Raw genomic sequence first — 57,671 nt, forward strand, 5'->3', positions numbered from 1 at the left:
TACCGGTTCTCTAAATACTTTATAAGAACTTATTACTTTACTCTTCGGATGTATAGTACATATTCGTTGATTTCCCATATCACAGACGTCAAGAAGTTCATCGTAAAAGTATATACTTTCAGGTAAGTTAAATAAGGTTCCTTCAATGTCTCCTATAGAATACAATTCTTTGTATGTTTTAAGGTTATAACATTTTATTGTATTCCTTGTTGGGTAAACAACCCAAATCAGATCCTCAGAAACAGCAAAACCATAGACTGTATCAAACATATCTTGATGGATAAATTCTAGATTTCCGTTACTATCAAACTTATGAATATCTGATTGTTGGTAGTTTGATACATAGACGGAGCCATCTAATGACCTGCATGAATCAGTTAGATTGTCCTGAAAGTAATTCATAATTTTAACATAGTATGGACCGTACTTATGATAAAAGTATTCTTGTTTAGAAATAGTATTCACCTGTGAATTGGACCACTTAGCATAACCAAGCTCTTTACCTTTTTCACCCATTAGATGAAAATAAACCTCTTCTTCATCCTCGAATATTCCCCAGCCTCTTCTATGTATTAACTGCATTATATTCCTTCTTCCTTAAGCTCAGTTTCGCCTAACGTTTTCTGTATTCATGAGCCCCAATAGGGTTGTCTGCTGAAATGCCTCTTCGAAATCCATCCCGCAGACCAAGGCTCCAACGGAGCCGCAGCTTGAATATTATGTTATACGACGGAATCGCTTCTCGACTCTGCCCTCACTATTGATTTTCTCCAGGTACATATTCAATCAGATCATATAATTTGCAGTTAAATGTACCCCATAACTTTATTTATAAGCTATTTTCATGGTCTATATCCAATTCTAGCCCAATGATGCCTTAGATATTTAATATTTATTGGTATTTTAGAATCTTTAATAGCTTGACCATTAGATTCTATTATCTGATTTATTGGACTATGATAATAAGATAGTCTTTCAATATCTATAGAAACAGATAAGTTATCATCTAAAGTAAATAAGCCAATTTCAAATGCTTTATCATGAAATAAGCAAAGGCACAATCCATTGGATGTATCTCCTCTTGATTCTGAATTATCAGACCATCTAGCAATATGAGCTCCAATCAGAAAACAGCTATCAGCAACTTCACATTTTGGAAAACAACAAATATGATTAAAATTATCGCGAACATTTTTAGAAAAATTACTTTGCCCTATTCTAATAGGCAGAGTTTTTTGACTTTCATATGTATTGGACTGATCAATTACCAATCTTTCTCTAACAGTAGTATTAATACTACTGTTACTAAATAAAATGTTGTATAATTCTGAATCCACTTCAGATAGATATGCCCCATTTTGTCTACGTAAATTTCCGTTTTGAATTACATAAAATAAAAGTTTCTTTTCGTCTGAACTCTTAGCTTTATTTACATTGAAATAATACATCAATTGATTTTCTTTTTGAGTAAAAAGTGTACTTAATTCGATTGTCTGATCAAATGGTTCAAATTTTTTTAAATTTACTCTATAAAAAGTATCAGCGTAACTCCAATTTGGTCCAGGATCAGGTGGTCTTAGTGTTGTGATAAAGCCATCTGTTTCAGCAATTGAATGTCCGATGAATTTAGAATTTGAGTCTCCTCTTAAATGTAAGATAATGTCCCCTTCTTTTACACGCATTAAACTATCCCAATATGCCCATATACGTCTGGTATCACCTACTATTTTATATGCTGGTGACCAAAGGCATTTTGTAAATCCCCATTCTCCTCCCCCATGTACTTCGTCCTTTGACATCTCTATCCAAATCATATCCCTAGCTCCTTTATGAAATATTCTCAGGTTGTAATTCATGCGCCCTCGCTAGCTTTAGGTGAAAAAATTAACGTAATACATGCAGTCAACAAACCGTACATCTGCTTTGCTCTGCTTCTCCAAACCAGAGCACTCAAAACTTTGATGTACAATAAAATTACTCGGTTCTTTCGGATAACGTTTCTGCATTCATGTACCCAATGGAGTTGTCTACTGAAATACCTCTCCGAAATCCTAATTCGCAGACCAAGGCTCCAAAGGAGCCGCAGCTTGAATATTATGTTATACGATGGAATCGCTTCTCGAATCTGCCTTCACTATTGGTTTTCTTTGGGTACATACTCAATTAAATCTGATAATTTGCAGTTAAATGTATCGCATAGCTTGAATAAGGTTTCCAGCTTTGTTGTTTCTATATTCGTTCCCCTATACAACTTGTTGATTGAATTCCGACTTAAGCCCGATTTCGCCATCAATTCTGTTATATCATCTATTCGATGTTCTGCCATGAGTTCTCGTATATTGCACTTGATTACGTTCATCTTTTCCCCTCCATAATTCTATCTTATCTTCCATATTAGCAATCATCAACGAAAAGCGAAGTTTTAACTCTATAAAGTCAAATATTCACCTTGCAATTAGCTTTATAAGGTTATATAATGACTCTATAGAGTTAATCAGAGGAGGAATAACATATGATTAATACATTAGAATCATTAACAGAGCCGCTTATAAGAATACGTTTAGAATTACTCTATACTGAGCTTCTGGAGTGTCATAAGGAGTACACTCAGCTTTCTTCGGAGACAGATCAATATTTTAAAACGCTTCATGATGCTTTGCCCGATCAACTTCAACATACGGTTTTTCTTTACGAAGACGCCCAAATTTCTCTCCAATCCATCCTAGAAAGAAGTATCTACATACAAGGTTTCAAAGATGCTCTACAACTATTTAGTGAATTGCAAAATTCTAGTATTTAGAGGGCCATATGACCCTCTTTTTCTATTGTTTTTGATTCTGTCGTATAACGTTTCTGTATCTGCGAACCCGAGAGGCTTAAGCCGCGCCAGCGGCGGGTGGCTTCGCCACTTAGCCTCGCAAGGTTGTCTGCTGATTCAGCTTCTCCGAAATGCCTCTTGCAGACCAAGGTCCCGTTAGGGGCCGAAGTGCAGATACGATGTTAGACGAATTAATTGCCTTCTTAGAGACGCAATCATTTTTTTCTATTATTTGTTGATTTATTTAGCGAAGCAACGATTGAACATACAGTTTTGTGATCCCTTAATTCATAATTATCATACTTTCTTGTCAGAACACCGTCCTTGTATAACATCACTTTAGATTCAAGTTTATCAATCAAGTCTGCTCCACGATCAGAATCTGTTTTATATTCCTTATCTGTTTCAATAATATACGTCGAATATGGTTTAGCTATTTCAAAATAAGAATATGGATCGACAAAATTATCACGTTGAATGCGCGTTTCGCTTTGTTTAGGTATTAATGTGTAGTCAACTTTGAAAACTTCTGAAAACCCTTCAATCTTAGAAATTATAGTTTCATAGCTATATTCATTCGTTAAGTAAAAATCTTTATCCATATAATATACATTAAGCAAGAATAATGCAGCTAAACTGTTTATTAAATTCCCCATGTTTGCTTCTTTAAAATTCTTAATTCTATCATGTTTGATTAAATTATAAGAATTGTACCATCTCCAAATTTCTTTATCCTTCCCATTTCTAGTAATTCTTTCTTTTCTAAAGGGGTCATGCTTAATATCAAACGTGCCTTTTTTTATGTTTTCAAAATCACATGCTACTAACTTATATTTTAGGTTATACATTTTATCTAATTCTTCAATGTATTCATGAAAAGTAACATAGTCCCTTATCTGTCCTTTTTTGTCTCTAAATTTTATCTTTTCTTTTTTGCATAGTTCTTTAGCGATGTTTTCGCATTCAGAAACTGCTCGCAAGATTAAATCTGCGATCTTTATTGAATATGTCTTTAGTTGTTGCTTATCTATTGAAATATAATAACTTAGTTCTGTGAATTCACTTTCAAGTTTTCTATAAATTGGCCAAAACAAATTACTCATTTTGAACTCCTTAGATTTTGTAATATATTGTTTGCAATTATTTCGCCTAACGTATTATTTACGAACTTCCGAAAGAATGCTCTCTTCGTCATATACACGAACTTCGTGAATCCTGCACTTTTCTCCTTATTCCGGCACTTTCTGCGTTTCAATCCTCCAGCCCGCTCATCCGATCCAACGGACTTTGAATCCGCCCAATGTCCCGTCTGCTCACATGTGTATACCGCTCCGTCGTTCGCACACTCTGATGCCCTAGCAGTTCCTGAATATAGCGAAGATCAATCCCATTCTCCAGCAAGTGGGTCGCAAAGGAATGCCTTAGCGAATGGATACTCACCTGTTTGCGAATGCCCGCTTCAGCCAGCGCTTTTTCAAACACTTTCTGCGCTGAACGTTCCGTCAGGTGGCGGCCTTCCCTCTGCCCAGGAAAACAGCCAGTCTGCTGGCTGCCCCACCCCTATATACTGCTCGACCACCGCAAAAGCCGCTTCGGATAGCAGCGTTTGCCGATCCTTCCTGCCCTTTCCCTGACGAACTTTCAGTACTTTCCGTTCACGGTCGCAGTCTTCAAGACGCAACCTCACCACTTCGCTTACCCGCAGCCCGGATGTATACGTCAGGTACAGAATAGCCTTATGCTTTAGATTTTTCACTGCTTTCAACAGACGCATAACCTCATTCAGGGACAGCACATCTGGCAGTTTACTCTCCTTTTTCGGACGAACATAGGCGGCGGATTTGGGCTGCTTTAGCACATGGCGAAAGTAAAATTTCAGCGCGCTGATCGCTTGGTTAACATAAGCGTGCGAAAGGCCTTTTTCGAGCAGCGCCAACGCATATTTTTGCACCGTCGCATCATTTATGCTTGCTTCGGTCCCTTGCAATCTTGCAAAAAAGCGTTCCGTTTGCGATATGTATGCTTTAATCGTCTTGCTGCTGTAGCCCCTTGCCACCAATGCATCGCGCATTTCTTGCCGCTGATCCGGGTTCCATTCACCTCGTTCCGAAGAAGAGGGAACCGCATTAGCCTGCGTGTCCCGCCGATCCAGCCATTCCCGGATGAACGGCAGCTCTTTATCCAAGCGCTCGTCGCACTCGAACTTGCAGCTCCGATACGCTTCCAACATGCTTTCTACAGCCGAGATACTGTAAGGAATGGTCCATATTTTTTCGTCTGGAACCCATTTCCTGCTCGGTATGGATCGAATCCCTTCTCGCTCCTTGACTCCGTATCGCTCCAACCGTACGCCGATCGTTTTTTCATCCCGATAAAGTAGGTTTATCTTCATCTCACTTGCCTCCTTAGTATATCAGCCGTTCAAAAAATTGGAAATCTAATTTTACACAAAAAAAGGGACTTAAGATGGATATTCATCTTAAGTCCCTGATTCTTTCAGAGTAAATTATTGATCCATTAAGTCCAATTTACATTATCATAAAATGTCTTACCATTACTTGTCCAGTTCCTCCGTCACATCACCACAGAAACAAAAGAAGAGCCCGATTATGTTATTAAGAAAATAAGGATAAGCCGCTAAAAAGCCCGCGCTGATCGCGGGCTTTGCTGTATATCTAGTTAATATCATGCCTAGAAGGCTTGTTACTCGACCTTGAACTGTTTTAATTCGTCTTGAAGCTTATTGGACAATTGGTTTAATTGTTTGGATAGTTCAGCAACCTGTTCAAAGCTCTCCAATTGTTCCTGCGTGCTGGCGCTAACCTCTTCGGTTGAAGCGGAATTCTCTTCTGTGGTAGAAGAGATGATCTCCAACGCCTGCAAAATCTCATCTTTGTGCTTGTGGACTTTGGAGGTGTTGGTGCTGATCTGGATCATTCGCAATTTCAAATCTTCCAAATCCTTGTTAATGCTAAAGAATACTTGCTTCGTGTTCTCCACCGATCTCGCATTTTCTTCTGCAATTTTCAGACCGTGAACCGTATGCTCAACTGATACGCTGGTTTTTTCTTCAATCACACGTACCTTCTTGTAGATTTCCTGTGTCGCCAGCGCCGTCTGCTCAGCCAGCTTGCGAACCTCCCCGGCAACAACAGCAAACCCTTTGCCCTGTTCTCCTGCACGTGCAGCTTCAATGGAAGCATTGAGCGCCAGCAGGTTGGTCTGCGTTGCAATTTGGTTGACCGTATCCACGATGCTGGAAATCTCATGACGGCTCAGATCAATATCCTGAATAATAGACGACATCGCTTGTGTGGAATTATGATTTTCTTCTGCCCATCTGGATAACTGATCTACTACCGCAAGCCCCTGTCCGCTTTGCTCAGCAGAGATTTGCACCATCGTTTCGATGGCTTTGGCATCATTGGCAATTTCGTCAATTTGGTCGGATAATGCTCCGGTTTTTTGTAAAATGTTATCCGTTTCGATGGATTGGTAGTTCGTTGCATTGGCAATCTCATTAATTGCTGTCGCCGTATCGTTCATCGTGATCGCGGTTCTGGAAGAAATGGATTGCAAATCATGAGAAGACTGATTCAAGACTTGAGCTGAGCCACCCACCATTTGGAGCATGCCTTGAATTTTTTGAACCATATTGTAAATCCCTTGAGAAATTTGCCCGATTTCATTGTTGGATTGCGTATCAAACTGAACGGTCAAATCTCCATTTTCAATCAGCTTGATTTTTGCAAGCAATTTCGGGATTGATCTCAACAGATAACGGAGCGTTATATAACAAATCACAACGAGCAGGATGGTGGCTGCCGCAAAACCGCCAATGGTAATCCAGGTAAACGCTTTTAATTCTGAGAGCACCTCATCTTCAGAAATGGTTAAGCCTACAGACCACCCCGTATCTTTACTGGTTGCATACCCAATGTAACGACGTTCGCCATTATCATTAATTAGCTGCACTCCTGACTCACCAGCAATCATTTTCTTTCCAATCTCCCCAAGATCACCTGTGCTTTCGTTAATCTTTTCTTTCAGCACTTTATTTTGATCGGGGTGATACAAAATATCACCTGTTTTGGATGCAAGAATCGAATAACCTGTGCTTCCAAGCGAATAGCTTTGCATAACGACAGGGATGTCTTTGAAAGCAATATCAACTGCAGCAAATCCGATTAATTGATTACTGCTATCTTTGATCGGATAGAAAATGCCCATGAGCACATTACCCGAATTGACGTCCTTATAGGGTTCTGAGTAGTATAAACCGTCTGCTTCAACAGCTGGCTTGAAGTATGGGCGTGTATGAATATCAAAATCCGGTTTAGAAGCAACACCATCATTCTGAAGAAAGAAGCCTTTACCAGATATTCCTGCAATCCAGGCGTCGGCAAAAGATGGCTCTGCCTTTACAATGGCTGCCAGAGTCGCTACTGTTTCCGCAGCATAAGGAGAAGTTTTCACCATTTCTGCCGATGAGGTGGTTTCTAAATATTGCTTAAAAAGATTGTTCGTTGACATTTGTTTGACAAGTGATCCCTTTTCCTTAAACAACGCATCGAATTGAGTGACAACGGCCTGCGTCTTGGTTTGGAGCATGGCCTCTTGCTGCTTGACAAGTATGCTTTGCGTGCTTGCAAACATGAACGTCCCCAAGGTTGCAAAGACGACAACGATAATGACTAACAAGACCATGGCCAATGTGTTGGCGATGCTGGATGATCTGAATACGCGCTTCTTAATATTTTGTGACATGCTGCCATCTCCCCGAGGAATATTGAGCGAAAAGCTCTTAGATAATATGTCGGAAGTTTGCAGCTATTTTAATAGGTTTTTAGTATACACAATTTAAAGTTTCGCTATCTGATTCCTCATAGATTCCCTCCCAACCTGTTCGGTAACTCAAGCAAAAGATTTGGGCAGCACAAAGAGCCTTCGTCAGACGTAGGCTCTTTACTAAAAGCTATATATGAGAACGCAGAGTTTTGCGGATTTAGAGCGTTTCAGCGATCCGTAAGCTCAACCCTCATCCTCCGTCGTTAACCCAACTGCATCGTTGTGATACACGTATCGTTTTTTTCATATGTAGAGAATTCAGTTTCAGCCGTTTTACCTTCATGATTCACGCTAATACGGTATGTTTTATCCCTCGGTAGCCATAGATCAATAAAACCATTGGATTGTGATTTCATGGCGGCATTCTCCATGATGACTTTCCCTTCGGAGTCGTGAACGGTCACATTGAACGCTCCGTTTTTTATTTCGCCTTGGCAACCGGTTAGACTATGAGTTGCACAAGGGTGGGTCTGCTCCACATATGGTGCAATCGAAACAAAAAACTCGTTGTCAGGCAAATCATAATTCATGGTCTGAGTATCGTCCCCTGTCACAATCAACTGACTGGAATTAATGGAAGCGGACTGGGGTGTTGCCTTGCCTGCACTGATATCATGCACCAATTGCTTGATGTCTGTGGTCTCGTGGTTTTCCGCCCCTTCTTTCTGAATATTTCCTGCAATTAGGTACGTCCCCAATGCGGCAACAACCAACCCTGAAGCGACTAAGATTCCTTTTTTCATCTGGAGTTCATCTCCTCGTCTGTTTTGTATTATTATAAGGGAGAATGCACCATAATGGGCAAAATGGGGTGCTGAAGTCACCAGATATTCACATATCTGTGCTATGATTCAGTCATATTTGTATAACATTAGAGGATTACCGATGAGCGAAGGAACATGAGCAGTTCTTCTGTCTCAACGTAAAAATACCCCATTACTCTTGTGGAGCAAAGGGGTACAGCCTTTTTTAACGGTCCCTGTTCACGACATAATGTATTAAGTGCTTCAGAAAAGCAATATTACGTGGGATCTCTTCCAATGCTTCCATCGCGAGGCAATAGTGTTCCCACATCTCTTTACTGGCACCTTCAAGACCGAGGATGGACACGAAATTCGAATTGTTATTATCAGAATCTTGGCCAACAGGTTTTCCGAGTAAGAGCATATCTCCTTCCACATCAAGTAAATCATCTTTAATCTGAAAAGCAATCCCCATATGATAGGCAAATTTCTTCAAAGCAGCAATTTCCGACTCCTTGACCTGTGCAAGCATGGCTGGCATAACCAGACAAGCCTCAAACGCCACTCCTGTTTTGTAAAAGCACACCATATTCAGCTGCTCCAAGGTCAGTGCCTTTCCTTTGGAATCCAGATCCATCGCCTGCCCCATACACATATCTTCTGCTTTCTGGGCCGAGTATTGTATCAAAGCAAGCACCGTTTCAGCATTGAACTGGTCAAGTGACGATTGTTCCCCAATCGCCTTCTGGATCAGATACAGACCAGTTAGTTCCGCAGTGGCGCTATTGTGCACCTGATGCAACGTCTGACGCCCTCTACGGGTAGACGCATTATCCTGGGAAGGAAGATCATCAAAGATCAGGGATGCGGTATGCATATACTCCAGTGATCTCAGAAGAGGTACGATTGCCGATGCATCTAATCCATATTCGTTCACGCCCATGACCCAAGTCAATATAGGCCGTATCCGCTTCCCATCCCCTTCGAGACTGTAATTTGCAGCCTCAATAAGCTGTTCTTTCATGGCCGGAATCCCTTGAGGCTTGGTAATTTTCAATTGGTTGTTAATCTGCTCACGGACCTTTTTGACCGTATTGAAAAAGTCTTCCTTTTCCCTCGCATCGTTTTTTAGATGGGTAATCATCTGGTCCCGAAGCAGCTTATCTAAGAAATCTACATCATCCGCTTTTTGTACCATCTTCTGAATAAGATTATTAAATTCCGGATTTCCGGATGCAAAGATCTCCATCGTTTCGTCATACTTTTCAATACCTACACGTTCTTTATAACGTTTGAGTCCATTCATTGCACGATCCAGTATCACCTCACGAGCCATGGCATCGGAGTCATATACATTATGGATCAAATAGGAAATAACCGCCCAGTATAATTCAAAGGGATTGATAAGATCAGGTCTCTGATGATGATATTTTAAATAGTAGGTATAGGGTGTTACCGGACCGTCTCTCATATCGTCAACCATATCCGCAAAATCATCAGCAAGCTGGTTATAGATGCCATAAAAGAATGTTCGTTGCTCAAAACCCTCATCCGCAGGAGCACTAATCACGGAACGGACAATCAATCGGGACGAAGAGGACTTCAAAATAACGGGTATATAAAGCTCTTCATTGGTATAAGTAGCTCGCGTTAGATCCTTAACACGGTCAATATCTTGAGAATGAAAAAAGACATAGGCCTGCTCGAAAAATGTTTGCTGTGTGTCCGGTCGCTGATGTTCCTTAATATACTCAAATGCATCCGAGAGCTCCGAATGTATGTATTGAATCAACTTCATATGATTTGCAGTCCAATTGCCCAACTCAGGCACAGATCCACTGAGAAGCGCGGCACGTATCATACGGGAATATTGTTCTTTCTCTTGAACGTTCAGAACCTGGGAATCGAGAAGATCATCAATGAAAGGATAGGTTAGACCATAGGAGTACCCAAGCCTGATGGCTTCATCAAGTCTGCGAGCACGTTCCACAGGCAACACTGTATCGTCCATTTCTTCCATCACATGCAGAATAACCCCGATAATGATCTTAATCAGTTTGCGCTGGGCTTGCTCGGCATCCATCTCTTTGGGAATATGGGAGGATACGGACCTAAGTTTGTTGATCACCCAAATTATCGCGGTTTCTATACCTTCCCTCTGGGCCCACCGATACACCCCGGCCAAATTCATAAATTCCGGTTGGTCTCCCCCGTTTGCACTGGATTCGATCAAGTGTTCTTTTACGTCTGCAATGACACGCTGAATCCGGGTATGCGTGTCAGGAGAATCCAGAGCTTTGCCTAGGTCCCTCATATAAATATAGGAGACACTTCGGTCCAGATAATCATCCAATTTGCCTGTATAATTCAGCCATTGAATGTATCTATTATAGTCCCGAGTATCAGGTTTTCTCTTTCTCCGTGAAAAAAAGGATAACCATGAGGAATGATGAATATGATTTTTTTTCCACTTTTGAATGTCTTCTGTCAGGGTAGTCACATAAGATTTGTCTAAGACCTGATCATACAGTAATGCAAAATACTGAATCGCCTTCCGCTCAGCCAGCTGATATCCTGTATTGGCTTGTAATTTTTCATTCATATAATGCATTACCTCAACTTCTCATTTTGTTAAACATGGTTGCATTTCTCCCTGAGGGTACGAATTCGGATCATGTTTTTATCTTTATACGGAAAAAAATCTGTGAGGTTACGAAATTTAATGGGGTCGAGGCGATATAAGAAGTAATCCCAAAAGGTGAATCGTCATGAAATATAGTGAACAAAAAAAGCTGGGCTCTGCTCCATAAGAAAAGCAGCCCAGCTTGATCTTTATAGATATCTCCTTAGAGTGTTTGGTCCTTCTCGACCTTCTGCCATAAAGCCTCAGTCAGTTCATCTATCGTCTCCTTCATCGCCAGCTTCTCGCGCCAACGACTCGGGATACCGCTTATTCCGTAATAAGCTCCTGCAATTTGCCCGTACACCGCCCCGGTCGTATCGGCATCATCCCCCAGATTCACTGCCAGCAGTGCTCCCTCTTCAAATGAAGTCGAATGGTGGAATGCCCACAACGCAGCCTCAAGGGAACGAATGACATACCCGGTTCCTTGTATTTCGGGCGGCTCTTTATGCCGGTAAGATCCCCGAATTATTTCTTCAATGGCTGCCGAATAAGCGGGCTCGTTCTGCCGCCACTTATAACAGACGTCCGCCGATAACATGGATTCTTTGTCCGCTCCTCGCAGACCTGCCACAAGGATTGAAGCAAGCACAGCACAGGACTCCACACTTTCGGCTGCTCCATGGGTGGTTCGCGAGCTCATCTCAGCGTACTTCAGCGCCTCTTCCGGACGGTTCGCATAGGCCATAGCCACAGGTGCAAGCCTCATAATAGAGCCATTGCCGGCAGTCATGGGGTCAACGGCCCCGCTGTATGGATCTCCGTTAGCTTCGAAGCGATGCAGTGCTGCTCTCGTTGCACCACCGATATCAAAGCACGTTCCCGTGCTGCTCATATATCCCAAGTGATACCAATTAGTGTATCGGCGCATTTGATCTGCCGGATCAAAGCCATCTTTACGTACCATACTCTCGGCCAAGCAGAGCGCCATCGACGTATCGTCTGTCCACTGGCCCGGCTTTAACCCAAATACACCGCCGCCCACGATATCCGTTACAGGTTCAAATGTACCTGGACTGCTGAATTCCACAGTGGTTCCCAAAGCATCGCCCACAGCCAGCCCAACCAGACATCCCAAAAAACGATCCTTGATAAGTGCCATTTTGGTTTTACGCCCCTTTTCAAATGTAATAACTAACGCATATTTTCCCATCTCGCCAGGAAGGAAGCCCGACACTGCCATTTATTCGTAGCTTAAGGCCTTACAACGACTATCCGGTTTCAATTCAATGAAAATTCCTGCCTCTTGATGGTAAACGAGTGGAAACCGCTCCGTATCTACATATTCCCGCACACCGCTTGAAAGCCGCCATACCTGAAGCGGGACTCCTTTTCCCCATAAGAATAATCGGTCGTCGCAAATGGCCATATCCGCTTGGGGGTAAGGAAAAGCCCCGTCTTCAACAGGCTTACAATTTAGGGATGGGATCGCTGGAAGCACACGCCGGTACCCGGGCTGGGTCATATCGAATAGGACAACAGCCGGTTCAACTCCTTCCTCTCCCCAATCTTCCTCCTCCAGCAAATCGGCATCCATCTGTCCCCAAACCGCCAATGTATCGGGTCCTGTCCAGTACACCGGCCCATCCCAATCTATGGTTTGCCAAAGATGGCGAACTGACGGACCATTCTCCGATTCCCATGGGTTCATCAGCCAATCGGATAAGGACCAAGTTCGGACCACTCCTAATGGAGCCCATACCCATCCCGTATCCGCAATCCACTTTCCACCTGGTGAAATCAGCAGCCTCCCATGAAAATAATCTAGATAGTGCTCATTTTTGCTTTCGCTGTTATAGATAGGGGTAGGTCTTGCTGTCAAAAGCATGCCTGTTTCTACATCCGTCAGATCAAGCCGGTTCCATTCCGTCCCATGAACAAGAATATATGCACCGTCTTGGTGTACAAATGCCAGGGGAAACATACTTTTATCGTAGTGATATTCGTCCCGTGATAATTTCATTTTTTCTTGAGCATGGACTAAATCATACACTGCCGCATGCCGTCCAAAACGATTGGAGATAGCTACGTAGCTGCCGTCAGAACTGGTAACCATTTGGACAGGTTGCATGGGATTAAAATCAGGAATACAAATACGTGCGCACAATTCTGCGCTGCCTGAGCGAAGTTCTAGTCTCCACAGTTCTGCTTGTGTGTTTAGTGCCAGCAGGGTTATGCTTTCCTGAGAGTCGCCCTGTAGTGGATGAATGGCTGTAAGGTGTCCGATGGACGGTGGTAAATCAGGTAAAGAAACGTGATGGAATGGCATCATTAAACCCCTTTTATTCTGGATAAATAATAATTTATACCCGCATTTGTGAAGCTGGATTTATCAACAAAAAATCTGATATCAAGCAATGCAGTTAATATTTTCATAAAAACTCCCGGTTTTTTCTTGCAAAACAACTTAAGATATGTAATTTCGCTAGGATTACTTTTGAGAACAAAATAGGAGTAATTCATCAAGATCAAGTAGGAGATGAGCTGCTCTGTTGGAGATTTTGATGCTCATTGATACAGTCGATCAGCACCTCTAATACCCTATTTTTATTAGAGTTATAGGCTTGTATAAACATCGTTGCTTCTACAAACGGCTTGTTGAAATCATCGAATGGAAAATCATATACATCATGACTACCCAGTATGAAGTTAACCCATTGGCCTTGTAAAAATTTTATTTTTTCCAGCGCTGCTTGTGTATCCATATCCATCTTACTTTTGTGAATATGCTCATGCAAAATGTTAATAAGAATGTGCAGATCATAATGTTGTGCGTCTTCCATTCTGTATATGATCCTATTATTTTCAATCGTTAAACGATCATAAATGTCGTCACCTAAACCCAGTTCAAATAAAAGATGTTGAAGGAAAAATAGTCTGTCCTGAGCAAACGTGAATTCATTGCCTCTCTCTGCTAGATGTGAAACTTGATATTGATAATAAAAACAAAATAAGTTTTTTCTTCTATAAGCAACATCTTTATGTATATCAAAAACATTAAAAATGAACGAAAGCAATCGAACCAGGCGTTCAGCATCCAGCTCGCTTCGAATGACATGATCCATTTTTGTAAATAGCGACCTGTCAAACAGATCATGCCATCGCACTAGAGAAACATAATCCTGCTCGTTTATATTCAGGGTTAATATTCTTAAATTTTGCTCTTGATCGGGATAAGAATAAAATAGATATTCATGACTTAAATCAGAAATTCGCTCATTAAAATAAGCTCTTAATTTGTAATCGTATATTTTAGAAAATGACATACCTATCCTCCTTACAAGTAAGCCTGAGCATATTAAACTAAGCACAAAACATTTTCGAACTCCTATATTGTAAAATTAATCTGGATAGACTGGCAAGGCGGCACAATTACAGAAACATATGTTCTCCATATCTATATTATGATATCTTTACGATAGAAGTAAAACGTGATGTCGGAAATCATAGCCTACGATTAGAAAGGAATGACAACCTATGAAACAGCTAAGCGAAGCTCTGGCCCGTTTTGTACAACAACAAAACTTATATAATGAAGCCTACGGGCTGTTCCAAAACCACGACATCCAGCCCCGGATGGAGAAACTAGCAGATTGCTGGGACAGTCAGATTCCTGTATCCCCTGAGCTTAAGTACCTGTATAGCCATTATGAAATGATCGATGCCAAGGCAGCGGGAACACACAAATTAAAAAATGCAGCAGTTGAAATCGGGGATGCCGCGGTTCTCTTTTTTGCCGCACCAGAACATCTGTATCGCCAACAGCTGGGCTATCGCTGGATTACATCTGGTGAGCTTGTCCAAGAATCTTCTTCGTGGCCGCCCCATCATGTCGTGATTGCCACTTTTAACGACGATCCAGTCATTGTCGATACTAGCGCACCCGATTCCCCTGTATATGCTGCATTCGAAGGCGGTGCACCGCAGCAGGTGGCAGACTCTTTGGCTAACTTCTTTACTGCTCTTTCCATCCTGATTGAAGGTGCCTGTACCTTTAAGGGAGAAGTGAAAGATGAAGAAACATACGAAACCAAAACAGCATATATCGAGCACGTAAAACCATTGCTGCATCCGCTGTTGAGCGAAAATCAAACCACATATTTAATGGAATACCTATCCCTTTGTTAGAAATCCTTTTTTTGAAGAGAGGTGGAGCTTATATGATCTATATCGCATTACTGCGGGGCATCAATGTTGGCGGCAATAACAAGATCGAGATGAAGAAGCTCAAGCAAACGTTTGAAAATGCAGGTATGGGGCATGTGACGACTTACATTAATTCTGGAAACATTATTTTTTCTAGTCAGACCCAGTCTAACCAGGAGCTTTCACTCATATTGGAACAGGCGATTCTGGAGGATTTTAGCTTACCCATCCGCGTCATCGTCCGTAACATGAAAGAGATTCAGAGCATTATGGAGGCACTGCCGAATGAATGGTCTAATGATACACAGATGAAAAGTGATGTAATGTTCCTGTGGGATGAAATTAACGATATTTCCGTTCTGGACAAGCTTCCTTTAAAACCGGGAATAGGCCATGTAATATATACGACCGGGGCCGTTCTGTATTCTGTCAGCAAAGAACAAGTCACAAAAAGCGGGTTAACGAAATTAGTCGGCACCAAGCTGTATCAGCAAATGACGGTGCGGAATGTGAACACAACTCGTCAGATTTACAAGCTGATGCAAACGGCTGAACAGGAAGAGTTACGGGATACGAGCTCCTGACTGTAGTCCAAAAGCAATCTTAGAAGAGTAAACTCAAAAAGGGAGCCTTTTTACGGCTCCCCAACTGTTTTTCTTCGATGTAATGTTTTCCCTAGTCTTTGTGTATTGGCCTCGTTAAATTTTAAAACCTTCGACCAGTTCATTCAGTCGGGCCGCGCTTTCCTTCACCTGATCAGACTGGTGTGCCACTTCAAGAGATTTCTCCGTCGATGAAACCATATTCTCTGCAATGTGCTGAGTGGATATAGCAGACTGTTCGCTGGCTGTTGCAATCTCATGGATTGCTCTCACCATGGTTTGGATAGTTTCATTCACCTGCTTAGAGGTGGCGTTCAAATCATTGACCGTGTTCGTATGCTCCACGGCATCATTGTAATATTGTCCTGCTGTATCCTCAAGCAGCTGATAATCCTTGCCTACCTGGGCTTGCAGGAAGTGCAGTAATTCTTCGGCATTAGTAGTTAAATTCTCAACAGATTGCACAACTTCTTGAGTAACACTCTGAATTTGGTCTACCGCGTGTTTGGAGCCGTCTGCCAACTTGCGAATCTCGTTAGCCACAACCGCAAACCCTCGACCTGACTCACCCGCACGAGCCGCTTCAATGGATGCATTTAGAGCCAGCAAATTGGTTTGTGCCGTAATTTCTAAGATGGACTGAGAAAGTAAACGAATTTGGTCTACGCCCTTGGCACGTTCTAGCGCTTCCTTCATCTTTTCATTGGCCTTCCGGTAAATTTCCTTGGCTGCTTTATTGGATTCACTAGCCGCATGCTTCAATGTTTCGGCTTTTACACTTGTATCATGGGCAGACTGAGCTCTTTCTTGAGTTTTGACCGAAATGTACTCTGCTGCCCGCTGCATTTCTTCCGCAGAATGGTTCATATTTTCGGTGTATGCCGAAGTCTCTTCCATAGCTGCTGACAGCTGTTCGACCGTGGCAGATACATCTCTAATCCGCTCATTGAGATCTGTCATATTATGATTCGTCTGGTCACTCAGTTGGTTAATTTGGCGTGACTCTTTGATAACCCCCGTAATGACCATTGAGGTTGAATCTGTCATTTGTTGAATGGCACGCGCAATCACAGCGATCTCATTATTTCCTTTAAGCAAGGCAGGATCAAGTGCTGCCGTTAAATTTCCTTGGGTAATCTCCTCACAGTATTTCGTAATTGTACTCATCCGGAAACGGATATTTCGAATGGCCGCAAAGGAGATGGTGATAAGAATAGCCAGCACGAGGGCTAGAACTGTGATCAAAACAATTGTACGCATTTTAATCTCATTTTGCGTATTTTGATATAAGTTGGCGGATTGCTCATTGTTATAATCTGAAATCGTAGTCAGCATCGTAACAATTGCCGTACTGGATTTATTAATTCGGCCTCTTTCTTCCGTGTCATACGTTCCACTATTTTTTTTGACTGCCATGATTTGCTCAATATCCTGATAATATGTGTCTATACTCCCCCGTAGTTCCTCGTACATTTTCTGTTCCTTAGCATCCAAATTCCTTTGTGAGAATTCATTTAGTCCGGTTGTAACACTATCTTTTCCTTTCTGCACCTGCTTATACTGTTTATCTGTGTACTCCTTATTGTCGAGTATTTTTGTATAATTAGCCCGCATATTATAGAAATCACTTTTGACTTCAAGAATATTCGTTTGGTGTTGAAAGCGATCCACATACAAAATACCTTGACCCTCTTTAGCTTGATACATACCGATAACCCCTACCAACGATACAATGAGTAAACCCACTAAGCTGATTACAATCATGGAGATCATCGTTGTCGTAACCTTTAAATCTCTAAAACCTTTTCCTTTTTTAGTCCTGTCTGATAGCTTGTTACTCATCCAAACCCCTCCAGATCGTCTATGGATAATAGTTCACGCTGCAGATCACAGAACGTGATGATATATATATCTATATATCGGTAGAAAGCGCTTAAATTTATAAGTAAAATAACGGTACTGCAAAAATAAGAATATTATAGTAGGCAACTTCATATTTGGATTTGCTATGTAACTCAAAATTTTAGATATTCATGGGCTTAAAGAATTTGCTAAACTAGAAGAGGAGTCCTTACACGAAGTGGGGCACATATAAAAAACGAACGCTGAATGATGGGAGAGAAAGTATTGTGACAAACATACAAAATAAAAAACAAGTATATATAATCCACGGATACACAGCTTCGCCAGCCGATCATTGGTTCCCTTGGTTACAAGACAAATTACAGGAAGATGGAGTATCGGTAGGTATACTGGAGATGCCCAACTCGCAATCCCCCAAACTTAATGAGTGGATCGAGCATCTATTACAAAATATTAAAGTTCTACATAAAGACACCTATTTTATTGGTCATAGCTTGGGATGTGTATCCATATTAAGATACCTACAGCAAGTAAGTATCCCAGAACCACTTGGTGGTCTCGTTTTCGTTTCCGGTTTTACCGATCCAGTGCCGAGTCTACCGTCATTAGATGAATTTACAAATGGCCATTTGGATTATCAGCAAATCATGGATTCGCTAAAAGCGCGTTCAGTTATCGCTTCAAAGGATGACACAATTGTGCCCTTTGCACTCAGTAAGAAACTAGCTGAAGACATCCAAGCCGATTTCCATGAAGTAGACCATGGAGGACACTTTTTACAAAGTGACGGTTTTACCACCTTACCGATGGTACATCAAGTGTTAATTGAAATGATGAATGCAAATAAGTAGCATGACAGGCTTAGTTTGAAAACTTACATAACCCGCAAAATGAAACCGGCGAAGGGTTCATTATTGCGGGTTCAATACATCAATACAATGCCCATTTTTCCGTACACAGCTCTATAAATGAATGGGCAACCTGTTCACATTCGTCATATCCCAAACTACCAGAATGAGCAAAAAGAACGGGATACTCATTGTTTCTTTTTTCCTCTCTCATATCAAACATATAGTGGTTTCCGCACCCATCCATCGCAAACGATACAGCACCCGGCATATATTCCGGTAACTCGTAGGCAAGGTTCATTTCTCTCAAATCTTCGGTATTAAAAAACTGAAAATAACGTTCTCCATTTTGAAACTCCCCGCCGTTAGAGTATCTCAAAAAATCCATATAGCTGTCAGGAAATTGCCCTTGGGGCAGATGCCAGCTCACAGGATCTAAAGGTTTATATTGATCATAGAATGGAGACGACTTTGGAAAAGGGTTCACTTGTCTTTGCTTGATTTCGTGACTCTCTTGTTCCGATAGCTTTATGTTCCATGTTTTCAAAAAATTTACGATTTGTTCATCCGTTGCTTCCAGACTTTTTACAAACTGCTGTTCAAAGTGAATACTCCACATATCAGCCAACCTCCATACCTCGATGCCTCTAAGAGTTGTTGTTTCTACCGAGCAAGCTATTCCTTATCTACTACCGCCTGCCATACTTTTGTAATGTCTATAGGCGACTTGCTGCTGGTCTCCCCTCCACCTTCCTGAGTCCATAGCGGCGGATAATATGCAAATACCTCTCCCGGCTGAAGTTGCTCCATATCCTTCTGCCAACCGTTCCAGCGGAATGTCTGGTAGAACAAGTCCAAATCTCCCTCAGCCAACCAGCCCAAGAAACCGGAATAGGCCAGCTCTGTGGATTCCCATTCCAATGCATCTGGTGCAAAATAGTAGATATGACCGCTACGTCCAAATTTTCCTGTATCCAATCCAAAAAATCCACCTGCTGCATCATAAGCCACAATCAGCATCCCCTCAAGTGCAGGAACACTTTCTGGCTCCTGAAGCCCGTTCCATGAGGTCAAGCTACCAAAAATTCCAGAGCCACCCGCACCCAGCAAGGTGATCCAACCGTAATCAAACACGATTCCTCCTGTCTCATAGGCAACTGTTCCCAAATACGATTTCGTACTCACCTGCAAACGGTACAGCGTGTCCCCTGGAGCGGATTCCGATTTGGACGATACAATGTGATGAGAATTCCGGCCTTCTTTCAGAATATTGGTGACCTCTTCCCATGCATGGTTATCCTTATCCACCAGTTCATCAACCGTTAAAGTATGCATGTTCATTCACCTTCCCGCATATTCCAAAATTCACTTTCAACCTACAAACTGATGTTTGAAAACCTGCGTTTGATCTAAAATCACCCACTGATTCACTTCGTCGTATCCTTTTACAATTGCCGTGACCTCATGCTTAGGATACATCCACTCGGATGGTGTCTTCTCCTCATATGTACGAGTGTCTGACAATCCGACCGCATGATGTTGGAAAATATGAATAAGCGTACCGTGTGGGAAAAACGCTTCAATATGACCCTTTACCTTAGTCCCAACGGGCAGGGCATTTTTGATTTGATGCCATTCCTGGTTGAAGGTGTGAAGATAATTGAACCAGATTTCTTCAAACTCTTTTTTTGTAATTTGCGTATAATAGGGCTCTGTATCATCAATCGCTTTCTCAGCTAATAAGAAATGATACTGCTCGTGCTTGCGATTAGAGGCGATATACGTGCCATCATCCTGGATGACAATTTGTCGATAGGCTATTCCATCCGAATCTATTTCAAAATACCAGGTTCCCATGCCTGGCTCCGGGCAATCTTTAAGATATTTCATTGGCCCCTCCTATTAAAAAATTCAATTCGTTTGTATCACTTTTTCCCGCCATAGGTTCTTGCCAAATATGCGAGATATTCCGAACGCGTCAGTCCTCCCGTTTGACGGTTGAACTCATCATACGAAATGTCTTCTAGGAATCCGAATTCGGCCAGTGCTTTTCGACGCTCATCCTGATATAACGGATTATCCAGCGTTTTGTGCCACTCCCGCTCTTCCCAGGAGCCAAAACAGTCGGCAACGACACTTGAATACACACCGTTATTTAAAAATTTTCGTGAGGACTTGAACACGGTCTCCCCTTCCGGTTTGGAAACCGTGCCCGTTCCCCAGGATAGACTATATGTTCTTTCTTTTCTACTATCCGTACTACAGCCATAGCCGATGGGGAACACAATATCCTCTTCCACTAACAGCTTATGCCCTACCCACTCATAGGCACCCCGCATAAAGGAATCATCCATAACAATCCAGGTCGTTTCGGATAATGGGGCGGATGTGATAGATTCCAAAGCTGTTGAACGGTCGCGACTCGTAAACAGATACGGACGCACGAATAAAGGCATGGTCATGACACTGTTCCAAATGCTTTCCTCTGCAAACAACTGATCCTTTTGCATTTGGCGCAGATCTCCAATGACCAGTACATATCCATCTGTGAAAAGGTCTATTTCCACGCGGAAGATGTCTCCCGGGACCGTTTTATAACGCTGATTTTTCATATGCTTCAGTCGGTGCAGCCTGTGATCGTAATCCTTGGGCACAAGTGACGGATATTGCTGAAGCCAATCGATGATCTCTTCTTTACTATGTAAATGCTCACATCCCGTAATAGGGAGTTTCACACCCGTTTTGCTATTCACAGCAGTAACATAACTAAGAGGACGATCCCTTCGAATGCCTGCTGAAAAGGTTACGCCTTCTGCCTTGATGCTCGAAACACTTGTGTAATTCAGCTTTTTCTCTTTGCCACGAGCCGTTTTAGGCAAAACAAATGCCTGGTCACGCGTAAGAATCTCTACATCGGTTTCTCCATAGGTATCCTCAGTGAAAGAAATTCGCTTGCGAATGACATCCCCATCCATACAAATAAAGTATCCATCTTTAATTTCTATCACATCCCAATGCTCTTCCAGCACCTCCAGCCCGAAGTACGGTCGTAACGCGTTCGTTAGCCAACGATTCATCTGTTCCTCCAGTTCCAAGTACATCTCAATGCACCCGGGTTCAATTTTCCCAAAGATTATAACATAACGTAGCATGTAGCTCGTTTATTCCTACACTGTTCCAGCTTGGACCAACTCCTCCTGAATCCAGCTACTGCTGGTAGAAAGCTGGAGCAAGTCGGCAGCGATCTGTTTGACCTGCTCTTGCAACACGTGTGACTGATCCGTTCCTTCCAGAAAGCGACTCAAAAAATGAAGAAATACGTCTACCTTCCTAAGCAGCATCAAAATAGGCAAAGCATCAATCTCGTTGTGGCTTAAATGAACCTGGCGGCTGAAGCCCCGGCAAAAATCCCGAACGGCTGTCGCCTCCTCCGGTTGTCCCAAAAATCCTGATAAGATGACCGCCGGCTCCATGACCCGAACGTCTAGCGTACAAAATTCAAAATCAAGCAGTGCAGTTACTAGACTATGATCCGAATCCTTTACTAACAAATTGGAAGCGTTCAAGTCTCCATGTACAAGCTGATGCGGCAACTCTTCTAATGCATGAAGCGAATCTGTAATCTCTTCATAAGCTGCTCCTATTAACCGCAGCTCTTCATGCAAATCCTTTAGAGGCTCAGGCGGATGTAAACAAAAGCCTTGAACCGTTTCCCGGTTACACAATGGATAGGATTGCTGCAAAGCATAATACGGTCGATAGACTGGAGTCATATCAAGATTGACTGTCGCAAGCACAGCCGATAATTCCCCCGTAGTCTCGCCCAAAGAATAGGCAAAGCTTGAATCCTGCTCCAGGGGTGATATGCCTTTTATGTATTTGAACAGACACACATATTTACCGCTTTCCTTCTCCAGTTGAGCAAGCGTCTCTCCCGTGACCGTCGGAATAGGCTGGGGTATTCTGAATGATAGAGAATGCTTACTCAGCTCCTGCAAAACCGCATGCTCAAATTCAATTTTGTCCCGATCCCTGTGTGTATCGTAGACGCGCAGCACCCCGCTTCGTCCACCACTCTTAACAAAATACGTCGTATTATTCCAACCCCCGGTTCGTTTCTGCAGCGTTCCGTTCCACTCCGGCCAGTGACGTCTTAGTATTGCTTCCAAGGATGTATCCTCCCTTCTTCGTGTCCATAGCATCGGTTGCCCCCGGCATGCGAGAAGTATGGTTATAATAGCTTTACAGGTAATTTCATTATTTTAGCATAGCAGATAGCCTATTTTATAGCAGAGAGCGACTCTAATTCACAAGAATTTAAACCGAAGGAGGAACACCTCTTCCGCAAGCTAACCGTCCTGTGTTTGTCCAAAGAGTTTTATCCTACGTTTTTCCAGTAGCATTAGGGAGAGTTAAAAGGCTCACTTACAATGTGATCGAGTCTTTTTAAACAGGACGTACACAAAAAAACAGGACTGATTAATCAGCCCTGTCTTGTACATCATACCCCTTTAGTCAATCTGGATCTGTCTGCGGGAACGATCGTCACCCTGACGTTTAGGAATTTCAAGTTTCAATACACCTTGATCCAGTTTTGCCTTAATGCCTTCTTCATCAACATGATCCACATAGAAGCGTCGGACAAATTCCCCAGAACGGCGCTCCCGTCGAATCATTTTATTCGTATCATCCTTCTCTTCATGATATTCATTCCGTTTAGCACGGATCGTCAAATAATTATGGGTAATATCGATGTCGATATCTTCTTTTGCAATGCCTGGAAGCTCAGCTTCCACCAGATATCTGTCGTTTTCTTCACGAATATCCGTCCGAAACGTCTGAGAGTTGCTGCCAAATGGAGCAAGCCAGTGGTCATCAACCATACCATTGAAGGATTTAAACATTTGTCCAAAGAAGTCTTCATTTCTTTTACGAAATGGGACCAGATCAAACATGAAAATCAGCTCCTTTTAATTGGTTGTTGTTTGTGTTCCTTACGATTCATATTATAGTACCGAATAGAGCGAGGCTCAAAGTTCAAAAGAGGCTGAAAATACTGAAATAACCCGATCCTAAGCGATCTGTCAAAAATAGTTTTAGATTTCAATCAATTTGACCTTTTTTGACCTTTTGACTTCACAAGAGACTACATATTCTTTGGCAGCCAACTCAGGCTTGCCCTGCTATCGCTTGTTCCGGTGTAGAAGCTGGGTACAAGTGACAGGCTACCTGCCGCCCCGGTGCAGCTTCGGCAAAGATGGGCTGTACTTTGCTGCATATCTCCATGGCTGCCGGGCAGCGGTTATGAAACGCACAGCCACTTGGCGGATTTTCTGGACTGGGCACATCCCCTTTAAGTACAATCCGATCACGTTCCGCTTCCGGATCAGCTACAGGTACCGCAGACATTAACGCCTTTGTATACGGGTGCAGCGGCTCGCTGAACACTGCTTGGGTCGGTGCGAGTTCGACCAGCTTGCCCAGGTACATCACACCCACGCGGTCGCTGATAAATTTGACGACCGACAGATCATGGGAAATGAACATATACGTCAGGTCATATTGTTTTTGCAGGTCCTTCATCAGATTGAGCACTTGCGCCTGAATCGACACATCGAGGGCCGAGACTGGCTCGTCACACACGATAAATTTGGGATGAAGCGCCAGTGCCCTTGCGATCCCGATCCGCTGGCGTTGACCACCCGAGAACTCATGCGGATAACGATGTGCATGATAAGGAGACAATCCGACCACTTCGAGCAGCTCGTCCACCCGCTCTTTGAGCTGCGTTTTGCTTAGCTTTTCATGCGTGATGAGCGGTTCTTCCAGCACCTGCTGTACTGTCCATCGGGGATCAAGCGAAGCAAACGGATCTTGAAACACCATCTGCATATCCGTTCTGAATTTTCGCAGCTGCTCTGTGTTTAGCTTACGTATATCCGTGCCATTAAACAGAATCTCTCCATCCGTCGGTTCGATCAATCTGAGTATTGCCCGTCCAGTTGTGGATTTGCCGCAGCCGGATTCTCCTACGATTGCCAGGGTTTCACCCTGCTGTACAGTCAGGTTAATACCATCCACCGCTTTGACTGCTCCCACTTGTTTGGAAAAAAGTCCTTTTTTAATTGGATAGTGTTTTTTCAAATTACGTATTTCAAGCAGTGTACTCATGATATCCCTCCTGCTGTAGCAAGCAGCGGCTTTTGTGTCCGGGTTCCACTTCTGTAAGCTCCGGGGCCTCTGCACGGCAAATTTCCTTAGCAAACTGACAACGCGGTGCAAAGCGGCAGCCTTTTGGCATATCGAGCGGGTTGGGAACCTGGCCCGGAATGGAAGCCAGACGCTCCTGATCACTGTTCAATTGCGGCAGTGAGGCTAGCAAACTTTGTGTATACGGATGCTTGGGATCTTTAAACAAAGTTTTAACGTCCGTTTCTTCTACGACTTGTCCGGCGTACATAATCACGACCCGATCGCACATTTCAGCAACGACACCAAGGTCATGAGTAATCATCAGAATGGAAGTTCCTTCGGACTTCTGTAGCTCACGCATCAAGTCAAGAATCTGTGCTTGAATGGTTACATCGAGTGCCGTTGTCGGTTCATCGGCGATCAGCAACTTCGGATTGCACACCATCGCCATCGCAATCATCACCCGTTGGCGCATACCGCCCGAGAGTTCATGCGGATAAGAAGCGGCTACTTTTTCTGGACGTGGAATTCCTACTTTCGTCAGCATTTCCACAGCCATGTCTTTTGCTTTGTGTTTGCTTACACCGTGGTGGTAGCGGGCAGACTCCGCAATTTGCTTGCCGATTTTGAACACAGGATTTAGCGAAGTCATGGGCTCCTGAAAAATCATAGCCATCTCGTTGCCACGAATCGAGCGCATTTTCCGCTCCGAAAAATCCAGCATGTTTTCACCGTTAAACCGTACTTCGCCAGCGGCTACTTTCCCAAGTCCCTTGGGGAGGAGCTGCATAATAGAAAGGGAGGTAATGCTCTTGCCGCACCCGGATTCGCCAACGATTCCGAGTGTTTCGCCTTTGCCAACCGATAGATCGACGCCGTCCACAGCCCAGATGGTGCCAGCCGCAGTCTTGAACTCCGTCCGGAGGTTAGTTACTTCAAGCAGTTGTGTCATGCCCTCTTCCTCCTCCTTGTCCATCATTGAACCTTCATGTTCTTTTTATCTTAGGGAATAAGCTTATTCAGACTTACCCATCGTTTGCAGATGCTTCATGGTACCGTACAATTTAGTAATATGTTGAAACTCCTTTTCCGAATGAAAAGAGCATTGCCCACGTCCATAAGCTTTGGCTGTTTCTACAGCCAATTTGGCCGCCAGCGCAATATCGCTTTCGTGGCTGGCCCCCGTTGCACTGCCTGGGACAGGAGCAGCGGCCGTGATGGCTACACCAACCACTGGAGCGGAAGTGGCCACCGCTGGCTGCAAAATGCTGTTGATGTGATACAGGTCGTTACCATAAGGTGTGATGTCCTGCGTAGTTACAGCAAACGTGACACACGGTTCGCCAGTAACGGTCTGCACAATATCGACGAGGTCTTCACTAATGCGTAGCACGTAGCCTTCACGTACCGTCGGGGAAATGGCAATACCTTTATGGTTAATGACCCGATTCCCTTTGGTCGTATCAATAGACAGGATCGCTTCCATTTCGGGTGTCACTTCATATTTGTTCATCGTCAAAATATCTACGGGTGAATCCATAAATGGAACCGGATCATGGGGCTGAGTAGGTGCATCTGGACAAATATGTGTACAGATGATCACATCTCCGTCAAGCACATCTCCTTTGGACTGCATGCACAATAGTTTAGCCGCCGCCGAAATTGCCGCTGCCGCACCGTCACCATCGGATACAAATCCGATCATTTCCGGCCGTGCTCCAAGTCCACCAAGTCGCCCTACTACACCCAAGGTTGGAGAATCGCCCCCCTGAATGCGACCCGTTTTACCGGCAATGACAATTTTAATAAAATCCGTAGAGCCCTTTTCACCTTGCACAGTGGTGATCGTAATCTCCGCTTGACCCAGTTGTTCCAAATATGCTTTGACTTCTGCCCCGCTGGCGAACGGATTATCCAAAAGGTCATAAACTTCAAAAACTTGTTTCATCATACGGCAGATCCCCTTATGCTTCTTTTTGTGTTGTTTTCAGATATTTAAGCGCCGTCAAGGCGTATACTTTCGCAGATTGAATGATCTGCCATACCGGAGCTTTTTCATTAAAATTGTGAATGGTCGACAGTTCGGCAGGCCCGTATTGCAATACCGGGATATTGTATTTGCGGAATGCACGTGCATCGCTGGTTGCCCATTGCAGTACGCCATAGGCCTCTTTACCGCTGACTTCAGCGATAGATTCCACAAGCTCCTGTACAATCGGCTCGGTGGGCGGGGTCCAGTTGGCATTACCATAAAATCCGAATTGTCTGGGCTCCGCGTCAATGCCAACACTTGCAAGCAATTCTTTGGCTTTGGCCAGTACATCCCGGTGGTCTACGCCAAATGGAACACGGGAATCCACTTGCACTGTGCAACGGTCCGCAACCACATTGACTTTCGTGCCCCCCTGGATCGTACCAATGTTCACCGTTACATGATCAAACGCTTGTCCATAGATTGGGTTCTCTCGTTCGCTTGCATAACGCTTGGAAATTTCAATGATCTCTTTGACTTCTTCCGGGATGTCCGGCTTGATGTCCCACAGTTGTTGCAGCGCTTCAATCCCTTTTGCAGCCTTCAAAATAGCACTTTCACCTACAATTGGCTGCAAACTGCCATGACCCGGTGTGCCTTCAACAGTAAATTCAAACCAGCAGCTTCCTTTTTGCCCGATGGTCGGGTTTTGCGGGCCTGAAGGCTCGGCGATCACAGCAGCCGTTCCTTCAATCAGTTTTCTTTCCAGCACCCAAGGTACTCCAAGATGTCCCCCGGTTTCCTCGTCTGGAACTACAAGCAACGACAACGCACCTTCGAGTGGTACGCCTAGTTTGGAGAACAGCGCAACGGTAAATATTAATCCGCCCAGTCCTGCTTTCATGTCCGAAGCACCGCGACCCAGGAGATAACCATCCCGCACTTCACCACAAAACGGATCAAAATCCCAACGAGTACGATCCCCTGCCGGCACAACGTCTGTATGCCCACAGAAAATCAGTTTTTTTCCGTTCACCGTTTCAGCGCCATAATCAGAAATGAGATTCCACATATTCGGCCCGGATTCATGCACCGTTGTTTCTATACCTGCTTCTTTAAGATAGTCCATAATGAACTGACTAATTTCGCGTGAGTCACCTGGAGGATTTTCCGAAGGAAATTGAATCAACCGCGAGCATAGCTCAAGCAATTCGCCCTGCCGTTTATCTATTTCATCAAGAACTAATGTTTTCCAATCTGTCATTTCCATTCAGTCCCTTCACGTTTTCCATTTAGCCAACTACATTTTTTACGATCCATCGGAATCAGCTTCATCCTTCAGGTGTAAAATGATAGCCTTCGGCTGTAAAAACCGAAGGCATAAGGTAAGATCACAACTTACTCTTTATTCAATGAATAGAATCGGATAACCTCATCTGGGTAGTAGACATATCCAGTGACGTCTTTGCTCATGCCAACAACCCGATTGTATTCATACAGGTACGCCCATGGCGAATCTTGATTTATAAGCTCTTGTGCTTTGCCATACAGCTCTTTACGTTTATTTTCATCTTGCTCTTTGCCTGCTTGTTCCCAAAGCTTATCCACTTCTGCATTAGCGTAATGCATATAATTCGATGAACCGCCGCTGTACATCAGAAACCCGAGATGGTATCCAGGGTCGTTGACGAAGGAAGTCCATTTAGAAATGTATGCTGTCAGGTTGCCTTCTCGTTGCTGTTCAAGGAACTGTGCACGAGCAACATTGACAACATTCATCTTTACGCCAATCTTGGCAAGTTCAGCTTGAATCAATACGGCATCATCTGCCCAGTCCTGGAAGCCGGAACCCAGTGTCAGGTCAAAATTAAACCCATTAGGATAACCCGCTTCTGTAAGCAGCTGTTTTGCTTTGTCCAGGTCGTGCTTATAGCTGTAACCCGCATCGGTGTAGCCAGGCGTGTTACTCGCTACAGAACTCTTCATTTGTTTCGCTTGACCGTACATGACATCATCGATTAATTGGTCGTAAGGGATGGCGTAAGCAATCGCTTGACGCACTTTTGGATCATTAAAAGGTTTGACTTTGTTATTCATGGCGAAATATAGAATCCGGTTACTTGCATTGGATTGAACCTTCAGATCAGCGTTGGTTTCCAGCTTCGAAACATCCTTTGCAGGAATCTCAATCGCCATGTCGACATCGCCTTTATCCAGCAGAAGTACACGGTTGGAAGCTTCCTTGGTAAACTTCATCGTTACTTTGCTCAGATTTGGCGCTCCTTGCCAGTAGCTGTCATTAGCATTAAAGACAGCTTCTGTCGCAGGGTCCCATTTTTCAAGTTTGAACGGGCCTGAACCTGCCGCATGTGTTTTCAAATAGTCACCATCGCCATTTTCTTTGACAAGCACATCATCCACAATGGAGAAGTTGTACAATGACAGGATTTGCAGAAACATATGATTGGGTTGGGACAATGTAACGACAACGGTGTGCTCATCTGGCGCTGTAGCGGTTTTAATGGAACTCATACCATACAGAAAGCTACCGGAATCGGAATTTTTAAGCCGCTCAAAGGAATACAACACGGAATTGGCGGTTAGCGGGTTGCCGCTTTGGAATTTAACGTCTTTACGCAGATGGAGCGTATAAGTCATGTTATCTGCGGACACATCCCATTTTTCAGCCAGCATGGGCTTAATGGCTTCCGTATCTGCCACTTCGCCGCTATCCGTAGACTTTTTGCCGTAGGTCACAAGCTGATCATAGAGCGCAAGCACAAGGGTGTCCGATGTAAGATCACTTGCTTCAGCAGGGTCCATGGTTGACCCTCCCTCCGAGTAAGCAAGTGTAATCGTCTTTGGTGGGGATGGGGCATCTGTGCCCTTCTCTCCAGATGAAGCGGACGGGCTGTTAGCATTGCTCGCACAACCTGCCGTCCATAGCAACGTAGACAAGACGACAATTAGAGAAAGACTTTTTTTCAACATGGCTTACGTTCTCCCCTTTAATGATCTATTTATTTTTATTTGCTAGAGCGCAGTCTAGGATCAAGAACATCCCGCAAACCGTCTCCAAGCAAATTGAAGCCCAAAATAGCTGTCGCAATTCCAAGACCCGGGAAGGTTACAATCCACCACTCACCGGAAATGATATACGCTCGCCCTTCTGAAATCATTGCGCCCCATTCAGCAATTGGGGGTTTCACACCGAGTCCCAGGAAGCTGAGACTGGCTGAGGTCAGGATGGCGAAGCCCATTCCAAGCGTTGCATTCACAAGCAGTGGGGCAAGTGCATTAGGCAAGATGTGGCGAAACAGAATCGTTCCGTTCGTTACACCAATCGCCCGGCTGGCCTCAACAAACTCCTTTTCCCGGAGAGAGATGGTTTGTCCGTGAATCAGCCTGGCGAATTCGGGTATGCCTACAATGCCCACAGCGATAAGTGCACTCATCAGTCCTGGTCCCATCGCTGCAGCAATGGCCATGGCGAGTACCAGCGACGGGAAAGCCAACAGAATATCCATGCAGCGCATAATAGTGCTGCCCATTCGACCGCCATAGAAACCTGCGATGGCTCCAAGCGGTACGCCGATGATAAATGAGATCGACACGGCGATCATCCCGGTCCATATGCTGATTCTGGCTCCGTAAATAACACGGCTGAGAATGTCGCGTCCGTAATTATCGGTCCCAAACCAATGTTCTACACTTGGCGGCAGCAGCTTGTTCGCCGGGTCGGTTACATAAGGATCATGTGGAACAATCCATGATGAGAGGATGGCAATGAGCGTCCAGCCAACGATAAAAATGAATCCGATTAAAGCGAGTTTATTGCCAAACAGTAATCGCCAAAAGGTCTTACGTTTCGGTATAGCGGCTGCATTGGGCTGAGGTACAGCCGCTTTTGCCACCAAATCACTTGCAGTGCTCATCCGAGTACCTCCCCCTACTTTTGTGCTTCATTGTTATCACTCGTACCGGATACGTGGGTCAATCAATCCGTAAACCAAGTCGACTCCAAGATTGATAAAGCTGTAAATCAGCGCACTTACAAGGGTAAATGCTTGAATCGGTGCGTAGTCAGCCGCCAAAATGGAGTCCGTCACATAACTGCCCACTCCTGGCCAGGTAAAAATGGTTTCGGTAATAACCGCTCCACCAATCAGGTAACCGACCTGCAAACCAAGTACGGTAAGCGTTGGAATAAAAGCGTTAATGAGTGCGTGCTTATAGATGACAATTCCTTCGCGCAGACCTTTGGCTCTGGCTGTGCGAACAAAATCCTGACCGATGACTTCCAGCATGCTGGAGCGCATCATCCGTGCCACAATCGCCATAGTGCCTGTGCTGAGACAGACAGCTGGTAGAACCAAATGGGATAAACTACTTTTTAAAGCTACAAAATCACCGGTCATCAGACTATCGAGTACATAAAGTCCCGTAACGTGCGTCGGCGGATTGATATCACCGCTAATTCGACCCATGGGCGCAGGAGCGATGCCCCATTTAGCATAGAAAATATAAATGAATAACAGGCCAATCCAGAAAATGGGCATACATGCACCGATCAAGGAAAACACGCGTGAAATGTGATCAACAATCGATTCTTTACGGGTTGCCGCCAGAATACCGATCGGGATTGCCACCAGAATCGCAATAACCAAGCTTGCCAGTGCCAACTCGATGGTTGCTGGAAACCGGGTAGCAAAGTCGCTTGCCACTGACTGTCCGGTGTGATAAGCCTGACCCAGATCACCATGGAACAATCCCACTACATAATGAAAGAATTGAATGTACTTCGGTTGATCCAGTCCCATACTGCTGCGAATATTTTCAATCGTCTCGGGTGTAGCCTGTTCCCCCGCAAGCATCACAGCAGGATCACCTGGAAGCACTCTTGAGATCATGAATGTAATGACGACAATACCAAGCAGTGCTGGAATCATTTGTACCAATCTACGTAGTGTGTATACGGCCACAGTTCGTCCCCCCTTATCCGTAATCCCTCGTCTCTTTGTCATCTTTCTTTTCATCACTTGTTATTTTTATCATTGTACTAAGGAACAAGAACGATTTCCACGTCCTGAATAACTAAAAATAATGACGAAATTTGTCGTCCGTGCACTAAAGTGACTCAATATGTAGTTTGAATGTTATGTATTATCTGGTTTGAGAAATCAAAAACAGCATAATGCAAAACAGGCAATCCCCTTTTAAAAGGAAATCGCTTGTTTTTTGTAAATATGGATTGTAGTATTAGGTCGATCAGGAAAGGAGAATCACAGTATTGGAAATGAACTACAGAAAGCTGTTGGAACAGATGATGACACCCTATGATGAAATGCTGCAGAGTCTAATAGGTGATCACGCCGATTTTTCGAAGGTCGATTATTTGGAAAAGCACAGTGAGAAATATGGAAAGAGTGATGCCAATTATACCAATCGCTTGAAGGTGCTTTTGGCTATGTACAATCGCGAGGATCGATATGCCCCGCATTACGAACCGATTGTTAGAAGGTTGCTCGTTAATGAAATTATAGACAGGGAAACGAACAGTTTTCAGGGGATTGGCGATGCTCTGTATTACGCTGTTTTTTTACTGCAAAAGTATGAGCGTGAGCAGGACCAAATCTTGTTCCAGCAGGCCAAGGAGGCCAATTTCGATACATATGCCGGGTTTGACCCAGAGTTGATTTTGGAAAATTATTTATTCAGCAAAGATGTAGCTAATATCGAGGATTGCATCAATATCGCGAGCGAGCTCGGGGAAGATGTTTATCTATCATTATTTATCGATTTGTGGATCAAGGATCAGACGGATTGGAACAAAGAAAATTTGCAGACACTCGTTTATCATGAGAGATGGCGCAACCATGCAGAAGGTGAAATTGAAGCTCTTAAAAGGCTGACCGAAATGGAGAAAACCGAAGGGAATCATCATAACTACTGTTCTACTGCATCTAGCCTAGCAGAGAAGTTCATTGAAGCAGGACGATTAAATGAGGCATGGAGAATGATGGAAACCATTATTCCGCTTATTACTAAGGAAGAAGAATGGTTTCTGTACGGACTTGGTCGCAATATTATTACGGCCTCTATCCACATCATCTTCCATTTTGGAGCAGAAAGCCGGCAGGCTGCTTCGTTATGGCAAACGATAAAAGAGATTCTTCAACCTGCCGCTAACCATATGGGGACCGATCAATATCAGCTTGCTGTATCTGTTAGCAAATTTATGGGAGATACCAAATTGGAGCAGAGGTTAATCAGACTTCAGAAGCAAAGGTAGTAATCCAGTTGCGATGAGGGGCCTGTCGCGCGTTCTGCAAAGAACGAGGCATTCGACTCAGCGCTCGCCGTTCGGTCGCCCCTCGAAGCAGCGGTTCAGAGGTATATCCAGTATTGTCTTCGGCTACAGCTCGAATCATTCCGCAGCACGCTCCTCTTCTTCCAGCACCCTGTACATTCCTTTCCTCCACTTCACCGCATCTTCGCCACCAATATGAAATAGACAATTGAGACCTTTTGACTATCATTCAAACCAGCAAACAAAATAGGCTTCTCGTGAATATAGCGCGAAAGCCTATGGGTTCATCAAATTATTTGGCCTTCTGAGATACCAGTTCACTATTCCCTTTTCTCTTTCTTATCCCCAACATAATGACGGCCATAACAGCTACCAGAACTGCTATAAGAGCAAAAGGAATATATTTATTCACCCGATATAGCGTCGTTGTCAAAATAGGAGCAATAATCGCAGAAATGCCTTGGACAGTAGCCACCAGACCAGCGGCTCCTCCTTGCTGTTCTTTACTGACAGAAAGAGAAGCCCCGGCCATAAATCCAGGCATTAGCAAGCCTGTACCTATACCAAACATAAAGAACGCAAAATAGTAAACGACCATGCTGGCTGACATGAGGAATAGCAGCATACCGACAATAAGGAACAGAGAGCCGAGCAAAATCATTGGCTTGGGTTGCCATTTAAGCCATTTCATTTGAACGATCTGTACAATTAACATCGCCGCCCCAGAAAACATAAGCCCAAAGGAAACCACTCTTGCTGTTTCTTCGGATGAAAGGCCTAATTGATCTTGAAAATAAAATCCGCCTATAACCTGGATGGTCACAATACTAATCATCGTAACCAAACCTGCAAACAAATACATTCGTAGACCAGGTTGAAAAGGGTTAATCCGAGCTGGCTTTTGCTGAATAACAGGCTTGGCAGACGGAATTGCCAGCAAGGCCACTACAAATGCTACAGCCGCAATCACGATTCCAAAATACAAAGGCCACAGCAAGCCTATTAAAGTAAAGGCGCCTGCAATAGCGGGCCCAAATACTAATCCAAGTCCATTGGCCGCGCTAATGATAGCCATGCCACTACCTCGATCTTCGCCCTCGGTCACGTCTCCCATGTAAGCTTGGGAGGATGACAATACCGCCGGGATAAACCCGCCGATCAAGCCGCGTGTAACAATCAGCACGACTAACAGCATTCCCCCGCTGAGCCAACCCTTTAATCCTGCAAAAAGAGTAAGCGTAAACAGCAAGCAGCTTACACACATCCCTATGAATCCAAGCAAAATCACAGGCTTGCGTCCCTTTGCATCACTCAGATTCCCCCAAATTGGAGCCATTAAGGCCATCGTTATGGAGCCAAGCGATATAATTAACCCAGAATGACTTTCTCTTAACCCCAGCTCACGAATAAGGGGCGGCATAATTGGAGCAATGAGCATGAGCCCTAGCATAGCCACAAAAACACTGAAAAAGATGCTCCCTTTGATTCTATTCATCCTCGCACACTCCTCTGGTATAGATTCTCTCTATGCAGAAGTATACGGAGCATACCAAGAAACTACTGCCTGTATACGGATAAATTTGCGGTTAAACGGATTTAATTTAGCATATAAAACAGCGCCAGCCTTCAGGACAGTATAAGATGATCTTAATTCTATGATCCATTGGGTTCCGTTGATTATAGTGACCTTGACGCATAGTTCACCTGGGGGCCGTAACATGATACGAAGTTTAGACGGTTTCATCGCTGACAAGATGAAAGGGCTTAACTTCCTGACATGTTATTACGATATATGATGTACAGTCTTTTTACCCTTTAGTAACTAGCGCAGTTGTGGGTTGAGTCTGTATATCGATGTCTAAGGGGGAAATGCAGTGAAAACAAAGATAGGATCAAATATGAAGGTGAGATCACTAAGAACGAAGTTAACCATAATGTGCTTAATTATTTTAATTGTACCCACATTCGTAATTGGAATCAGTTCTTATTTTGTTTCCAAGAATGAAATGAATGAATCAGGCAAAGTGGCACTTAAGAATAGTGTGCAAATGGTAATTGGTATGATTAGTTTCCTCAATGGGCAAGTCGAAGCCGGTAATTTAACATTGGAGGAAGCACAGGAAAAACTGCGCATCGAGCTGCTCGGTGTAAAAGATGCTAATAACAAAAGACCGATAAAGATTAAATATACTGTAGGTAAAACAGGTTATCCGTGGGCAGTCAACCAAGATGCCGTTTCAATGATGAACCCTTCAAATGAAGGCCAGAATTTAATGAATGCCGTGTCGGAAGACGGTGTGCATGTGGGAAAAGAGTTTGTAGAAGTCGGTACAAACGGCGGGGGATTCGTCACTTATAAATGGGCTTTACCTGGTACAGATCAAGTGGAGACGAAAATTTCTTATGTTGAAAAGGATCCTTATTGGGGATGGATCATCGGTTCTGGAGCATATTTTAACGAATTTAACAGCGGGGCGACCAAAGTCCTTTATATTGTCCTGATTATTACGACTGTTGCGGTTATTCTGGGAGCAATTATCGTAAGCTTTGTTTCGGGACGTTTTACGAAGCCTATCATCATGATTGCAAAGCGGCTTAACGCAGTTGCGGACGGTGATTTAACGGTCGAAGAAGTCAAAATTCATTCAAAAGATGAGATCGGCGAGCTTGCACAGGACTTCAATCATATGATTAAAAATATTAGATTTCTGATCGGTGAGGTAAATCTGTCCACAAAGCAGGTAGCTACTTCCTCGAAAGAATTGACCCTTGGAGCAGAGCACACTGGACAGGCAACCGAGCACATCACCATCGCGATTCAAGAATCGGCGGCCGGTGCTAAGGAGCAGCAGATGATGCTCCAGAAGACAACCAGCTCGCTTGAAGAAATTTCAATAGGTATGCAGCGGATCACGGAGAGCTCCTTGGCCATTGCTGATTCGTCTGCAGACGCGATGGAAATGGCGAGCGTTGGTGGTACTGCTGTACAACATACGGTGAAGCAAATGGACCTGATTAACCATTCCGTCAATGAAACCGATGCGGTTATGAGAATGTTGGATGAACGCACTCAACAGATCGACACGATGCTGCATGCCATTACGGATATTGCACAGCAGACCAACCTGCTTGCCTTAAATGCTTCGATTGAGGCTGCTCGTGCAGGCGAAGAAGGCCGCGGTTTCTCCGTCGTTGCTTCAGAGGTAAGAAAGCTGGCCGAACAATCGAACCAGTCTTCCGGGCAGATTTCCGAGTTGATTCAGAATATGCGCAAAGATATGGAACATTCGCTTAAGACCATGGAACGCGTAAAACAGGATGTCGACTCTGGTATTAAAATTGCCAGTGAGACGGAGCAGCAGTTTAACAAAATTGTGACGTCCACCAATCATATCGCACAGCAAACAGAAGAGCTCGCGAGCATCACGCAGCAAATAACCGCAAGTGTCCAAGAAATTTCGGCGAGCGGAGAGAATGTATCAAGTCTGGCGCTTCAAGCGGCGGACAACTCGCAGAATATTGCAGCGTCTGCAGAAGAGCAGTTGGCTTCAATGCAGCAGATCACCAGCCTGGCAACGACCTTGTCGGATATGTCTCAGAAGTTACAGGATCTAACGGTCAAATTTAAATACTAGTGGAATAAACTGTAGTTTCCAATATGGTTTCATGAAAAGCCTTCTTACCGTGAGATTAGCATTAGTTCATGGTAAGAAGGCTCATTTTTTTCCGAAAACGTCGCGCTAAACTGACCATTCGTATTATGAAGGGCTCGCAAATCGTGATCTGTTAATTAGGCATGGTTTTTGTCGATTTTGTTCAGAATTGGTTCAGAAGCATTTAGTATAGTAATCCAGTAGTGTAAGAAATCATATTAGCAGGTTAGTCATCATGAAGGATCTAAGTCTAATCATCGTGACACCGGAAATTTATGGAGGAAGTCTATGAGTAAAATCAAGTCTTTTTGTTTATCTTATCTTGCTCTTATCGTCTTATTTGGGACCTGGTCATGGAGTTTTTCTGGGAGTGCTGTGTATGCGACCTCCTCACCAGTACCAAGTGTAACAGATGCTGTGTATGCTACTGAAACCACGGTAACGAGTTGGACAAATCCTTCTAAACAAGGTCAATCCGTAACGTTTAGCATCAAAACCATCTCAACCCCACAAATTACGAAGGATTTAACTGGCACCGTGGTTCTTATGGATGGTACGAATATATTAGATACGCTTACGATGACGCCAAATGGGATTGCAAATGGATATGCCACTGCGACCTATACCACAAGCAATTTAAGTGTGGGAAGTCACCCGATTACTGCTATATATAGTGGGGATGCTCGATTTGTCCCGAGTACCTCTGAAGCGTATATACAGGTTATAAATGGAGATGCAGACACTGGGAATACTGGCGGAACTGGTGCTACTACTGGTAACGGCAGCAGTAGCAGTAAAAAAGATAAGAAGGATAGTACAGATAGTAGTGAGTCTATTTCTTCTAGCGAAACAACCACACCTTCATCACCATCGGTTTTACCGACAGATTTGCCGACTCCGGAAATCATGCCAGTAGAGCAATCAGAGGTTGTGCATGAAAAATATATAACCGGTTATCAGGATGGCACATTCCGACCGGACCAGTCGATTACACGAGCTGAAACTGCCGCGATGATGGCTAGAATTATGAAGTTGGAAACAAAAGAAAGCTTATTGGCATACAAAGATGTACCTAGCACGTATTGGGCGAAAGATTCGATTATAGCACTCACGACACAACACTTCATGAATGGATATGCAGATGGAACATTTCGGCCAGAGCAACCCATTACCCGTGCAGAAATGGCAGCAATACTCGCATCCTGGAAGCAGCTTAAAGGAACGCAAACCGCAGCATCTCCTTATACCGATATCGAAAAGCATTGGGCAAGAGATTCAATTAAAGCGCTAGCTGAAGCAGGATGGATTACTGGTTTTAACGACAGCAGCTTCCAACCCAATCAATATATAACACGAGTAGAAACCGTTACAATTTTGAACACCATCTTAAAACGAGGACCCCTGGAAGGTACGACCCAGGCTACATGGAAGGATGTACCCGCAGATTACTGGGCATTCAAAAATATTGAAGAAGCGTCTCGTACCCATACTTCAACCATCAATTCAGAGGGTACTGAAACTATCGTGAATTAAGCACCAAATAAAAGCTGGAATCCTTTCTATACAGGGTTCCAGCTTTTTATTTACCTGATATTTTTAAAAAACGGTCAAAAAATAAATTTTAAAATACCTTCTTTAAGGAGGATGGCTTCACTCCGTATTCCCGGAAAAATTGCTCTGAAAATGCACTCACATTGCTATATCCTACAGCCATCGCAGCTTCAGTCACATTGCTTTCTTGGCTTCGGAGCAGCTTCATCGCATAATCGAGACGAATTTGGCGCAAATATTCAAATACAGTAGTTCCAAAGCAGGCTTTGAATCCTTTTTTTAATTTAAAATCGTTTAATCCAACCTTTTGGGATAATGTGATCAGCGAGGGTGGATCAATCATGCTGGATTTAAGGATCTCCCGAGCCATATGCAGCTTTCTGACATCTTCTTTAGACAAACCTTCGGGCATAGGTGTTAAATCAAATAATTGAATCATAAATCGATTTAAAATCTCAAGTGCCGCTGCTTCCATTAACAAAGGCGATTTATGCACACTTTTCAAGTCTTTGATCAAATGTTCAATCATCACTATACTTATGTGATCCAGTTCAAAACTAAAGTGATGGAATGCAGTTCCCTTAAGAATTTGATTAAATTCAATAGCTACCTGCCGACGAGCCGCTAACTGTGAAGCCGCATAATTAAACAACGAAATCGGAATGCCAAGTGCAAATGATTGGTATTGTTCGTTAACCGGAGGATGGAAACATGCTTTGAAATCCTGTAAAAAAATAAGAGCACCCTGCCCCATCGGGAGTGTATAATCCAGACCAGCCACATTCACATGACGTTGACCGGAAAGCGCAAATTGAAGTTCAATCATTTGTCCTCTGGAAGAAAAATTGGTCGGATACGGCTCGTGATATTGAATGTGCGAATATACAATTTCAATTCCGCTGTAAGTTGTAACTCGGTAAATATGCCCATGACCCGCTTCCGGTAACATCATATACGTATGCTCATTCTGTTGTCTAAACGGAGTTTTTTCCAAATAATGCTGATATATTAATGATAACGAGTTTGAATTCACAAGCGTCCACCTCAAATGTTTTCATTCATTCCGATGCTACAAATGAGAATCGTTATCAATAATAGTAGCCGAATTTGAATGGTTTGACCAGACCTATTGGAGTAAGCTCAACTCTTCATACAGTTTAAGAAGCCTCTATACTATCTCTTTACAAGATTTGCTGAATGAGTGACCCGATTTCTCCCGCCACTTTTGGAAGCATACAGAGCCAAATCCGCTTGATGAACAATCGTTTGTTCCGTATCCTCTTGCGTAACCGTTGCCACCCCAATACTCACAGTAATAGCATATTCTCCCCAATCCATCGAGGCCGTCGTGGAACGGTATCTTTCCGCTGTAAGAATAGCTTCTTCTTGATCGTTGCCCGGAAGAATAATTACGAACTCCTCGCCGCCATACCGAGCGACAATGTCCCAGTCCCGTGACATGGATTGCAGTAATTCTGCCAGATTCGTAAGCACTAGGTCGCCCACTGGATGACCATAAGTATCGTTAATACTTTTGAAACGATCAATATCAATGATAAGCAGCGAAAAAGATATTCCACTCTCACGAAAGGACGCGAGGCTAGCTAGTAATTGATCTTGGAAATACCTTCTATTTTTAAGACCGGTTAACGGGTCCGTTGATGCCATCGTTTCAAGCTGGAGATTAATCCTTTCTAGCTCCTGCTGTTTGATTTCATATTCTTCGTGCAACCGTTCAAGCTTCTGGTTCGCTTCATTCGTAGCCTGATATAATTCCTGAAGCTTGGTTTTGGTCTGCAAAATATCTCTCTCATGTTCAATTCGCTTACGCATCATAAGCACTACACAATCAATAACAGTTTCTCCGTTGCGCTCCTGACGTACCCCATTTAGAAGTACAGGCACATCCTGTCGATCACTTGTCCGAAACGAGAAGTACATCTCATCGACATGCCCGTACAACTGAATATAGGGATAAAAATAAGTATGAAAAAATAGCTTGTTGGTAACAGACATTGTGGATTCAATAGGCCGTCCGAGCAATTCATTCCGATCATAAAGTAGCATATCCAATAAAGTTTGATTTACCGATTGAATGAAGCCAGAATCCGAGATTGAGAAATATCCACAGGGAGCTTTATCTAATTGAGTATCCATTTCATAACTGCCTTTCTTCTGTTAATACACACTGGCTAAATACTCTTTAATCAGCTCGCTTGTTTCTCCAGGTTGACTTAAGTGAGGATAATGCCCCTTTGCCCTCATCTGTTGAAGCCTGCTGTTTTTAAGATGAGTACGTAAATAATCCCCTACCTCAATCGGAGCAATGCTATCGTCCGAGCACTGGAGAATCAGTGTAGGAACTGAAGCATGCTGGAGATCGACACGGCAATCCGAAAAAAAAGTCACTTCCGCAAATTGTCGTGCAATATGAGGGTCTCTTGAGCAAAAGGTTTTCTCCAACTCTTCGGTTAATTCCTGTCGTTCAGGATTCTGCATAACAATGGGTGCCAGATAACTAGCCCAGCCAATAAAGTTCATTTGCATCATATCAAGCAATTCATCGATGTCACTCTTATCGAAGCCTCCATAATAATGGGGGAGGTCATTCACATAACGAGGAGAGAGACCGAGCATGACGATGCGCTCAAAATATTGGGGATTGCGGATAGAAGCAAGCATTCCGATCATACTACTAACGGAGTGTCCGACGAATATGACATTTTTTAATTCTAGCGCTTCCATAATATCTAGCACATCTTGGGCATACCCTTGCAAGTCACTGTATTTTTCTGAATCATAGTACTTAATTTGAGAATCTCCAGAGCCTACGTAATCAAATAAGACGATTTGGTAGTTGTCGATAAAGCTAGGGACGATATAACGCCACATATCCTGATCGCATCCAAAGCCATGAGCAAATACGATCGTTTGGCTACCTGAGCCCAGCACTTTTACATTATTACGTACGAGAATGTCAACGGTCATTATAAATCACCTCTCTGAGGTAGTATCTGTTCTATCGACTGCTTTTCATTATTATATCGGAAAAGATTTGATTATGGATAATGAATCTCATTCAGAAATACATGTACCCCATATTCTTCTAGTTCGGAGTAACTCTGTTCATTTAACTCATTCAAATTCATATCTGTATCCTCTCCGCGGCATTTATTCATCTAAATGAAAATGTTTTTTTATAGGCAAGGGCATCGCAGAGAATATTAATTCGCCTAATTGCTCTGGAGATTCCTTCATGCCATTCTCAAGCCAGTCCTTAGTCACATTCACTCCCCCATAAGCGTTAAATCTTATAGCAAAAAGGATGTCGGGAGGCAACGAAGTCCTATTTGTTTTCTTAAGAATATAATTGGTGTGGCATTCAACCGTATAGTTAAAGATATTATTATAAAAAGACAAGTGCGTATTGTCGTCAAAAGCCTTTTTAAAATAGATGTAATCCTCTTTAATAAACTCAACAATTCTCCCGGCAACACGTCCCCAAGGCTCTTTTTCTATATATTGTTCAATAATTTTATCTGCCTTATCACTATATATCCATGAGATCAGGTCATATTTACTGGAGAAATGATAATAAAACATCTGTCTGCTAACCTGACAATTGTCAGTAATATCCGTTACGGTGATAGACTGGATTGGATGTATTTTGGCTAAGTCTATCAAAGATTCAGCAAGAAGTTCCTTAGGAGTTGTTTTTCGAATCATGTTAGCCCTCACAAAATTTTATTTTACTTTTGTACACTATGAAGTATTTGTCTACATTTTTAACACTCTTAAAAATCAGTCTATTATTATTTAATTGCCTATATTTTATACTAATGATGTAAATAGAAGCTGGACAGCCATCTGCCAAATGAAAAGGTAATGGTTCAAAATCTTTTTTATAAAGGAGAATAACAGCATGAATCCCAAAAAGATTAAAAATGTAACTATTAATGCTTCATTCAACAGCGAGAATGAATCTGCTAAAAAGAACATGGATGTCATTATAGACTTTTTTTCTTTATATTTAGGAGATACGGACAAATTTTATTCTTTGTGGGTTGAAGATAATCCGGCTGTAATCACCCCATTTACCACTAATGATGTGGCAGTTTTGCACAATTCTGTTCAAGAAGGCTGGGATGCTGTAAAAGGCTTCTTTAATCCCATTTTTAATGATATGAAAGGGACATTCGAATGGACCATCGATGAGTTTATAGTCGGAGAAAATCCTAACACGATTGTGACAAAAACACGCAGCCATATTGATATCACAGCGAATGGACCATGGGGAGAAAATAAAAAAATAAAATACAACGGGATCTATGTCCAGATCTTTAAATTTGAAAACAATAAAATCAAATCTTTCGAAGAGTATTATGATACTGCACTGTTAAACCAACAATACTCGTAAATATTTACTATTAGAAAAAGTCTCGGCCTGTAATCTACATTTCCATTACGGAATGTACAATTCACAGACCGAGACTTTTTTTCATTCTTTATTCTGCTTCAACATCATCCGTAATTTTTTCTACTAACCCTCTCAAGCCGTGGTTGGTTACATTTAATTGATCAATAATATTCATAAATTCCGTTACAAGCTTGGCTTGCTCTTGGGAGGAAACCGCAATCTGTGTGATTTCTTGTTCCATGTTATAAACCGATTGTCTGACGGCTTGCAAGGACTGCTCAATCCGTCCGGTTGCTTCCTTGGTGCCCGTAGACATTTTCCGGATTTCTGTAGCCACAACCCCAAAACCAGCTCCTGCCTCACCCACTCGGGCTGCTTCAATTGCTGCATTTAATCCAAGCAAGTTCGTCTGCTCTGAAATTTCCTTAATGTAGCCGGCCACCTCAGTCACGTTACCGGAGTCCTCAACCGCCTGTTTAGTATTGCTTAGAATTTCTTCAGCTGTCGCACTAAGCTCCTCCGAATGAGCCGCCACATGCTGAATCCCTTCAACTAGCTTACTTGTAACATCCTCGGCTTGAGTCATCAACTTCTTCAGTTGATCTTGATTATCCATACTATAGGTGATACACATTACGGCCTCGATCTCATTCTGTTCATTCTTAATCGGATGAAAGTAAGAATCAGCAGCAATGCCGAAAACTTCAGCAGCGTAACGCTCTCTGGTCTTTTCACCGCCTACTAGCATTTTGAAGTCTCTGTGTACATCAGGAAGAGGATCGCCTGCTTTGAAGTCATAAACTAAGCTTTTACCCGACTGAAAGAACAGAAATTTTTCCCTGTCCATTACGGAAATTGAAACATCTTGTCGTGCAGCTTCTTTGATAAATGGCATGGCGGTCAAAACAGCTTCTACTTGATTCATAATATGTATCCACTTCCTTATATTTTGATATAAGTCCTATCATCTATTTCGACATTTTCATCCCATGTGTTTAGTGAATTTAAAAATACTATTGATGATGTTAAGTCCCAAACCTATAAACAATTCCGTAGTTTCCTGAAGGGAATCCATTTAAGGTATTGTTTTCGTTTCATAATGTAAATTCAAGTAGCGCGTACCATTAAAAATTGGCACGCGCTGATGGTATGACTTTTATGAAACAGGCACTAAGATTTAATCCAACTGCTCTCCATTGGTTTCGATCACATTCTTATACCAATAGAAGCTCTTCTTTCTGGATCTGGCAAGTGTCCCTTTGCCTTCATTATCCTTATCGACGTATATAAAACCATAACGCTTTTTCATTTCACCGGTTCCTGCACTTACCAGATCAATACATCCCCACGGAGTATAGCCTATTAATTCTACTCCATCAGCAATCGCTTCTTTCATCTGCTCAATGTGTTTCTTCAGATAATCAATTCGATAATCATCGTGAATCGAACCGTCTTCTTCCACTGTATCTACGGCGCCAAGACCATTTTCAACAACCATTAACGGGATTTCATATCGGTTATAAATATTATTGAGGGACCATCTCAATCCCTGTGGATCGATCTGCCAATCCCAGGCACTTGCTTTCAAATGAGGATTCTTTAAGCCCATAGATAAATTTCCTCCCACCTTCTCCTGGTTGGGATCGGCGCTGACACAAGTAGAGGAATAATAGCTGAAGGTATAGAAATCTACGCAGCCTTCCTTTAAGATGTCCTCATCCTCTTCTTGCATTTTGATCTGAATATTATGATCTCTAAAATAGCGTTTGGCAAATCCCGGATAAGCGCCTCTTACTTGAACATCTGAGCATAAGAAATTACTTAAGTTATCCTTTTGTTGAGCTAGCAGAATATCATCAGGATGGCATGTAAGTGGGTAGGAACACATATAAGCAATCATACAACCGATTTTAAAGTCCTTGTTGATTTCATGACCCAGCTTTACAGCCTTTGCACTGGCAATAAATTGATGATGCAACGCCTGATACAGAACCTGCTCATCCTTCACTGTAGCATGGGCAAGCTCTCCATTCCCCTCCGGCATCATAGCTCCAGCCATGAATGCTCCAAATGACAAGGTTAAAATATTGATTTCATTAAAAGTTAACCAGTATTTTACGACATCTTTGTATCTATTAAAAAGCACTTCACAATATCTCACATAAAAATCTACGACTCTGCGATCTGACCAACCATTATATTTTTGGGTCAAATGAAACGGTGCTTCATAATGTGAGATTGTAACCAAAGGCTCAATATTATACTTTTTCAATTCTGCGAATACACGATCATAGAACTGCAAGCCTTGCTCATTCGGCTCTGCATCATCTCCGTTAGGAAATATTCTTGACCACGCAATGGACATTCTAAAGACCTTGAATCCCATTTCCGCAAATAAGCGGATATCCTCTTGATAGCGGTGGAAAAAATCAATAGCTTCGTGACTCGGATAGTTCACTCCTTCTTCCAGTATAGGTGTAATTCTTCGGGAAGTCGTATGCGTTCCAGCCGTGATCACATCAGCAGTGCTTAAGCCTTTACCTTCTTCATTATATCCACCTTCAAATTGGTTGGCAGCCGTTGCACCTCCCCATAAAAATCCTTGTGGAAATTCCAATTTAGTTGTATTTTTCATTGTTTAATTCCTCCTCAACATTTAATTAGGATCAGACTACGACGGTCAATAAGTCCTCTTGATACTCAATCGCCTTCTTCTCTGTTTCAATGACATCCAGGTAATTCGTAGTATTGGCAACGATAACAGGTGTGGTCAAAACATAACCAGCCTCTTTTATAGCTTCCATATCAAACTCCATAAGCAGCTGGCCTTTTTTAACAGCATCTCCCTGTTTCACTTTAGGATAAAAATGTTTGCCTTTTAATTTGACCGTATCTTTGCCTACATGGATGAGGACCTCAACACCGTGGTCACTTGTAATTCCAATCGCATGACCTGACGAAAATAATGATGTTAATACACCATCTACAGGTGAAACGACCTTACCTTCAGAAGGTTCAATGGCAATCCCTTTACCCAGAGCACCTGTTGAAAAGGCTTCATCTGTTACTTCAGATAAAGACTTCACTTCACCTTTTAATGGACTCATCACCGTCTCTTGTTTTACTAAAACTTCTCCTCTTGCCGCTCCTGGTGTACTGTCTTCCTTTTTTGCTTCTTTCACTTCATCATCTTTAAATCCGCCAAAGAACATAAGCAAGAAACCTAATACAAAGCTTACCAGGATACCGATAACAGCCCCATAAAATCCGTTGTCTATTCCTGCCGGACTGATATAGCTCGGGATAGCGAAAATACCCAATCCACCAATAATGTAACCTTTAGTTCCCATCATTCCTATAATACCGCCGCCTACTGCGGATGCTATACAGCTTAAAATAAATGGTTTCTTACGTGGTAATGTAATCCCGTAAATCGCTGGTTCTGTCACACCAAAAATCCCGGAGATGACAGCTGGAATGGAAAGTGATCTCAGTTTTACATTTTTGGTTTTAAACAAAATCGCCAGTACGACGCCTGTCTGAGCAAAGGAAGCTCCCAGTGTAGCCGCAAGAATCGGATCGAATTTAAGCACTGCTAAATTGTTCATAGCGATAGGAACAAGTCCCCAGTGTAATCCAAAGATAACAAACACTTGCCAGAAAGCGCCCATAAGCATACCTTCAATAATCGGACTTAAGTTATACACAAAGAGGGTTTCAGCACCAAGCAGTTGACCTGCCCAAGTCGAGAGAGGTCCAATCGCAATCAACGCTAAGGGTACAATAACTAACAATGTGAAAAACGGAACCAAAAATGTTCTTACTACGCTAGGGATTACCTTTTTAAAGAAGTTTTCTATTTTTGAGCCTACATAGGTGGATATGATAATCGGAAGAACGGTTGACGCATAACTCATCAGAATGACCGGAATACCTAAGAAAGTGATATATACCGGTGACTCAAATATAGTCCCGCTAAATAGAGTGTATAGTGGTTTGCCCGAAGCTGTTATCGTGCTAAATGTCGGATATACAAGCGATGCACCTATAGCCATACCTATAAAAATGTTGGCATTGAATTTTTTAGCTGACGTATACCCCAGAAAAATAGGAAAGAAGTAGAACAAACAATCACCTAAAGCATTGAGAATTTGATAGGTACCCGATGTAGTAGTCAGCCAGCCCAAAGCTACAAATAGGGCAGTGAAGCCCTTAATCATACCCGTGGCACTTAAGACACCCAACGTGGGTGTAAATACACCTGAAATGGTATCAATGAATCTATTGAACAAACTCATTTTTTCACCTGAGGCTTCTTCTGAATCTCCTGTCTGAAAACCGCCTACAGCAGTAACTTCAGCATAAACCTCAGGTACATGGTTACCTATAACAACCTGGTATTGCCCGCCACTCTTTACCACAGTGACAACACCATCCATATTTTTCAAAACCTCTGTATTGGCTTTACTTTCATCTTTTAATTTGAAGCGCAAGCGTGTAATACAATGAGTTAGACTATTCACATTTTCTTTGCCGCCGACATTTCTGATGATGTCTTTTGCTAATGTCTCATACTTCATTGTAACTTCCCCTTTAATTGTATTTATAAAAAAAGGCAAAACCAAAATAGATCAAATTCGATCTAGGTTGGTTTCGCCTGCATTACCAGTAACAATCCAAGAGTTATTCAATTTTGTCTTTGGGTCACACGCTGAATATGAATCGTTATATACAGCTTTTCCTCATCTGACAATACCATATCCAAGTATTTCTCAATCTTCAGCATGCAGCCATATGCCTTTTTGTACTTTGTTTTCACTTGCCTCCACAAAAAATCGTCTTCCAGTTCTGCTTTTTCTTTTTTATTTAATCGCTGAAAGAAGAATCTTAAATGTGTAATAAATCGCTCATAACTGATCGAGTGTTCATCTATGGTGGTATTATAAGAGTATTTAATAATATTCAAGATGTCGTGTATTTTTTGAGTTTGCTGAGCAACATCTGCTACCTTGTTGTAGGAGCTGTTTACTTGAGCATTTATTAAATGAAGAGCAATATTACCTGCTTCATCTTCTGACAATCGTTTGCCTGTTTCGTCTTCAATAAACTCCAGTGCTTTTAATCCAACCGCAAATTCTTTGGGATAAAATTTTTTTATCTCCCAAATTAATGGATTTGCATTTTTAAACCCTTCATCAAACATTTTAAATGCATTGTTCATGTGATCCGTAAGCGAAACATATATATAATCGCTCAATTGTGCTTCTAATATGCTTTTTCCATATTCAATGATGTCATAGCATAACGAAACATATTCTGATGGAACATCCTCTAACAATAACTTGAATTTCTCTGAAGCATCTTTATGTTTAAGCACAAAGACCTTTTCAATTAGATGCTCTTCTACTTGTTCGCCTGCACTCTTTTTGAATGCAATACCACGACCCATAACAACAAATTCATCTCTTTTTTGATCTTTGGCTATTATGGCGTTGTTATTAAATATCTTCGTTATGATCATCTAACTGCCCCCCTTATCCCATCAAATTTAAAAAAGGATTTAGATGCTGGGCGAAATTTCAGATAGGTCACAAGACGGTAATAGCCGATCAAATCTTCGTCGTAAATCAAATGCAAATATATTGATTTACAACTTCATGTCATGAAAACGCATTCATAATAAGAGACAAAAGCCTTACGTTTTCCATCATTGATCTTGAGTGCTCCCAAACCGATCTGATATTCCGTTCTGAAAAAGGATATAGTCGGTTAACCACGTCCCATGACATCATTTTTCGGATGTCGATTCGTTGGTCGACGTCATCATCTTTGTTGTTCAGCACTTGTAAGGCTTTATATCACTCACCTTTCTGCGTTATAGCTGGGCCATATGTTCATATCATGCAGGATATCGTAAAGCTTGTATTCTAAAAAGAAAAGGCAAAACCCAACACATGGAAATTGAATTCCATGCCTCGGGTTTTGCCTTTTCAGTAACAATCCCAAAATCATAATAACATCGAATTTAAGTTTTGCCAACAAAAATGTTTGCGCTTTCTTTTTCGGAGCAACCACATCAAATACAGCACACTATCATGGTATAAAATGTCAGCCGCCAATGTAGGACATGTTAATCTTTTTTTTGTTGTTGGCTGTCTGCTCCGTACGTTCATCGGAATACCGATCTGTGCGTTGTTCCCATACTGAAGTAATCATATCGAGCAATTCCTGGTCATTCGCCCCGTTGCGAAGCATCTGGCGTAAATCAAATCCGCCTGAAGCAAACAAACATGTATAAAACTTGCCATCGCACGATAAGCGGGCACGTGTACAAGACGAACAAAACGATTCAGAAACCGAAGTAATAAAACCAATCTGTGCGTCGCTGTCTTTATAACGATAACGCTTTGCCACTTCTCCAAAGTAATCCCGATCCATCGGCTCCAGCTCGTACGCATTCTTAAGTCGTTCAACGATTTCTTTTTGGGTTAGTACCTTTTTGAAGCTCCATCCGTTGTCATTACCTACATCCATAAACTCGATAAAGCGAAGGGTTATTCCCTGCTCCTTAAAATAAGCAGCCATCGGCAAAATCTCCGAGTCATTAACGCCTTTTTGAACTACCATATTGATCTTGATTTCAAAGCCGATTTCTCTTGCATATTCGATCTGCTTCAAAATAACATCAGGCTTAATCCCCCGGCCATTCAACCGCCCAAATAGCTCGGGGTCCAGAGCGTCCAGACTGACATTAAGCCGTCGTAGCCCCGCGTCATAGAGAGGCTTAGCCTGCTGTCCTAGCAGCACACCGTTGGTGGTCAAGCCGACATCTTCCACTCCGTCAATGGACAGGATTTGGGAGACCAGGTCGGATAGATTCCTGCGCATTAATGGTTCACCGCCCGTGAGTCGGATCTTTTTTACGCCCAGGGATACAAAGAGCTTCGTCAGCCGGTGAATCTCTTCAAACGACAGACATTCATTTTGGGGAAGAAAGGCGTAATCGTCACCGAAAATTTCTTTAGGCATGCAATAGGAACAGCGGAAATTGCAGCGGTCTGTAACCGATATACGCAAATCACGAATGGGCCGCTGCAACTTGTCTTTCAGTGGATGAAAATTCATACGCCCCCTCCTTTCTAGTTGTTTAACATCGTTATCATTAGCCGCCGCTGACTGGGGGAATGAAGGCTGCAATGTCTCCATCCTGTAATACATCCGTAGACAACGCATACTCTTCGTTTATCGCAATTCGCACAGACTGGATTGGCATATCTGGATATTGATCTGTTATCCAATTGGATAAATCGCCTACCGTTTGGCCCGCCAAATCTGCCAATTCTTCTGTTTTTCCCGTCACCTCACGGAGTCCCGCAAAGTAGTACAGCTTAATCATGACTGATCTCCCCCGGCTTTTTCTTTTGACCTCCGACCCACTGCGTTCCATCTTCCCAAATCTCTCGTTTCCAAATAGGAACTATTTCTTTAATTCGTTCGATCGCGTATTCATTTGCCTCATACGCATCCGAACGGTGAGGTGAAGAAACGGCAATGACAACGGCGATATCACCGATTTGAAGCTCGCCAATGCGGTGCGCGATTGCCACTCGCGTCCCTTCCCATTTCTGTTCGATTTCGCGACCAATCTCTGTGAGTTTTTTTTGGGCCATGGGGACGTAGGCCTCATAAGCAAGGTATAAGGTCCGTACGCCTTGAGTCCATTCTCGTACGTGCCCTGTAAAAATAGTCACCGCTCCTGCTTCCGGCCTTAGGACATAATCCGCATAAGCCTGCGGGATAATGGGCTCCGTTACGATTTCAAATACACTCATCTTTTCCACCTTCCAGCCACCGGACAAGCCACTCTCCGGTGACAGACTCTTTTAAATGTTTCTGCTTTTTGTATCTACATCTCATTTAACCGAACAGCTGATGATATAGTTTTTGACCGTTGGCAACACTCCGTACACCGTGTATGAGAAGCCTTCCGTTTTTGAATAAAATCATTCGATGCTTAAAAGCATAAAATTCAACGAAATAAGGGGTTCTTTTTACACGATCTGCTATAAGCCTGCCCATTTTCTCTGCATCATCGAGCGTGATCGGACGCTGTGGGTCTGGAAGAACCTGTACCACGTTCCGTCCGCACAGAGCCGCATACGCCGAGCGACGTGATGCTGTCAGTGCAGGAAACGTAGGATGCTCTCCACAGGTTGGACAATCTTGGTTACGGATGCGGGAAATCCCTATGTCCATCTGGGTATTCTCCCATAGATCAAAAAGATGAACCTTGCGGCGCATCTTATCACGTCTGCCGCTCAGCCACTTCATGGCTTCTGCACATTGGAGGGCAGCTGTCACCTGGACTGCGGGTGAGATGATTCCAGCCGTATCGCAGGTCTGATTGATCGCAGGCAACGATGGCAGAAGGCAGCGTAAACAAGCAGACTCTCCCGGCACGAATGGAAAAACAACGCCTGTGCTTCCAACACAGGCTCCGTAAATCCATGGAATTCCTGTCTTCAGTGCAGCATCGTTAATAAGTAGACGAGTTTCGAAATTATCCGTAGCATCCATTAGCAATATACTTTTGCTGGCAAGTTCTTGAACAAGCTCGGCATCCAAGTTATCGAGATATGTGTGCAACCTCACGTCTTCTCGTATGGCTTTCAACCTTTTTTCAGCTGCCATGACCTTAGGTTGCATTTCCGCGGCGTCCTGCTCCGTAAACAACTGCTGACGTTGCAGATTCGATATCTCCACATAATCCCTGTCAACAAGATGAAGCTCCCCAACGCCCGCTCTTACCAGTGTTTCGGCAATGGCGGAACCCAGTGCCCCGCAACCGATAATGGTGACGACAGCAGCGGATAAATTACGCTGCCCTTCGCCACCAATAGGTCTAAATAAGATCTGTCTGGAATAACGTTCATTCATTAGATTGTGTCCCTTGATAATACAGCCATATAACGAGGATCAGGCTAGCCAGCGCCACTTGAGAGAGTAGCATGAATCCAATGGAATATTGGCCAGTAGCGGCATGAATCGTCGACAACAAGATCGGAGGGAAAAAGCCACCGAGGCCGCCCATCATGGATACAATTCCGTTAACTATACCTGCTTGTTTATTAAAATAAAATGGAACTAGCTTGAAAATGACGCCGTTCCCCACTCCAGCACTTACAGCGATCGCCAAGCAGCCTACTGTATACAGGGTAATCCCTGGTGAAAAAGCCAAAAGAATCGCAGCGACCGTATAAACAGAGAACGTGCCTACCAGCAGGAACAGGGGCTGAAACCGATCCGCCAGCCAGCCACCGATGGGGCGGAAGAAAGTGGCAATCGCTATGAAGCCTGCTGTACGCATCCCTGCATCCACTTTGGTCAGTTCAAAATTTGATACCAGGAAATTCGGCAAGTACACCGTGAACGCTACAAATGAGCCAAATGTAATAAAATAAAAGAGCGAGAAAAACCAAAGCTTCTCATTTTTGTAGACGCCTTTAATCTGCTCCATAATGGGCGTCTTCACTTTAGCTTCATGACGGTCCCCTAAGAAGAAATTCATAACGATAAAAACTAGCAGCAGAATGAGATACAGCTTCACTGTAGGGGCCCAGCCAATTTGGGTAGCCACAATAGGGGCCGAGAAGGTAGTGATGGCTGTTCCCAAATTTCCTATACCATACATCCCATTTACAAACCCATGCTTTTCCTTTGGGTAATACTTCGGCAGCGAAGTCACCCCTACCGAGAACACAGCTCCTCCAATCCCAAGGAACAAGCCACCGATAATTAAATCCATCATCGTAGAAGCTTCACTGATATAGTAGACGGGAAACAAAAGCAAAATAAAGCTAACGAGAAAAACGATTCTTGCTCCGAAGATGTTGGCATAATAACCAAGCGGAATGCGCAGAACCGATCCCAGTACGACCGGAATCGCCGTGACCATGGCCAATTTTCCGGGTGGAATAGCAATATCCTCCGTAATGAACGGCATAAGCGAAGAAATGATAACCCATACCATGAATCCAAGAATCAAGTTCAATGTTTGTAGCGGCAACTGCATTTTTCTAATCATTTAACTCACCTTTTCAACGTTTTTTCTGTCGAATTATTAATTGAATTTTCTGTCCCCATTGTAGCCGCTAGCCGATCCATTCGAATATAGGGGACTCCCCTTTACCTGACAGGGGACTCCCTGAAAATATAAAAAGCCGCTTCTATAAGAAGCGACTTGGTCTTTTTAAGAGATAAGTGTATTTAATTTGTCACATAACCTGGTTAGATCATTCCGATTGATCTGTTGCTCTGCCATAGGAAAAAGTACAGTTTCTTCTTTTATAAAATGTACAGTCAGCACTTCAAAGGCCTCTCCCGCGTTCTTGGCTGCCTCCTGAATGTCATCAAGCGTGAGCAAACTCAAATCGCCCTCCGTCTGATGAAGAAAATGATCGATATAGCCCTCTATTTCACGGTGCTCCTCCTGTATACCGACGAGCGGTCCCTGCTCAAAACCAATGTAGGTTCCTAGCATAGAAAAGAAGTGTTCTTCTTCCTTTTCGGTATGTTTCTTGAGGGGTACCCTAAAGTCGATAATCTGCATTCTCAGTTTTTCCAGTTGCTTGCGGCCTTCTTCCAAATCTAGTATTCTGTGCTGCTCAAACCACAATACAATGGCATGCCATTCATCCATCAGATAGGTTAGATATCGATGCTCATTTTCAAGAATACGCATGGCAGGTTTGGAAAAGCGCAGTTTCTCATTTTCCAGCACGCGGATTTCCTCCATTCATCGGCTAAAAATCCAGCATTTTTTTCTTTAATGCATATTGGACCAGTTCAGGCCGGCTTCTTAAATTCAATTTCTCCATGATTTTCGCTTTGTTCGCTTCCACCGTCTTGACAGAGATGAACAGCTTTTCCGCAACTTCCTTGTTACCGTAACCTTTTGCGACCAGAGGCAGAATCTCCAGTTCCCGCTTGGACAGGATCTCATAAGGATCTTCTGATTGTGACGTCGTATCTTTTTTGATGAACTCACGAACGAGAGAAGTAGCCATTTTAGGATGGATATAAGTCCCACCCCCATGAATGGTTCGTATAGCAAGCAATAGCTCCTCATCTGGAGCATTTTTCAAAACGTATCCTGAAGCACCATTCTTTAAAATATGAAAAAGATATTCTTCATCGTCATGCATGGTCAGAATCAGAATTTTAGTATCAGGGTGGTCCTCTTTAATCTTACCTGTGGCGATCAATCCACTTTCGCCTGGGGGCATGCTGAGGTCCATGATTAGAATATCCGGACGATATTTAGCTACCATCGCATACGCTTCAATGCCATCCGCAGCCGTTCCGACAACCTCCATATCCGATTGGAAGTTCAAAATCATGGAAAATCCACTTCGTACAATAGCATGGTCGTCCGCTAACACAATTTTGATCAAGTCTCTATTCCTCCTCTTGGCCAATCGGAATTTGTAAAAAGACTTTGGTTCCCTGACCAACATTTGAAAGGACGCCAAAACTTCCGCCTACCAGCTCTGCTCGCTCCTGCATGCCATATAAACCTAATCCCGTTCCAATAGGCTGGCTCCCCTTTTCAAAGCCAACTCCATCGTCCTCTACCGTCAAACGAAGCGTATGATCGTGCTCAGTCAAAGAAACTTTAACCATGTCTACCTGGGCATACTTCAAGGCATTGAGAACAGCCTCCTGGCAGACACGGTAAATGACCGTTTCCTTTTCACTTCCATATCGTTTTTGGGAAAGATCCGACACAAATTCAACGACAAGACCAAAGCTTTGTTCAACCCTCTTAAAGTGGGAACGAAATGCCGCTTCAAGCCCAAAATCATCAAGTGTGGCGGGGCGAAGTTCCACAGACAGGTTGCGGATATCATCCAGCAATCGCGTCATGGATGCTTCGGTCTGCTTCATGTTTTTGATGAGCTGTTCATCATTCGTCATGTATTTTAATACCCGCAGTTCAACAACCGCGCTCATCAATTCCTGGGCGACACTGTCGTGCAGTTCCCTGGAAAGCCGTTTACGCTCATTTTCCTGCGCTTCAATGACATGCTTCATCATTTTGTTTTGATACAATTTTTCCTGCGTCTGAAATTGCGGAGTCAAGTCTCTCAACATCAACACCCGTGTTCCATGTTCAGAATCAATGGTGTGAAAAGAAGCAGCATAGGGGATCATTCCGTTGCTCTTTGTTTCCAGATAAACCTGAAAAGAAGCAAAATCCTTGGATTCTGGCATATTGAAATAACAATCAAGGCAGGTACGGGGCTCCGTTTCGCTTGTATAGCCCCTGCATGTTCCACACAAAGCTTTTTCCTTCCCTTCATAGAGTTGAATGAGGACGTCATCGCTCACAATCTCCTCCGCTGCCGGGTTCATAGCTAGGGTGTTCCCTTGCCCATCAAAAAAGAAAATGGCTTCTGTACTGTTCTCAAACAACTTCACCATTAGCGTATTCAAAGAGCCAGTCCCTACAGATAATGTCAATTACATCACTTCCTTCCCGTTCAACTCTCCAAATCCCCTATGCGCCAAAGCTTCCAAATCACGCATCATGGCTGCGGTCATCAGCAGTTCTTCCCGAAATCCACCAAGCAGTACGCCCGCGACGCGAGCATCATTCCATAGGGGAACAGCCCCGAGACTCTTGAGCTTCTCGGATTGAACGATCGGGTAGTTAAACAGGTTGTCTGCCCCCACATATTGATGAACAGATGGAATGAAAACGGATTTCCCAGTTTTGAACACGACTCCTGCTATGCCCTTTCCGGATTGCAGTACAATTCGCTTAAAGCGATCATTTAAATTACCGGCTGCATTTTTCCATTTAATTACGTATTGATATTCGGCCGGTTCAACCAGAGCAAGCGCCATGAAATCATAACCGAAATGTTCGCGTATTCGCTCAAGCTCCCTTTGATAATCCATCCTATTATTCATCGCTCTCTCCTAATAGAATTAGGAAAGAAGGCAGAGCCCGCTTTCCTAATTCGATTTATGTCTTCTGTAAAGGATATAACTTCTGCGCACATAATTCAACGGAACACTCCACACATGTACAAGCCGGGTAAACGGCCAGAATGCAAAAATCGCAAAGGCCATAAGGATATGAAGCTTGAAGGACATCGGTACGTCTCTCATCAGTGTCGGGTCGACACGGAATATGAATAAACCGCGGAACCAGATTGAGATCGTCTCTCGATAATCGAATTCTGGCTGTACCGCATTCGTTACGAGAGTCGCAAACATCCCCATGCATACAATGGCCAAAAGCAATACGTTTACAACCAAATCAGACGCTGTACTTAAACGGCGTACATTGCGTATTGTAAAACGACGAGAGGTAAGAATCAACATACCGAGGAACGTCATCGCTCCAAATAATCCACCAACATAAACTGCTCCAATATGGTACAGATGATCGTTTACACCCAGTGCATGCATCCAGGTTTTTGGTATGCCCAGACCGGATACATGACCCATAATAACCGGGATAATACCCAGGTGGAATAAGAGACTTCCGATCATCAATTGTTTTTTTTCAATAAACTCACTTGATTTCGCTGTCCAATTGAACTGGTCGTTTCTGTAGCGGAAAATATGGCCTACAATAAAGACGACCACGCACATATAAGGGAAAATGACCCATAAAAACTGCTCTAGCATCATCATTGCGCGGCTGCCTCCTGTTCTACGCAAGCTTTAAGCGTTTCGCGCAGTCCCTTCACCAGATGAAAATACGGACTTTCCATTTTTTCCAGCGCTTTAAGCAAATGATATGTGCCGTCTTCCAGGATCGCGATTGGCATGCGGAAGTTTTCTGTCGTCTTCGGATCTTGCGCCCATTCGGCGGCATACAGAAATTCACACATGAGCGGAAGGTAATCTGGCAACTCTCCATCTGGCATTTCAAGACCATACATCTCGTATAGCACCTTTAACTTGACCAACATTTGTCCCCGTTCTTTTGCATCTTCGAATTTAAAGTAAGTCATATATAGTGCACAATTTTTTTGAAAATCAAAGGTTTCCGTATACATTTCCTGAATCTCTTCCATACTGAACTCTTGCATAAGGGACCAGTAGGTGTTCGCATACGTATATGCTGGATGGTTCGGATCAAACGATGCTTCCAGAAAAGCCGGATGAAAATCCAGCTTTTCCGGGTACATGAGTTGCTGAGCGAAAAACCCGAATGATGGCTTGCATTCATACAACTTCGCTACATTAATCACGCCAAATACCCCCGTAGAAGTTTTCTTCATACATTTCTTTGCCAGTTTTCAAAGGCTCTTCCATCCCCATCGAACTTGCCATACTACAGCCATCACATCCAGAGCCAGAACCCATGTTTCCCATGGTATCGCCGTAACCAGCAGATCCTTGAGCCCGGTACGGATTCGAATATCCTTCTTTATGCGATGTCGGTATGACGAAACGATCCTCATACTTGGCAATCGCCAGAAGTCGATACATCTGTTCGGTCTGCCGCGGTGTCATGCCGATGCGCTCAAGACGGCTTTCATCGAAAGATTGTCCTGTGGACTGGGCACGCATATAGGAGCGCATCATAGCCATTCGCTGCAAGGATTCCTTCACAGTTTGCGTGTCGCCCGCTGTCAGCATATTGGCAAGATACTGAATAGGGGTGCGCATCTCTTCGATAGCCGGAAAGATCATATCGGGATTCTCAATCGAGTCTTTCCCTTCAAAGTAATTCATGATCGGACTAAGTGGTGGCACATACCAGACCATAGGTAATGTGCGGTATTCCGGATGAAGCGGGAATGCCAGCTTGTGCTCAATGGCAAGCTTGTAGACCGGCGAGTTCTGCGCTGCTTCAATCCAGTCCTCCGAGATACCGTCTTTTCTCGCTTGAGCAATCACTGCCGGATCACTTGGATCCATGAACAGGTCGCACTGCGCTTTATAAAGCTCTTTCTCATCCTGCGTAGAAGCGGCCTCAAGCACTCGATCCGCGTCATACAGC

Annotated in this window: 56 protein-coding genes (2 of these 56 only partly in view); 8 read left to right on the forward strand and 48 right to left on the reverse strand. The window is 43.3% G+C overall.

What is annotated here, in order from left to right; all coding sequences use genetic code 11:
- The 3 genes from G9G54_RS14175 to G9G54_RS14185 all read right to left on the reverse strand — a co-directional run.
- Window positions 1–582, reverse strand: the 5' portion of a protein-coding gene (locus G9G54_RS14175) for a hypothetical protein (protein ID WP_165178549.1). The gene continues 66 nt to the left of window position 1, outside the view; only the first 582 of its 648 coding nucleotides appear in the window; the start codon lies at window positions 580–582; its stop codon lies beyond the left edge, outside the window.
- 260 nt (window positions 583–842) lie between these two features.
- Window positions 843–1,814 carry an HNH endonuclease gene (locus G9G54_RS14180; RefSeq protein ID WP_165178550.1) on the reverse strand — a complete coding sequence of 324 codons (972 nt, stop codon included), beginning with the start codon at window positions 1,812–1,814 and terminating at the stop codon, window positions 843–845.
- A 320-nt stretch (window positions 1,815–2,134) separates the two neighbouring features.
- A complete protein-coding gene (locus tag G9G54_RS14185; protein ID WP_152378964.1) occupies window positions 2,135–2,359 on the reverse strand; it encodes a helix-turn-helix domain-containing protein in 225 nt (74 codons plus the stop codon).
- A 153-nt stretch (window positions 2,360–2,512) separates the two neighbouring features.
- Between G9G54_RS14185 and G9G54_RS14190 the strand changes: the two genes are divergently transcribed.
- Complete coding sequence (locus G9G54_RS14190; protein ID WP_165178551.1) at window positions 2,513–2,800, forward strand: DUF6809 family protein; 288 nt, start codon at window positions 2,513–2,515, stop codon at window positions 2,798–2,800.
- 233 nt (window positions 2,801–3,033) lie between these two features.
- Here G9G54_RS14190 and G9G54_RS14195 read toward each other — a convergent pair whose 3' ends face one another.
- From G9G54_RS14195 to G9G54_RS14235, 9 genes are all read right to left on the reverse strand, one after another.
- Window positions 3,034–3,921, reverse strand: a complete 888-nt coding sequence (locus G9G54_RS14195; RefSeq protein ID WP_165178552.1) for a hypothetical protein — start codon at window positions 3,919–3,921, stop codon at window positions 3,034–3,036.
- Window positions 3,922–4,069: 148 nt separating this feature from the next.
- Entirely contained in the window at window positions 4,070–4,300 is a 231-nt protein-coding gene (locus G9G54_RS25680) for a tyrosine-type recombinase/integrase (RefSeq protein ID WP_446723019.1), read from the reverse strand.
- Window positions 4,293–5,210, reverse strand: coding sequence for a tyrosine-type recombinase/integrase (locus G9G54_RS25685; RefSeq protein ID WP_165178553.1), 918 nt, complete (start codon window positions 5,208–5,210; stop codon window positions 4,293–4,295). The genes G9G54_RS25680 and G9G54_RS25685 overlap by 8 nt, the downstream gene beginning before the upstream one ends.
- 311 nt (window positions 5,211–5,521) lie before the next feature.
- Entirely contained in the window at window positions 5,522–7,585 is a 2,064-nt protein-coding gene (locus G9G54_RS14210) for a methyl-accepting chemotaxis protein (RefSeq protein WP_165178554.1), read from the reverse strand.
- Window positions 7,586–7,869: 284 nt separating this feature from the next.
- Complete coding sequence (locus G9G54_RS14215) at window positions 7,870–8,409, reverse strand: CueP family metal-binding protein (RefSeq protein WP_165178555.1); 540 nt, start codon at window positions 8,407–8,409, stop codon at window positions 7,870–7,872.
- Between the two features lie 226 nt (window positions 8,410–8,635).
- Window positions 8,636–11,020, reverse strand: a complete 2,385-nt coding sequence (locus tag G9G54_RS14220) for a polyprenyl synthetase family protein (RefSeq protein ID WP_165178556.1) — start codon at window positions 11,018–11,020, stop codon at window positions 8,636–8,638.
- A 235-nt stretch (window positions 11,021–11,255) separates the two neighbouring features.
- Window positions 11,256–12,194: an ADP-ribosylglycohydrolase family protein gene (locus tag G9G54_RS14225; protein ID WP_165178557.1), complete on the reverse strand. Its 939-nt coding sequence runs from the start codon at window positions 12,192–12,194 to the stop codon at window positions 11,256–11,258.
- 81 nt (window positions 12,195–12,275) lie between these two features.
- The gene (locus tag G9G54_RS14230) at window positions 12,276–13,361 is read right to left on the reverse strand and encodes a hypothetical protein (protein WP_165178558.1); all 1,086 of its coding nucleotides are present in this window, start codon (window positions 13,359–13,361) and stop codon (window positions 12,276–12,278) included.
- Between the two features lie 199 nt (window positions 13,362–13,560).
- Window positions 13,561–14,358 (reverse strand): hypothetical protein, encoded by a 798-nt coding sequence (locus G9G54_RS14235; RefSeq protein ID WP_238808074.1) that lies wholly within the window; start codon window positions 14,356–14,358, stop codon window positions 13,561–13,563.
- 211 nt (window positions 14,359–14,569) lie between these two features.
- Between G9G54_RS14235 and G9G54_RS14240 the strand changes: the two genes are divergently transcribed.
- Window positions 14,570–15,220, forward strand: a complete 651-nt coding sequence (locus tag G9G54_RS14240) for a hypothetical protein (protein WP_165178559.1) — start codon at window positions 14,570–14,572, stop codon at window positions 15,218–15,220.
- Between the two features lie 32 nt (window positions 15,221–15,252).
- Complete coding sequence (locus G9G54_RS14245) at window positions 15,253–15,822, forward strand: DUF1697 domain-containing protein (RefSeq protein WP_165178560.1); 570 nt, start codon at window positions 15,253–15,255, stop codon at window positions 15,820–15,822.
- 114 nt (window positions 15,823–15,936) lie between these two features.
- Here the strand turns inward: G9G54_RS14245 and G9G54_RS14250 are convergent, their stop codons facing one another.
- Window positions 15,937–17,682 (reverse strand): methyl-accepting chemotaxis protein, encoded by a 1,746-nt coding sequence (locus G9G54_RS14250; protein WP_165178561.1) that lies wholly within the window; start codon window positions 17,680–17,682, stop codon window positions 15,937–15,939.
- Window positions 17,683–17,969: 287 nt separating this feature from the next.
- Between G9G54_RS14250 and G9G54_RS14255 the strand changes: the two genes are divergently transcribed.
- Window positions 17,970–18,554, forward strand: a complete 585-nt coding sequence (locus G9G54_RS14255) for an RBBP9/YdeN family alpha/beta hydrolase (protein ID WP_061829653.1) — start codon at window positions 17,970–17,972, stop codon at window positions 18,552–18,554.
- Between the two features lie 79 nt (window positions 18,555–18,633).
- Here the strand turns inward: G9G54_RS14255 and G9G54_RS14260 are convergent, their stop codons facing one another.
- The 13 genes from G9G54_RS14260 to G9G54_RS14320 all read right to left on the reverse strand — a co-directional run bounded on the left by G9G54_RS14260 (window position 18,634) and on the right by G9G54_RS14320 (window position 31,697).
- Window positions 18,634–19,170 carry an SMI1/KNR4 family protein gene (locus G9G54_RS14260; RefSeq protein WP_165178562.1) on the reverse strand — a complete coding sequence of 179 codons (537 nt, stop codon included), beginning with the start codon at window positions 19,168–19,170 and terminating at the stop codon, window positions 18,634–18,636.
- Window positions 19,171–19,226: 56 nt separating this feature from the next.
- A complete protein-coding gene (locus G9G54_RS14265) occupies window positions 19,227–19,886 on the reverse strand; it encodes a DUF2625 domain-containing protein (protein WP_165178563.1) in 660 nt (219 codons plus the stop codon).
- A gap of 36 nt (window positions 19,887–19,922) precedes the next feature.
- Complete coding sequence (locus G9G54_RS14270) at window positions 19,923–20,441, reverse strand: hypothetical protein (RefSeq protein WP_165178564.1); 519 nt, start codon at window positions 20,439–20,441, stop codon at window positions 19,923–19,925.
- A gap of 35 nt (window positions 20,442–20,476) precedes the next feature.
- On the reverse strand, window positions 20,477–21,628 hold the full coding sequence (locus G9G54_RS14275) for an immunity 26/phosphotriesterase HocA family protein (RefSeq protein ID WP_165178565.1): 1,152 nt from the start codon (window positions 21,626–21,628) through the stop codon (window positions 20,477–20,479).
- A 90-nt stretch (window positions 21,629–21,718) separates the two neighbouring features.
- Window positions 21,719–22,720: a phosphotransferase enzyme family protein gene (locus G9G54_RS14280; RefSeq protein WP_165178566.1), complete on the reverse strand. Its 1,002-nt coding sequence runs from the start codon at window positions 22,718–22,720 to the stop codon at window positions 21,719–21,721.
- 342 nt (window positions 22,721–23,062) lie between these two features.
- Window positions 23,063–23,506: an Hsp20/alpha crystallin family protein gene (locus tag G9G54_RS14285; protein ID WP_165178567.1), complete on the reverse strand. Its 444-nt coding sequence runs from the start codon at window positions 23,504–23,506 to the stop codon at window positions 23,063–23,065.
- A 214-nt stretch (window positions 23,507–23,720) separates the two neighbouring features.
- Complete coding sequence (locus tag G9G54_RS14290) at window positions 23,721–24,722, reverse strand: ABC transporter ATP-binding protein (RefSeq protein ID WP_165178568.1); 1,002 nt, start codon at window positions 24,720–24,722, stop codon at window positions 23,721–23,723.
- Window positions 24,706–25,695, reverse strand: a complete 990-nt coding sequence (locus G9G54_RS14295; protein ID WP_165178569.1) for an ABC transporter ATP-binding protein — start codon at window positions 25,693–25,695, stop codon at window positions 24,706–24,708. The genes G9G54_RS14290 and G9G54_RS14295 overlap by 17 nt, the downstream gene beginning before the upstream one ends.
- A 63-nt stretch (window positions 25,696–25,758) precedes the next feature.
- Complete coding sequence (locus tag G9G54_RS14300; protein WP_165178570.1) at window positions 25,759–26,694, reverse strand: DUF1177 domain-containing protein; 936 nt, start codon at window positions 26,692–26,694, stop codon at window positions 25,759–25,761.
- A gap of 13 nt (window positions 26,695–26,707) precedes the next feature.
- A complete protein-coding gene (locus G9G54_RS14305; RefSeq protein ID WP_165178752.1) occupies window positions 26,708–27,979 on the reverse strand; it encodes a M20 family metallopeptidase in 1,272 nt (423 codons plus the stop codon).
- Between the two features lie 134 nt (window positions 27,980–28,113).
- Window positions 28,114–29,706 carry an ABC transporter substrate-binding protein gene (locus tag G9G54_RS14310; protein ID WP_061829645.1) on the reverse strand — a complete coding sequence of 531 codons (1,593 nt, stop codon included), beginning with the start codon at window positions 29,704–29,706 and terminating at the stop codon, window positions 28,114–28,116.
- 35 nt (window positions 29,707–29,741) lie between these two features.
- Window positions 29,742–30,650: an ABC transporter permease gene (locus G9G54_RS14315; RefSeq protein ID WP_165178571.1), complete on the reverse strand. Its 909-nt coding sequence runs from the start codon at window positions 30,648–30,650 to the stop codon at window positions 29,742–29,744.
- 36 nt (window positions 30,651–30,686) lie between these two features.
- Window positions 30,687–31,697 carry an ABC transporter permease gene (locus tag G9G54_RS14320; RefSeq protein ID WP_172828265.1) on the reverse strand — a complete coding sequence of 337 codons (1,011 nt, stop codon included), beginning with the start codon at window positions 31,695–31,697 and terminating at the stop codon, window positions 30,687–30,689.
- A gap of 314 nt (window positions 31,698–32,011) precedes the next feature.
- Between G9G54_RS14320 and G9G54_RS14325 the strand changes: the two genes are divergently transcribed.
- Complete coding sequence (locus tag G9G54_RS14325) at window positions 32,012–33,007, forward strand: hypothetical protein (protein WP_238808076.1); 996 nt, start codon at window positions 32,012–32,014, stop codon at window positions 33,005–33,007.
- On the opposite strand, the gene G9G54_RS14330 is transcribed toward G9G54_RS14325, so the two are convergent.
- Window positions 32,985–33,146, reverse strand: coding sequence for a hypothetical protein (locus G9G54_RS14330; protein ID WP_165178573.1), 162 nt, complete (start codon window positions 33,144–33,146; stop codon window positions 32,985–32,987). The genes G9G54_RS14325 and G9G54_RS14330 overlap by 23 nt on opposite strands.
- Window positions 33,147–33,317: 171 nt before the next feature.
- Window positions 33,318–34,520, reverse strand: a complete 1,203-nt coding sequence (locus G9G54_RS14335; protein ID WP_165178574.1) for an MFS transporter — start codon at window positions 34,518–34,520, stop codon at window positions 33,318–33,320.
- 403 nt (window positions 34,521–34,923) lie between these two features.
- Between G9G54_RS14335 and G9G54_RS14340 the strand changes: the two genes are divergently transcribed.
- Together G9G54_RS14340 and G9G54_RS14345 are read left to right on the forward strand one after the other, a co-directional pair.
- The gene (locus G9G54_RS14340) at window positions 34,924–36,660 is read left to right on the forward strand and encodes a methyl-accepting chemotaxis protein (protein WP_238808078.1); all 1,737 of its coding nucleotides are present in this window, start codon (window positions 34,924–34,926) and stop codon (window positions 36,658–36,660) included.
- Window positions 36,661–36,966: 306 nt separating this feature from the next.
- The gene (locus G9G54_RS14345; protein ID WP_165178576.1) at window positions 36,967–38,211 is read left to right on the forward strand and encodes an S-layer homology domain-containing protein; all 1,245 of its coding nucleotides are present in this window, start codon (window positions 36,967–36,969) and stop codon (window positions 38,209–38,211) included.
- An 88-nt stretch (window positions 38,212–38,299) separates the two neighbouring features.
- Here the strand turns inward: G9G54_RS14345 and G9G54_RS14350 are convergent, their stop codons facing one another.
- The 4 genes from G9G54_RS14350 to G9G54_RS14365 form a co-directional block, all read right to left on the reverse strand.
- Complete coding sequence (locus G9G54_RS14350) at window positions 38,300–39,262, reverse strand: helix-turn-helix domain-containing protein (protein ID WP_165178577.1); 963 nt, start codon at window positions 39,260–39,262, stop codon at window positions 38,300–38,302.
- Window positions 39,263–39,402: 140 nt separating this feature from the next.
- Entirely contained in the window at window positions 39,403–40,386 is a 984-nt protein-coding gene (locus tag G9G54_RS14355; RefSeq protein ID WP_165178578.1) for a sensor domain-containing diguanylate cyclase, read from the reverse strand.
- A 21-nt stretch (window positions 40,387–40,407) separates the two neighbouring features.
- Entirely contained in the window at window positions 40,408–41,217 is an 810-nt protein-coding gene (locus G9G54_RS14360) for an alpha/beta fold hydrolase (protein ID WP_165178579.1), read from the reverse strand.
- Between the two features lie 183 nt (window positions 41,218–41,400).
- The gene (locus tag G9G54_RS14365) at window positions 41,401–41,955 is read right to left on the reverse strand and encodes a TetR/AcrR family transcriptional regulator C-terminal domain-containing protein (protein WP_103744715.1); all 555 of its coding nucleotides are present in this window, start codon (window positions 41,953–41,955) and stop codon (window positions 41,401–41,403) included.
- Window positions 41,956–42,151: 196 nt separating this feature from the next.
- Here G9G54_RS14365 and G9G54_RS14370 point away from each other — a divergent pair, with 196 nt between their 5' ends.
- Window positions 42,152–42,646 (forward strand): nuclear transport factor 2 family protein, encoded by a 495-nt coding sequence (locus G9G54_RS14370; protein WP_165178580.1) that lies wholly within the window; start codon window positions 42,152–42,154, stop codon window positions 42,644–42,646.
- 88 nt (window positions 42,647–42,734) lie between these two features.
- Here the strand turns inward: G9G54_RS14370 and G9G54_RS14375 are convergent, their stop codons facing one another.
- The 16 genes from G9G54_RS14375 to narH all read right to left on the reverse strand — a co-directional run.
- Window positions 42,735–43,571 (reverse strand): methyl-accepting chemotaxis protein, encoded by an 837-nt coding sequence (locus G9G54_RS14375; RefSeq protein WP_023989690.1) that lies wholly within the window; start codon window positions 43,569–43,571, stop codon window positions 42,735–42,737.
- Between the two features lie 252 nt (window positions 43,572–43,823).
- Entirely contained in the window at window positions 43,824–45,281 is a 1,458-nt protein-coding gene (locus G9G54_RS14380) for a glycoside hydrolase family 1 protein (protein WP_165178581.1), read from the reverse strand.
- A gap of 31 nt (window positions 45,282–45,312) precedes the next feature.
- On the reverse strand, window positions 45,313–47,226 hold the full coding sequence (locus tag G9G54_RS14385; protein WP_165178582.1) for a beta-glucoside-specific PTS transporter subunit IIABC: 1,914 nt from the start codon (window positions 47,224–47,226) through the stop codon (window positions 45,313–45,315).
- 107 nt (window positions 47,227–47,333) lie between these two features.
- Window positions 47,334–48,167, reverse strand: coding sequence for a BglG family transcription antiterminator LicT (gene licT / locus G9G54_RS14390; protein ID WP_165178583.1), 834 nt, complete (start codon window positions 48,165–48,167; stop codon window positions 47,334–47,336).
- 587 nt (window positions 48,168–48,754) lie between these two features.
- Window positions 48,755–49,771: a GTP 3',8-cyclase MoaA gene (gene moaA / locus G9G54_RS14395; RefSeq protein WP_165178584.1), complete on the reverse strand. Its 1,017-nt coding sequence runs from the start codon at window positions 49,769–49,771 to the stop codon at window positions 48,755–48,757.
- A gap of 37 nt (window positions 49,772–49,808) precedes the next feature.
- A complete protein-coding gene (locus G9G54_RS14400; RefSeq protein WP_069290094.1) occupies window positions 49,809–50,042 on the reverse strand; it encodes a MoaD/ThiS family protein in 234 nt (77 codons plus the stop codon).
- Window positions 50,035–50,478, reverse strand: a complete 444-nt coding sequence (locus tag G9G54_RS14405) for a molybdenum cofactor biosynthesis protein MoaE (RefSeq protein WP_039274531.1) — start codon at window positions 50,476–50,478, stop codon at window positions 50,035–50,037. The genes G9G54_RS14400 and G9G54_RS14405 overlap by 8 nt, the downstream gene beginning before the upstream one ends.
- A gap of 85 nt (window positions 50,479–50,563) precedes the next feature.
- Window positions 50,564–51,583, reverse strand: coding sequence for a ThiF family adenylyltransferase (locus G9G54_RS14410; protein WP_165178585.1), 1,020 nt, complete (start codon window positions 51,581–51,583; stop codon window positions 50,564–50,566).
- A complete protein-coding gene (locus G9G54_RS14415) occupies window positions 51,576–52,730 on the reverse strand; it encodes a nitrate/nitrite transporter (RefSeq protein WP_165178586.1) in 1,155 nt (384 codons plus the stop codon). Before G9G54_RS14415 ends, G9G54_RS14410 begins: the two co-directional genes overlap by 8 nt.
- A 165-nt stretch (window positions 52,731–52,895) precedes the next feature.
- Complete coding sequence (locus G9G54_RS14420; RefSeq protein ID WP_185156299.1) at window positions 52,896–53,426, reverse strand: hemerythrin domain-containing protein; 531 nt, start codon at window positions 53,424–53,426, stop codon at window positions 52,896–52,898.
- A 22-nt stretch (window positions 53,427–53,448) separates the two neighbouring features.
- Window positions 53,449–54,096, reverse strand: coding sequence for a response regulator transcription factor (locus tag G9G54_RS14425; RefSeq protein ID WP_165178753.1), 648 nt, complete (start codon window positions 54,094–54,096; stop codon window positions 53,449–53,451).
- A gap of 7 nt (window positions 54,097–54,103) precedes the next feature.
- Window positions 54,104–55,168 carry a PAS domain-containing sensor histidine kinase gene (locus G9G54_RS14430; protein WP_165178588.1) on the reverse strand — a complete coding sequence of 355 codons (1,065 nt, stop codon included), beginning with the start codon at window positions 55,166–55,168 and terminating at the stop codon, window positions 54,104–54,106.
- Complete coding sequence (locus G9G54_RS14435; protein ID WP_029515512.1) at window positions 55,169–55,621, reverse strand: GAF domain-containing protein; 453 nt, start codon at window positions 55,619–55,621, stop codon at window positions 55,169–55,171.
- Window positions 55,622–55,666: 45 nt separating this feature from the next.
- Window positions 55,667–56,350 (reverse strand): respiratory nitrate reductase subunit gamma, encoded by a 684-nt coding sequence (narI, locus tag G9G54_RS14440; protein WP_165178754.1) that lies wholly within the window; start codon window positions 56,348–56,350, stop codon window positions 55,667–55,669.
- Entirely contained in the window at window positions 56,350–56,916 is a 567-nt protein-coding gene (gene narJ / locus G9G54_RS14445) for a nitrate reductase molybdenum cofactor assembly chaperone (protein WP_039274409.1), read from the reverse strand. The genes narI and narJ overlap by 1 nt, the downstream gene beginning before the upstream one ends.
- Window positions 56,909–57,671, reverse strand: partial view of a nitrate reductase subunit beta gene (gene narH, locus G9G54_RS14450; protein ID WP_028542275.1) — the end only. 815 nt of this gene lie beyond the right edge of the window; 763 of the gene's 1,578 nt are visible here — the last part of the coding sequence; its start codon lies off the right edge, out of view — the gene reads right to left on this strand; it ends in the stop codon at window positions 56,909–56,911. The genes narJ and narH overlap by 8 nt, the downstream gene beginning before the upstream one ends.

It is taken from the genome of Paenibacillus sp. EKM212P (assembly GCF_011066115.1).
Taxonomy (GTDB): domain Bacteria; phylum Bacillota; class Bacilli; order Paenibacillales; family Paenibacillaceae; genus Paenibacillus; species Paenibacillus polymyxa_B.

What these genes read in the sequence shown, in the direction of transcription:
- G9G54_RS14265 (WP_165178563.1), bottom strand. Translation starts at nt 19,886, where the DNA reads ATGCATACTTTAACGGTTGATGAACTGGTGGATAAGGATAACCATGCA.
- G9G54_RS14295 (WP_165178569.1), bottom strand. Translation starts at nt 25,695, where the DNA reads ATGACACAACTGCTTGAAGTAACTAACCTCCGGACGGAGTTCAAGACT.
- G9G54_RS14325 (WP_238808076.1), top strand. Translation starts at nt 32,012, where the DNA reads ATGAACTACAGAAAGCTGTTGGAACAGATGATGACACCCTATGATGAA.
- G9G54_RS14385 (WP_165178582.1), bottom strand. Translation starts at nt 47,226, where the DNA reads ATGAAGTATGAGACATTAGCAAAAGACATCATCAGAAATGTCGGCGGC.
- G9G54_RS14240 (WP_165178559.1), top strand. Translation starts at nt 14,570, where the DNA reads ATGAAACAGCTAAGCGAAGCTCTGGCCCGTTTTGTACAACAACAAAAC.
- G9G54_RS14300 (WP_165178570.1), bottom strand. Translation starts at nt 26,694, where the DNA reads ATGATGAAACAAGTTTTTGAAGTTTATGACCTTTTGGATAATCCGTTC.
- G9G54_RS14275 (WP_165178565.1), bottom strand. Translation starts at nt 21,628, where the DNA reads ATGAATCGTTGGCTAACGAACGCGTTACGACCGTACTTCGGGCTGGAG.
- G9G54_RS14225 (WP_165178557.1), bottom strand. Translation starts at nt 12,194, where the DNA reads ATGGCACTTATCAAGGATCGTTTTTTGGGATGTCTGGTTGGGCTGGCT.
- G9G54_RS14215 (WP_165178555.1), bottom strand. Translation starts at nt 8,409, where the DNA reads ATGAAAAAAGGAATCTTAGTCGCTTCAGGGTTGGTTGTTGCCGCATTG.
- moaA (WP_165178584.1), bottom strand. Translation starts at nt 49,771, where the DNA reads ATGAATTTTCATCCACTGAAAGACAAGTTGCAGCGGCCCATTCGTGAT.
- G9G54_RS14355 (WP_165178578.1), bottom strand. Translation starts at nt 40,386, where the DNA reads ATGGATACTCAATTAGATAAAGCTCCCTGTGGATATTTCTCAATCTCG.
- G9G54_RS14330 (WP_165178573.1), bottom strand. Translation starts at nt 33,146, where the DNA reads ATGATTCGAGCTGTAGCCGAAGACAATACTGGATATACCTCTGAACCG.
- G9G54_RS14260 (WP_165178562.1), bottom strand. Translation starts at nt 19,170, where the DNA reads ATGTGGAGTATTCACTTTGAACAGCAGTTTGTAAAAAGTCTGGAAGCA.
- G9G54_RS14290 (WP_165178568.1), bottom strand. Translation starts at nt 24,722, where the DNA reads ATGAGTACACTGCTTGAAATACGTAATTTGAAAAAACACTATCCAATT.
- G9G54_RS14230 (WP_165178558.1), bottom strand. Translation starts at nt 13,361, where the DNA reads ATGCCATTCCATCACGTTTCTTTACCTGATTTACCACCGTCCATCGGA.
- G9G54_RS14345 (WP_165178576.1), top strand. Translation starts at nt 36,967, where the DNA reads ATGAGTAAAATCAAGTCTTTTTGTTTATCTTATCTTGCTCTTATCGTC.
- G9G54_RS14285 (WP_165178567.1), bottom strand. Translation starts at nt 23,506, where the DNA reads ATGTTTGATCTGGTCCCATTTCGTAAAAGAAATGAAGACTTCTTTGGA.
- narI (WP_165178754.1), bottom strand. Translation starts at nt 56,350, where the DNA reads ATGATGCTAGAGCAGTTTTTATGGGTCATTTTCCCTTATATGTGCGTG.
- G9G54_RS14410 (WP_165178585.1), bottom strand. Translation starts at nt 51,583, where the DNA reads ATGAATGAACGTTATTCCAGACAGATCTTATTTAGACCTATTGGTGGC.
- G9G54_RS14190 (WP_165178551.1), top strand. Translation starts at nt 2,513, where the DNA reads ATGATTAATACATTAGAATCATTAACAGAGCCGCTTATAAGAATACGT.
- G9G54_RS14235 (WP_238808074.1), bottom strand. Translation starts at nt 14,358, where the DNA reads ATGTCATTTTCTAAAATATACGATTACAAATTAAGAGCTTATTTTAAT.
- G9G54_RS14185 (WP_152378964.1), bottom strand. Translation starts at nt 2,359, where the DNA reads ATGAACGTAATCAAGTGCAATATACGAGAACTCATGGCAGAACATCGA.
- G9G54_RS25685 (WP_165178553.1), bottom strand. Translation starts at nt 5,210, where the DNA reads ATGAAGATAAACCTACTTTATCGGGATGAAAAAACGATCGGCGTACGG.
- G9G54_RS14270 (WP_165178564.1), bottom strand. Translation starts at nt 20,441, where the DNA reads ATGAAATATCTTAAAGATTGCCCGGAGCCAGGCATGGGAACCTGGTAT.
- G9G54_RS14180 (WP_165178550.1), bottom strand. Translation starts at nt 1,814, where the DNA reads ATGATTTGGATAGAGATGTCAAAGGACGAAGTACATGGGGGAGGAGAA.
- G9G54_RS14340 (WP_238808078.1), top strand. Translation starts at nt 34,924, where the DNA reads ATGAAGGTGAGATCACTAAGAACGAAGTTAACCATAATGTGCTTAATT.
- G9G54_RS14380 (WP_165178581.1), bottom strand. Translation starts at nt 45,281, where the DNA reads ATGAAAAATACAACTAAATTGGAATTTCCACAAGGATTTTTATGGGGA.
- G9G54_RS14195 (WP_165178552.1), bottom strand. Translation starts at nt 3,921, where the DNA reads ATGAGTAATTTGTTTTGGCCAATTTATAGAAAACTTGAAAGTGAATTC.
- G9G54_RS14435 (WP_029515512.1), bottom strand. Translation starts at nt 55,621, where the DNA reads ATGAATAATAGGATGGATTATCAAAGGGAGCTTGAGCGAATACGCGAA.
- G9G54_RS14210 (WP_165178554.1), bottom strand. Translation starts at nt 7,585, where the DNA reads ATGTCACAAAATATTAAGAAGCGCGTATTCAGATCATCCAGCATCGCC.
- G9G54_RS14400 (WP_069290094.1), bottom strand. Translation starts at nt 50,042, where the DNA reads ATGATTAAGCTGTACTACTTTGCGGGACTCCGTGAGGTGACGGGAAAA.
- G9G54_RS14375 (WP_023989690.1), bottom strand. Translation starts at nt 43,571, where the DNA reads ATGAATCAAGTAGAAGCTGTTTTGACCGCCATGCCATTTATCAAAGAA.
- G9G54_RS14405 (WP_039274531.1), bottom strand. Translation starts at nt 50,478, where the DNA reads ATGAGTGTATTTGAAATCGTAACGGAGCCCATTATCCCGCAGGCTTAT.
- G9G54_RS14335 (WP_165178574.1), bottom strand. Translation starts at nt 34,520, where the DNA reads ATGAATAGAATCAAAGGGAGCATCTTTTTCAGTGTTTTTGTGGCTATG.
- G9G54_RS14305 (WP_165178752.1), bottom strand. Translation starts at nt 27,979, where the DNA reads ATGACAGATTGGAAAACATTAGTTCTTGATGAAATAGATAAACGGCAG.
- G9G54_RS14365 (WP_103744715.1), bottom strand. Translation starts at nt 41,955, where the DNA reads ATGATTCGAAAAACAACTCCTAAGGAACTTCTTGCTGAATCTTTGATA.
- G9G54_RS14360 (WP_165178579.1), bottom strand. Translation starts at nt 41,217, where the DNA reads ATGACCGTTGACATTCTCGTACGTAATAATGTAAAAGTGCTGGGCTCA.
- G9G54_RS14310 (WP_061829645.1), bottom strand. Translation starts at nt 29,706, where the DNA reads ATGTTGAAAAAAAGTCTTTCTCTAATTGTCGTCTTGTCTACGTTGCTA.
- G9G54_RS14220 (WP_165178556.1), bottom strand. Translation starts at nt 11,020, where the DNA reads ATGCATTATATGAATGAAAAATTACAAGCCAATACAGGATATCAGCTG.
- G9G54_RS14415 (WP_165178586.1), bottom strand. Translation starts at nt 52,730, where the DNA reads ATGATTAGAAAAATGCAGTTGCCGCTACAAACATTGAACTTGATTCTT.
- G9G54_RS14370 (WP_165178580.1), top strand. Translation starts at nt 42,152, where the DNA reads ATGAATCCCAAAAAGATTAAAAATGTAACTATTAATGCTTCATTCAAC.
- G9G54_RS14250 (WP_165178561.1), bottom strand. Translation starts at nt 17,682, where the DNA reads ATGAGTAACAAGCTATCAGACAGGACTAAAAAAGGAAAAGGTTTTAGA.
- G9G54_RS14245 (WP_165178560.1), top strand. Translation starts at nt 15,253, where the DNA reads ATGATCTATATCGCATTACTGCGGGGCATCAATGTTGGCGGCAATAAC.
- G9G54_RS14315 (WP_165178571.1), bottom strand. Translation starts at nt 30,650, where the DNA reads ATGAGCACTGCAAGTGATTTGGTGGCAAAAGCGGCTGTACCTCAGCCC.
- licT (WP_165178583.1), bottom strand. Translation starts at nt 48,167, where the DNA reads ATGATCATAACGAAGATATTTAATAACAACGCCATAATAGCCAAAGAT.